The organism is Bacteroides faecichinchillae JCM 17102 (assembly GCF_000614145.1).
In the GTDB taxonomy this organism is placed as follows: domain Bacteria; phylum Bacteroidota; class Bacteroidia; order Bacteroidales; family Bacteroidaceae; genus Bacteroides; species Bacteroides faecichinchillae.
Map to the genome: position 1 here is coordinate 1 of NZ_BAKK01000018.1, position 57,671 is coordinate 57,671.

Consider the following 57,671-nt stretch of genomic DNA (forward strand, 5'->3'; position numbering starts at 1 on the left):
CAGCCTGTTCCGCTCGTCGTACACATAGTATGTTTCCAGCCGTTCGTTTCCGTCTACCGCTACCGTCAATACCGTCAGGTCGTTATTGTCGGTATAACTCTCTATCTGATGTCCATCCTCATCGGTGACTGTCGTTTTCTGCAATCTTCCGGCAGGGTAACTTCCGTCCAGCGAAAGTGTCCCGTCGGAGGTCACTTTGTATTGTCTGACTTCTCCGGTCTGATTGGTTCCATACAGAGAGTTTACACTTTTCCCGGCTGTATGCCAGGCTTTTCCCGGTCCTGTCTGTTTCGCAACTCGTGCCAATGGGCTGTGCTCGTATTGAGTCAGGGTAAAAGCATAGTTCTGTTCCTCGGTTCCGTAGATGCTCCAGTGGGAGGGAGAGAACATATCCGCATCAAAAGCTCCGTTGTTTCCGTTTTTTATATACGGAAGGTATTCCTTTTCCACTTGTCCCAGGGTGCCGTAGCTATGTGGAAGGATCAAATCTGCTCCTCCCGAAGGGCTTGCCCCCACCTGTATCTCTTGCCATTTCAGGCCGAATCCGTCGAAATAGACGATGTCACTGACCGTCTTTGCACTACTGCTTCCTGTTTGGGAAGTAGGTTCTATATACGTTTTCTCGGCGGTGTAATTGCGCGTTCCCGTATATCCTGTCGTATTCTGCCCTTTTACCAATGGAAAGAAGAACAGCAGACCAACAAGTAACTGTATTTTTTTTGTATACTTCATCTTTATATGTTTTTTATTGATTAATAATTCGGTTGTATTTGTATTCTTTCAGCAGGTTGCCGTATTGGTCCTTTATCTGAGTGACTCTTCCTGCCGGGTCGTAGGTGTACAGTTCCAGGCGTTCGTTCTGATCGAACCGGGCATGTGCTGTTCCGTCGGCATTGAAAGAAGTAGCATTGAAAGAGGCTCCTTCGGGCACCAAAGCCATGTACACCCCTTGCGGTGATACGCTGACCGTCGTTACATTGGTATACGTGCTCAGGTCAATGTCGTATACTTTCAGTGAAGACGAGTTGTTGCTTGTTACCGTACTACTTGCCACTCCGCCTGCATGAGTAATGGATACCGAAGCTGTCTGGTTTCCACTCAGCACATACAGTTTCAGTCGCTTGATATCCGGCAGCGAGGCCAAACTGATTGAGCACACCGAGCTGCCGGGTGTTCCTGTATCATACCGCTTTAAGTATAAATACTCAAAGAACCTTTGCTCGTCATAAGACATCATGACGTTATCCAATGCCTGCACAAACTGGGTGAGTGGCTGGTATTTCGGATAGAGCTGGGCAAGCCTGGTATATTCCTGTTTGAACTGGTTGAGTATTTTCTTCCCATCGGTCGAGATAATGTCATAATAGGTTTGTGCTTCATTGACATCCGAATTGCTCTTTATCATTTCTTCTGCGAATGAAATGATAAAAGAATGTTCGCGCGATCTGAAGAAACTAAGAAAACGGTCATCTTTTACATCTGCGGGAATCGTCCTCGACATGGACTGAAACTGCTGGTAACTCCCTTTGAAATTGCTTAATGACAAATCTATATCCGGCTGACTGTTCCATTCGATTACATCATACCTGTCTTTCGCATCGGCTACGGCTGCATTGCATTCCAGCAATACCTTACCATAGTCATCGTAAGCATAGCTTTTTTTCTTAGTCCGCCCGTTTTCCTTTACCGGCAGGCGGGAAGTTCTGTTACCGGCATACTGGTAAGAGGCAACAGGCGTATAGTTGCTTTCACCGTAAGTGAACAATCCTGTTTCCTGTGCAACTACAGCATCGGTAACTGAAGTCTCGGGTACGTACAGGAGTGCTTCTGCCGGAACGATAATGTTTCCCGATTCTTTATGCCGCCACACCGTCTCGTTGATCAACCGTCCCTCACAAAGGGTGCGATCTTTCACTACGGCCGACAATAAATTGCTTTGTTTCATCTTATCGATGGTAGTCTGAACGCCGTCTGCCATATCCGCTACCCGTTTGCAGACTTTCGTGAGAGTTCGGCCATCTGATCCGGTACGCATGATCCGGTTGGGGAACATGGACTGGGGATTGTCATACAGGTAGGTTGTCCAACTATAGGGTGTGTTCTCATCAAGCCTGTATTCTACCTCTTCCTTCAAAACGGTTTTTCCTCCATAGCCCAAATTGTAAAACTGGGGTGCATCGGCAGGAGATAAACGGGGTTTTATGTTGTTCTGATACAGTTCATCTCCTTTGATGTAGCTGGTTGTCTGAGATTTGTAGTAGGGCTCTAAGGTTGCTCCATCCAAGTAATAGTCCGAGGGGTGCATCTGAGGCAATTGCTTGTTGTAGGCAGACAATGTCTCATAGCTGTACTTGGTCATTTGCTGCAAGTTGCCACTGGCATCATACACCGCTTTTTCAGATAGCAATCCGTTGATCCAGAACGAGTAAGACGTATTCGCGCTCAACGATGGAGTCGCTATATGATACCGATACGTATTCATTCCCTTCCCGTGAATTGTTTCTGTCACATACGGATAATAGAGTCCGTTGTTACCCATATTCACCACCGGATGTCCTTCCGGGCGTACTCTGTCATAAGTGATTTTATCACAAAAGCCCGAATAGCAAACACTGACAATATTGGAATAGGAATAATACACACTTTTGCCAGGTTGCGGATAGCCGTACGAGATCGTATCCTTCCGGTTGCTTGCTCCGTCATTGAGCAGCAATGATTTTAGCCGGATTCCTCCGTAATTGGAGCCTGTGCCGACCTTATTCTTCTCGTATTCAATGCCTATTTTCCCTCCATCGGTCAGCGTAATGCCTTTCAGTGAATACAGGGCAGTCAGCATCTCATACGCTTGTCCCGATGCGTTGCGTGCGCTGCAATACCCCCAGAGGTCACCCACCACTCCATTGGGTAGTGTCGGAAAGTCCTCGTATGTGAAATAGTCGAACTTCAGGTTAGCTGTCTCCTTGCCGTCTTTGCCTGAGAAAGAGACTTTCTTCAAACAATTGGCATCTTGTGTGAGGCGGACGGAAGAAAGTAGCGTTTCACTTGGCGTATACACATTGATCTCGGACAAAGATAGATTCACATTGTCTTTGTATGTAAACTTCACAATACGTTCGGGCGAGATAATCATGCTAAGTATCGGAGACACTACATCGTAGCGGCTTCCTCCGCTTATTTCCTTTTCTGTGATGTACTTGATCTCAACCAGGCAGGCATGTACGCTGTTGGCTGCACTTCTCAGGCAAGCTCCGGCTCTTTCCATGTGGGCAGAGGTTTCTACATGGGAAGAAGTGCCGGCCAATTGGTCGCAGGTTCTCGATAAGGAGAGCAGCGCTTCTTCCAGATCTTGGGAGGCGGAAGTCATCTCCTTGATATTTGTCAGCATGCCCATAATCCTGTTGTTGGTTTTTACAATGGGGCTTTCGAGGGGCTGAGTAGCCATGTTCTTCTGTCTTATGAGCAAGGTCATTTGCGTATCAACCTCTTTCAATAATATTTCCTGGGAATGCAATCTCAAATTGTATCTGGCTTCTTCAATAAAGTTTTTGAATCCCTCCTGATATTTATCAAAGTCAAAGGGCTGCTCTTTTACCGACTTCCCATACAGGTATTTCATTGTATACGGATTGTTAATCTGTTGCGTGTTTATTCTCCCCGTCGTATAGTACTCCGAGTTATCCACATCGCCTTTATAGCAGAAATCGATTGCTGCCCCGTTGTATGGAAGGATACGGGTGAGATGCCATGCCGAAGGATATACCGTTTGCGAGATGGCATTGGAAGTGGAAACGTCCACATGACTGACATCCGCATTCTTCTCTATTTGCCTGTAAATATACTGGTTCCCATTATTATCGGTAATGGTCCATCCTGCAATTTTGCCGGACTCCGTTTCGCACTTGATACGTGCATCCGTTTGTTCCAGTGGTTCTGCATATATCTTTTTGTTCGCATCAGTACGAATGATGAAATCCACTTTCTGTCCGTTAAATACAGCTGTAAAGATGTCGCTTTCACCATCTCTTTTGCGAAGTCCTACATTCTTTGCATCATCCTGTAGAGGGGTGGAGTTACTTTCGGATTGTAGATAACCAAAGGATGTATCTTCATCGGGAAATCCTCCACGCATCGTACGGGTGACTATTCCTCCTGCATTAAGCATCCAATTATAGCCGAGGAATCCGGGAGAGTCACTATCCTTTACTCCTTTTCCAATATAATCCAGCGAAACAGGTAATTCATAATTTCCTGATCTCAATTTGTATAAGGGTACTTTGTAACTGAATATCCCCGTTGAATAATCGACCAGTACATTTTTCTGTTCCGTCAGGTTTTGTGTTTGCTCTCCGGGTTTAAAATCCTGCGCCCATCCGTTTAGTGTGAGGAGTAGGAGAGATAATAAGTATGTTATTCTTTTCATGATTGTGTTTATTAATTAAATTTTAAATGAAAGTCGGAAGTCCTTTTCCTGTGTTCTGTTCCTGTTCAAAAGACTTCCGGCTTATAGATAACGTCTGTTTATTGGCTGTATATACAGTCTACAGATTCATTGCATTCGCCCCCAGTGCTCCCAGCACTGCTGAAGCCACAGCGATAATTGCTTTTAGGATTATATCCCATGTTGTTTTTCCGATTGCCATTGTTTTTTACCTCCTTTCCTGTTCTTTAAATAGTTTAGTTTACTTCAGAGACTAGTTTCATCCTGATGTATGGATATACTTTCATCCTTCGGGAAGAGCGTACGATTCCCCTTTCATAACGGTGTTAAGCGTCATGATCAAATTGATATCCAACAGGTAGCCAAGTGATTACTAGTCCGGTTAAGTTCTCAAATCTTTGTTTTCTAGTTTAGTCTTTTGTGCTTAGTTGTTTTTTCAGTCAAGTCATTTTTATTTTTGTGTTTTGTACAGGATGGTAGAGCTTACAAAGTAGAATCCGGTGATTCACCCCTGTCATCTCCTCCTGTATCCGGTTTATTTGTTTCTTCCTCGTCATTACCAGCACGTACTACGCGCGGATAAATAATTTTTTTTCCATTTTCTTTATTTTCCAGTTTTGGCTGGAGAAGTTTATATAATACTGACATAATTGTAATTAAATTTAGTTATTGATAGTTTAGTTGTTCTTGTCTTTAAGCTTATTGACACTACAAAGATAAAGTAATGTTTTTGGATGAACAAGCGATTTTAAAAGTGTGCGTTAATAAGTTCGTTAATATATTTATATTATTGATATATAGCATTTTATTGTAGAAATACCTATTTGTTTACTATGCTCAACAGATAATGACTGGGCAGTTTGATTTTCCCACCAGAATCTCGGATATAACCAATCCTTTTCCATACCGGACTACCGATGGTTCCGTAATTATTTTTTTGAAATAATAGCATATTGTTCAGATGGGGAAAAACGATCGAGTAGCAGATTATCCAGAAGTCCGGATAGATTGCATAACCGTCCGTCGGCAGGAGCTTGCATACGGTTAATATCTTCTTGGGTCAGATTGCTCTTCTTCCTTAAAACTTCATTGATTCCTCTTTTTCTGACTTCAGATTTTATTGTGCTATTCGGTGATTCGGTTTCATTTTCAGAAGCTTTAGTTACCATATCCCGTTGGTATATATCCGAATCGAAGAAGCAGTATTCTGCAGCCAGTTTGAGAACGCAATGAACAGTATCGTTGTCTGTATCAAATAACTGGTCAGAAAATTCATCGTAGAATTCGTTGTCGGTATGAACGTAATATCCTTATCGGAGTAAATGTGCGACAATGCATATAGTAAGATGGTAAAGGCAGAATTACCCTTTCGTTTCATGATGCGACATATCACGCTATCGTGTATAAAATCTGTGTTTAGTGGAAAATAGTCCACTCCTTGTTTTAGTTTTTTCATAATAATTCTATTTTAGTATTTTATATTATTAAGTCTTTAGTTTTTGATTTGTTAAATATCCTGTTCTGCTTCCACTGCCAGAAGTTTTTGTCTTTTACGTTGGATACTGGCTGCAACAGTTTCTAGGGCGTGACGAATAAGTTCTTTTCGCACATTAGGATCTTTGATGAGGGTAATGACGGGATATACCGTTTCTCTCTTGTTTACAAAAGTTTGTTTTTCTACTTTGCGGTGATTCCGGCTAGCGGATTTCCGACATTCTTTACAATAGTTTCTGGGAAGATTTGTTTTCTTGTCCAAATAGAAAGCTTCCAGAGGAAGTGTACGTTTGCAACATCCACAGACGTGATTAGTTGATTTTTTTGAGATTTTCATGTTGTTATTCATTTTATTGATAAATAGTTAGTTATGTTATAGCATGTATAATGATTTCCTTATATCTTTCTTTATTGTCAGCTGTTAATACTCTATTTGATGAGTATTAATATTCCATGTATTAACTATTAATGCTCTACATATTAACCATTAATAGCCTACATTTGCTAATCTTCTCTTTTCACAAATCAATGGCGAAGTTTTCGACGTTCTCGCATTTTTTCTTGTTTTCTCATGGCTTTTCTATTTTTTAATTTCTATTTTTGAAACAAATTGCTAATGTTTGTACTACAAAGATAAAATAAATTTCATATATGAAACGGATAGTTTTAGAATTTAATTCTCAATTATTTTATAAAGTACTAATAATGAGAGGCTAATATGTCTATAATATTTTACATTATATTTAAACAATAAGAGATGAATACATTTTTAGATGTTACAGCAATTGTGAACCGCGCTAAGCAGGTTCTGAATTTTAAAAGGGATAGTGAATTGGCTGAATTTCTGGGAGTTTCACGACCGACACTATCAAATTGGTACGCACGGTATCGGATTGACTTTCCTTTATTATTGGATAAGATGGGGAGTGATGTAGACTACAACTGGTTACTAATTGGAAAGGGGAATCCTAAACATCGTCCGACATGCTGTAATAATGAGCTGGTACAGGGAAAAGTGGAGATAATTCACAATCCAAAAATAATGGAGGCAATGAATGATCGTAGTGTAGTACTATACGATATTGCTGCAGCGGCCAACCTGAAGACTCTGTTTACCAACAAAAATCAGTTTGCTGTGGGAAAGATAAAGATTCCGAGTATTTCCTTTGTGTGATGGAGCGATTTATGTGAGTGGGGACAGTATGTATCCTATTCTCAAATCGGGAGATATTATAGGATTTAAGGAGATAAATAGTTTCAGCAGTCTGATTTATGGTGAGATGTATTTGGTGTCATTCAATATTGATGGAGACGAGTATTTGTCTGTGAAGTGTGTGAACCGTTCGGATAAAGAAGATTGCCTGAAATTGGTCAGTTACAATACTCATCATGAACCGATGGATATTCCGTTTGCTGCTATTAATGCAATGGCGATTGTGAAGTTTTCCGTTAGAAGACATATGATGATGTAAGGAGCAGGTGTAGGAAGGTAATCAAGTAAATAACGTGAAGACGGACTTTAATCATTCGTTCTTCTGCGTTATGGGTATCTAAAGAAAAAATATTCCGGAAAATATTTAACGTGAATATAAGCGAATAAATATTTTATTGAAAATTGAGGATATAGCGATAGAAACAGTAATTTTATAGTGCTTAAACATTTGATTACTAATATTTTACCGCTGTGTTTGCTGAGAGTAAAGTAACATCAGATCCGGTTCATTAAAGTAGATTGTTTGGATGTGTTGATTTTGCCAATATAACGTAATCAGCCTATTACAGGTAAATAATGTACCTGTATAAAGAGTTATGTAGCTAAGAAAATAGATGATGAAACGTAAGGAAGTAATAAACTGATGTATAATGATGAGTTGGTAACTCTATTTCTCGTTAAAACATATAGAATAGGGAATCAATAAGATTTTACTCAGGCAGAAAAAGCAACCTGTACGCAAGTTGTTCTATGCATTTCTCTAATTATTTGGAACGGAGAAGCTATACTTACTTCCTATTTCATGGAAGTCTTACATACTGTATTTAATATCCATTCTGTTATATCTTTCAGAACTTCCGGACTGATTGTTTCTTCTAAATCTCCATATTCAAGGTGATTACATGTTCGGCAAGTCTGAAAAAAGTGATTTAATCCCGGATAGATCTTCACTGTTACATTTTTATTTCCGTTTTTAATGATTCCTTGTTGAATGGCATTTAAGTTCATGACAGCAATCTTTATCTCCATTGAGTGCAAGTACCGGGCATTTTATTTTATTCAGGGCTTCCGTTGGGTCATATCTCATAAAATGGAGGTACCATGGACTGGTGGCTGCAGCGAGTTGTGCCGGTAGTTGGCGCATCACGTTTAAATCCTGAAGTTCCTCAGGTGATAGTAATTTTATTGCGTCGGCATACAACTCTTTTTGGAGTTCTTCTACTGTTTTATCAGTTTGTTGCAGTACAGTTGAGTATTGATGGTGATAAATAGGTCTTTTCTTCTGCCAGACAGAATCCGGTTTGCCTGTAGATTGATAAATCAATTCTACTTGCTTCAACGTCATACTGTCTCCTCGTACTCCGGCTCCGGCCAATGATACGATAAATGCGACTGCCGGATTTTTCGCTGCTGTGATAAACGAGACAGTTCCGCCACAACTGTGACCAATAATCCCGATTTTTCGGGTATCTATTTCTTTTCTACTTCTTAGATAGTCCAATGCAGCTTGCGTGTCTTTGGCAAAATCCTCGTTGGTGGCCACTTGCAAAGTTTCCTTGGGAAGTAGCTACTCCCCGGTCGTCGCAACGTAGTACGGCAATTCTTTTTCGTGTGAGGTAGTCGGCTATGACAAGAAAAGGTTTGTGTCCTTTCGTCTCTTCATTTCTGTTCTGCGGACCACTTCCTGTTACCAAAATCACTGCGGGAAATCGGTTCCCTTTGCCATGCCAGATACCAGTGATATCTTGTGCACAAAGAAAAGACGGGAATAACAATCCGAGTAATAATCCGATAATGGTTATGAAATGGAAATTTGAATATTTCATAATAAAGAGTTTTTGGTTTGGCGAAGATACTCTACTTGCAAACATACGCAAAAACTTTTAAATATGGTGTTGGTGGAATAGAATTCTCACGTTTCCACGTGGAACGGTAACAGTGTATTGTAAACGAATAAAGGGGGATAATATCCCTTTCCTAGGGTATTAATACTTGGAAAGTTGAGTATTAATAGCTGAGAAACGAACTATTAATACTCAACAGGCTGATACATAAAGTGCCGGATCAGGGTATCTGACGCCTACTTATGTTAGTTGATAAACTCATAACCGGAGAGCTGGTATCTTTTTAGATCGCCTTCTTTCGTCCTTTTGAGTTTTACCTCTCCTTTATCTGCTTCCAAAGTGACGATGTTATATTCTCCTTTCTTGAAATTATAGCTGATACCGTCATCTTCAAGAAGTTGGCAACTAGCTGTAGGAGTGCCGTATACTTTGCAGTGCAGATTGAATACAGTTTGCGGGTCTACATAAGGAACGGGTTCGGACAGAGGCAATAATGTTCCCTGACGGACGTAGAGCGGCAATTGGTCGAATTCCGTATTGATTTCGTACTCCTTATTCCCTTCATATTTCTCGTTCGTATTGAAGTTATACCATGTTCCTTCGGGGAAGTAAACAGTTCTTGATTTTTTATTCTCATAGAGAGGTGCAGCCATCAGTCCATCTCCGATCATATACTGGTTGCTGATATCACGCAGACGTTTATCCTTAGGATAATCCATCAATAAAGGACGGAAAGGAGGAATTCCTTCTTTATAATAAGCATAAAAAGCATTATAAATATAAGGTATGAGCTGCATGCGTAGATTAATCAGTGTGCATGCATAAGCCTCATATTCCTGGGCTTCCGGCAAAAACTCACCCCGCTCATTCTTTCCACGGTCGAATTGCAACCATGGTGCGTACTGCAAATACCAGGCATTCACCATAGCTTGCGGAGAAAGAATCACCGTTTGCAAGCGGTGGAAGAAGTCTTCGGCAGAGTGTGCTTCACGTACTTCCGGGCACCATAACAGACCGCCGAAAGCAGAGTTGCAAAGCGCTTGAATATACTCTTTATGATCATACGTATCACTGTAGAGCACCGCATTTCGTGAGGACATAAACATTCCTGAAGAACGGTAATCCTGATAAGCGCGGGTATTCATCTCACGATAAATACTGTCTATCGTATTCACATAAAGCGAGCCGAAGATTTGGTGCATCTGTTCGCCGTCAATTCCTGATGGGAACTGTGCTGCGTCAGGGAAACACCAAGTGGCTGAAGCATAAGATATGTTCGAATTATCACATTCGTCGAGTTTAAAGCCGGAGATTCCTTCTTCTACCAGTGTGCGGTGATAATCACTGAATATCTTACGTGCTTCCGGTGTCAGAAAGTCCGGTACAAGCCCGTTCCAGACGAGGAAGTCACCCGAATAAGGTTCCATGTCTTTCCGGATTGGAGAAGAAGGATGAACGTAGGCATGTTCCCACAGATTGACTTTATAGCCTTTCTGTTTTAACTGATCCAGCATTTCCTTGTGTTTAGGAAAACGTTCCTCACTCCAGATGTATGAGCAGGAATAGGCTGCCGTTTGCCATCCCGGTTCCAGTCCCAACACATCACATGGAATCTGTTTTTCCCGGAAATAATCCGCGAAGCGGATGACCGAATCCTGTACGGCGTCTCCTTTCACCCGGTACTTGAATCCGAGTCCCCACATTGGAGGAAGGCATCCGCCACCGGAAAGAAGGTTGTACCGCTTTACTACATCCAGTATCTCCGGTCCCGTTATAACAAACACTTCGATACCTTTTGCACCGGGGATATCGATATATACTTTATTTCCATTACTTCTGTTCTTATATAAATCTTCTGTAGTGGTGGCAATCTTTTTTCTTCCTTCTGCGTCCTGCAGATTTTGCTGTTTTTTTTGATTGGAACCGCATAAGAAAGTGGTATACCGGGCGGTATTGACCAGAATCCCGTATCCTTTGGTAGAGACGTAGAACGTCTGTGGAGCGTGTGTATATCCGAGTCCGTTCAGTGGATTGTCGTTTACTATCGGGCGTTTACGCATTCCACGTTGTCCGAAAGTCTCTATTTGAAGCCCGAAGCCGTAAAGCTGCTCGTCGTCTGCCAAAGGTACTTCGACCATACATCCCCGGTCTTTCACTTGTATGCGGACTTCATCCGGACTGAAAGGAAGTTCGGCTGTGGGGAGTTGTTTCATAGCCTCTAATGCAGGTTTCCCACCGAATAGTGCGTAAGGAGTATAAGTATCAATTTCTCCTGCTTGCAGTTTGATTACTCCCGGAGCAATCTCTTGCTGAGTCGGTAATTGTTCTGTCTGACAGGCAGTGAGGAGCCCTCCTGTAAATAGTAGAAGATAAAGTCGTAATTTTCTCATTGCAATTTGTTTATGATGTTATACTTATATAAGACTTTTGAGTTCTAATTTTCCACTAAAAGTAATACATTTATTTTTAGGAAGAATCATATCGCTTCTTTTTATTTCTTTGCAGAAGCCCTTTTTTTATGGTTGCATTAAGTAACTGTTTGGGTAGGAAATCTTTTGGTCATTTCTATAATTTGTTTTTCGGAGGAATTTAGCGACGAAGAAAGGTTGGTAGTAGTGATTTGAGTTGTTACTGCTTTACAAGCGATTACTAAAAAAGTGTATAAAATGGGGTGTTCTTGTTCCAATAAAGAGAAACTTTTAATAATTTTGTTGGAACTAATAACAATAGATATGAAAAACTTATTTCTAGGTATAGCCTGTGTCCTGCTGGCAGGTTGTGTAAACTCTTCTAAGCAGGAAACTGTTACCTCTTGTTGTAATGATAAAAGTTCGATGGAAGTTGTACTGAATTTGCATCGGAAAGTAAAGCCCGAATATGTATCTGCTTATAAGGAGGCCTTTGCCAAATGCAAGGCCAATACTATTCAGGAAGTCGGTTGCGTGGATTATGGTGTATACCAATCTCCGGAAGATAGTACTGAATTTCTGATCTGTGAAGTCTGGGAAAATGAGAACGCACTCGCAAAGCATGGGGAGACTGCTCATTTGAAACAGCTTTTGGAAGAGACTAAAGATATGTTTGACGGTGCATCTAATAAAAAGATTTATGTATGTGCTGAGGCGCAAAAATAAATTTTTGAAAGATAGAGGGAGAGACGTATTTATGAACTACTTGGATTCAGCCTTAGAAAAATTTGTTTAAAGCGCTCAAAAGGCTTGTTCTATATGGCTGAACACATTGTTTCATACCGTTGAACACTCTGTTTCATATAGGTAAACACTTTGTTTTATGCGGTTGAACACTTTGTTTCAACCGATTGAAACAAACAGAAACATATAGTGACTGACCCTTACATTCGGTGATAGGTGATAGAGAAGGTGATAGGTTGAAAATCAACCTATCACCTTCTGTAATGCCTATGAATAGAGGGATATAGCACACTTGGTGATAGTTGATAGAGAAAAAGCGTTTTTTTGTTATAGAGAGGATACATGCTGAATTTAGTGTTGCTTACACCTCCCCTATGAACACTACTTATTTACACTGTTTTGAAATGAACATTGTAGATATCCATTTGTGTTTCTATATTTTCCACCCGTCGTATTGGAATCAGTTGAATCGTATATTCCGTCATTAGTTTCATATTTTTCAGACTTATATGTGTCTTGGTGGCTTTTACGTTCTTTGTCTGTATAAGCACTTTGCCATTTTTTTCGTATAATTTAATTCTATAGTCGGTAGCTCCTTTTATTTCTTTCCATTCCAGCGTGGCTTTCGAACTACCTATATCCGATACGACTGGATCTGTGGGCAACTGTATCGGTTTGCTCTCGATGTGGTGGGTTGCCATAACTTTTGTCCCAGCGTTACACCAATACCAATAAAGGAAGTTTTGTAAAATAGCAGTATTGAAGGTCTGCCCCGGTCCCGGTTCTATCGGATGATAGACATCCTCTGACATGACGATACCATCACCCCGACAATATCCGAAGTAGTCGCCCTCCGGATGATCCAGCTTCATGTTTGCATCCACCGGGATCCAACCGTATTTTTCCAGATAGAAGTCGGCCCATACATGAAAAGTACCATTCGGCCTTACGGTAACGATGTGACGGGCAGGGATCTGTTTAGCTCTCAACAAGTTTACAAAAATAGAGGCCAGATTGCCGCAATCTCCTCCTCCTGCCGATAAGATAGCTGCTATTTTGTGAATGCCCGTATTCGGATTTAGATATTTATAATTGGCCCCCACATGTTCGTAGCACAGTCGGGCATAATCTATTATATTTCCTTTCGACTCGTTCCATAAGTTATCTGATATTTCTTTGATGCGGGGATTGCTGGTGTCGATATATTCCCCCTTGTTGGTAGTGTATCGCTTATAAATTTCCGATTGTGTATTATATGGATATATTTTTTTGAACTGCTTCATATCGATATACATGGGGTATAAGGTTATGTTGAAGTTTTCAGTGAGAGAGTAGCTATCGCCTTTTGAAGGCAGACCTGATGTTTTCAGGTCTCTGAGGTATTGGTTATTAGAATTTTCTACATCGAGCACTTCACCTGAAGAATATTTAAAGTTGGTAATCTCCTGATAATTGTTGCTCTGTGGAACAGGTAGGATAATTGTCATTTTTGTAAGTTCACAATTCTGATTCTTTAAAGTCAGCGAATTGGTAATTTCGTAACTTTGTTGAGCGTTCAAGGTTATGGCGGTAATCATTAATACGTAAACAAATAGAATTCGTCTCATAATAGTATCTATGCTTTAAGTATACTGTTAATATTCTTCTTCACAAAAGTAATGTATTCTATTTCAATATCAAATTGGGTGTTCTATTTTTTATAATGATTGGATTACTGCTCTTTTATTAGCTTTTATAAAATCGGCTTTTATGTATCAAATCAGCATAGAGCAGTCTTGAAGGCTAATTATTGCTTTTTTTCTTGTTCATTAAATCTGATGTCATTATCTTTGGAAAATTATAAAGTTTGCAGTACCATTCTGCGGAACAGAGACATATGGATGCACAAAATGCTAATTTAAAAATAAAACACTAAAATATTAAAATGAACAGAATGATGAAAAAGAATTGTTTTTTATTATTTTTCCTACTTTGTGCTTGTATGATCCAGGCACAAGATACATATCGGACAGATAAGGATATCTCATATATTCCAAGCTCCGAGACAGATGCTTATCGTCGTGAACGTTGCAAACTGGATATTTATTATCCGGAGAATAAGAAAGACTTTTCCACTGTTATATGGTTTCATGGAGGTGGTCTTGAAGGAGGAGGTAAATATATTCCTAAAGAACTGAAAGAACAGGGATTTGCAGTGATAGCTGTTAATTACCGATTGAGTCCGAAAGCTAAGAATCCTTCTTATATAGAAGATGCTGCCGCATCTGTAGCTTGGGCTTTTAAAAATATAGAGAAGTATGGTGGACGCAAAGATCGTATTTTTGTTTCCGGTCATTCGGCGGGAGGTTATCTTTCATTGATATTGGCTATGGATAAAAAGTATATGGCTGCTTATGGAGCAGATGCGGATAGCGTAGCTGCCTATCTTCCGGTGAGTGGACAAACTGTTACTCATTTTACCATACGTAAAGAACGCGGACTACCGGAAGGGATTCCAATTATCGACGAATATGCACCGGTGAATAAAGCGCGTAAAAATACAGCCCCGGTTGTTATGATAACTGGTGATAAGAACCTTGAGATGGCAGATAGATATGAAGAAAATGCACTTCTGGCATCCGTATTGAAGAACATTGGCAATAAGAGAGTGAAGCTATACGAGATGCAGGGATTTGACCACGGACAGGTTGCCGGTCCTGCTTGTTACTTGATTGTCGATTATGTGAAGAGGTTTGGAAAATAGGTATGCATGAGGAAAAAAGCTGGTCATGCAATGATAATTTCTGCGCAATGTAATTGTTTTTATAGTATTTGAATCATTTATTATAGTGTAAACAGGACGTATTTCCTACATTTACCTCCAAATTCATGAACTAATAAATAATTGCATTGCTATGAAGACATTGAGCAAAATTGTATTCACGCTTTTTATTCTTTTGTTCTCTCCTTTGGTTATGATGGCTGGAGAAGTTACTTTTAAAATAACGAAGAAATATTTGAATTTCCCTATTTCTCATAAGGTAGACAGGGCAAAGATGACGTTTCAAGTAAATGGGAAACCGGATTTGTCTGTTGTTATACGTTTGGCACCGGATGAAGCTGAATATTGGGTATTTAAAGATGTATCAGCTTATAAAGGCAAAACGATTAAAATAAACTATGAAGGCGATGAAAAAGGACTGAGTAAGATATACCAGTCGGACGAGTTTGTAGGACAGGATAATATATATAAGGAAAAGAACCGTCCACAATTTCACTTTACTACTCGTAGAGGATGGATCAATGATCCTAATGGATTGGTTTATCACGATGGTGAATACCACTTGTTCTATCAGCACAATCCTTATGAAAGAGATTGGGAGAACATGCATTGGGGACATGCAGTGAGCAAAGATCTGATACATTGGACAGAATTGGCTGATGCATTATATCCCGATCATCTGGGAACCATGTTTTCCGGATCAGCAGTTATTGACTATGATAACACTGCTGGATTTAATAAAGGAAAGACTCCTGCCATGGTAGCTGCTTTTACTGCCGCCAGTTCAGAAAAGCAAGTACAGGGAATCGCTTATAGTCTCGACAATGGACGTACATTCACTAAATATGATAAGAATCCGGTCATAGACTCAAAAGCAAAGTGGAACTCTCAGGATACACGAGATCCTAAGGTTTTCTGGTATGCACCCGGAAAGCATTGGGTATTGGTATTGAACGAACGTGACGGACATTCTATCTATACATCTGCCAATCTTAAAGATTGGAAATACGAAAGCCATGTTTCCGGTTTTTGGGAATGTCCCGAGCTATTCGAACTTCCGGTCGATGGTGACAAGAATCATACAAAATGGGTGATGTACGGAGCTTCCGGTACTTATATGTTGGGTTCCTTCGACGGTAAAGTATTTACTCCTGAAGCTGGAAAGTATTGTTATACTACAGGAAGTATCTATGCCGCGCAAACAATTACCAATATCCCTGCCAGTGACGGTAGGCGTATTCAGATAGGCTGGGGAAGAATTTCTCATCCGGGGATGCCGTTCAACGGAATGATGATGTTACCAACCGAACTGACTTTGCGTACAACGAAAGAGGGTATCCGTTTGGTCAGTGTTCCCGTAAGAGAGGTTGAATCTTTATGTAAGCCTGTACGTTCATGGACTTCGTTGTCTTCGGATGAGGCTAACCGTAACTTAAAAGAATTCTATGACGCAGATCGTCTTCGTATTAAAACTACTATCAAACTATCTCATGCTACAGATGCAGGTTTTAACCTATTCGGACAGCGTATGATCGGTTATGATATGAATTCAAATACATTGAACGGCCGCTTCTATTCACCCCAAGATCCGACCAGCATGGAGCTTACTGCTGATATTTACATTGACCGTACTTCAATTGAAGTCTTTATTGATGGTGGCTTGTATTCTTACTCTATGGAACGCCGTCCGGACATGAATAATAAAGAAGGGTTACATTTTTGGGGAAATAGAATCGAAGTCAAAGATCTGGAAGTCTTTTCAGTAGATTCCATCTGGTAAATAATAATCTCTGTCGTGCAGAGGATAAGCCATAAGTAATTAATCGCTTCCGGGCAATCAGTATTTTGATATTGATTGCCCGGAAGTTTTTTAATGAGAACTGGTACCTATGTAATTCCCGGTGAATCTCATAACTTTATTTATGTAGGAAAGTATACTGGTGTATACGGGCTTTCGTAATACAGACATGGTATGAAATTACCATAACTGTGGTATTTACTAACAACAAAATCAGCGTTATCTTTGTAATATATTAAAATAAAAAGATTTAAAACAGAAATATATGGAAAAGATAGCAAAGAGATTGACGGATTTGATAGGTAATACCCCATTATTGGAACTTGGGAAATATAATAAAAGTAAAGGGTTGAAAGCCCGTCTGGTAGCAAAGCTTGAATATTTCAATCCTGCGGGAAGTGTGAAAGACCGTATAGCATTGGCAATGATAGCAGACGCCGAAGGAAAAGGTGTTTTGTATCCGGGGGCTACCATAATAGAGCCGACGAGTGGAAATACCGGAGTAGGATTAGCCTTTGTTGCTGCTTCAAAAGGATATAAGTTGATTTTGACAATGCCGGATACGATGAGCGTCGAACGCAGGAATTTGTTGAAAGCATTGGGAGCTGAGCTGGTATTGACTCCCGGTGCTGATGGAATGAAAGGAGCAATTGCTAAGGCAGAAGAATTGAAAGCCGTTACTCCCGGCGCTGTTATCTTACAACAATTTGAGAATCCTGCAAATCCAAATGTACATCTGCGAACTACCGGATTGGAAATATGGCGAGATACCGAAGGAAAAGTAGATATTTTCGTGGCAGGTGTTGGTACTGGCGGAACAGTAAGTGGCGTGGGTGAAGCATTGAAGATGCGTGATCCTAGTGTGAAGATTGTTGCCGTAGAACCAACAGATTCTCCTGTTTTGTCAGGTGGAAAACCCGGTCCACACAAGATACAGGGAATAGGAGCAGGCTTTGTTCCTAAAACTTACAATCCTGCCGTAGTGGATGAGATTATTCAAGTACAGAACGATGATGCCATTCGTACCAGCCGTCAATTAGCGAAAGAAGAAGGACTTCTGGTAGGTATTTCTTCAGGAGCTGCCGTATATGCGGCTACAGAGTTGGCAAAACGACCGGAAAATGAAGGTAAAATGATTGTGGTATTGTTACCCGATACAGGTGAACGATATTTATCTACTATTTTATACGCTTTTGAAGAATATCCTCTCGGTGATGGAGAAAAGGTAAAATCGAATCATTGAAAAAAAAGGTTTTTTCAATATATTCTATCTCTAGTGTTTTGTATGGTTAGTTATATCAGAAATCGCTATAGAAACTCTTTAAAGAGTGACTATAGCGGTTTTTATTTTAATAGAACACAGAATACTTTTGTGGGTTAGAGTTCCTCATTAGGGCGCAAACCAAAAATTTTTCCTGTCATTTGTTTAATAGAAACTTGCCATACCTTAACATTTCGTACAGCAGGATCGGAGTATACAAACTCATTATCTGTATAATGTCGCATGATAATGTTCAGTGCATGGCGTTTCTCGTCTATATTTTCGATAAACTCCACCTTTCCCCTACACATAACACTCTCAGAACGCATACTATAGCTGCAAGCCACTTTTTCATGTTGGTAGACAAGTTTATGTCCGAGACTGAACGTGATACAGACATTATTATTGTGTTCCAACATCTCTACTTTACTTCCTTCAGGACCTGAGTGCAAGTAGATTATACCGTTTTCATAACCAAAGTTCATGGGTATCACATAAGGGTTTCCATTTAAATCCGTAATACCTACAAAGCAAGCATCACAATGCAAAATAATGGATTCAATTCGTTGTATATCCTCAATAACAACTGTTTTCATTGCTGTTTATTTATAAAGAATGAATACACAAAAGTCACAGAGAAACAAATTTAAGATAATAAAACCTCTGTGACTTTTTGTGATGAATTTATTTTTCGATTAATTGAAAGTCCAATTGTTTCTTCTCTAAATTTGCTCTTGCTACGCGAATAGTAATCGCATCACCCAAACTGTATGTCCGATTTTTGCGACGTCCACGCAGACAGTAATTTTTCTCGTCGAATTCGTAATAATCGTCATCCAGATCACGAATAGGAACCATTCCTTCGCATTTGTTTTCGTTCAGTTCTACATAAAGCCCCCATTCTGTAACTCCGGAAATTACGCCATCATATACTTGTCCAAGGCGTTCACTCATAAACTCTACCTGTTTATACTTGATAGAAGCACGTTCGGCATTGGCAGCCACTTGTTCCATATTCGAACTATGATCGCATAGATCTTCATACTTCGTTTCCGATACGCTACGACCTCCATCCATATATTTTGTAACCAGACGGTGTACCATCATATCTGGGAACCGACGAATCGGAGAGGTAAAATGTGTGTAGTAATCAAAAGCTAATCCGTAGTGTCCGATATTGTGTGTAGAATAACGAGCTTTTTGCATGGCTCGGATAGAAACAGTTTCAATCAGATTCTCTTCTTTCTTACCATGAATGTCATCTAGTAAATGATTGATAGATTTCGAAATATCCGTTTTCGTTCCGCTCGTACGTACTTTGTATCCAAAACGCGCTATGAACTGCGCTAGATTATCCAGCTTTTCAGGGTCCGGAAGATCATGAATACGATAAGGAAGCACTTTGGCCTTTTTGTTTTTAGGTACTCTTCCTACTTTCTCGGCTACTGTCTTGTTAGCAAGTAGCATAAATTCTTCCACCAATTTATTGGCGTCTTTAGATTCTTTGAAATAAACACTGATTGGCTTTCCCTTTTCGTCAATTTCAAACTTTACTTCATAGCGGTCGAAATTGATAGCTCCTGCGGCAAAGCGTTTCTCCCGAAGTGCTTTTGCTATCGTATCCAGCATAAGTACTTCTTCTTTGAAATCTCCTTCCTTTGTTTCGATAATCTGCTGTGCCTCTTCATAAGTAAAACGGCGGTCGGATTTGATAACTGTATGTACGATGCGAGAGTCGCTCACTTCCCCTTTTTCTGTAATGTCGAAAATAACGGAAAATGCGAGTTTCTCTTCATTGGGTCGAAGTGAGCAGATAAAATTACATAAACGTTCAGGAAGCATTGGGATAGTACGGTCTACCAGATATACGGAAGTTGCTCGTTTCTCTGCTTCTCTATCAATGATACCACCTTCTTTAACATAATGAGTCACATCTGCAATATGTACACCAACTTCCCATAATCCATCTTTTAGCAGGCGAATGGAAAGAGCATCATCAAAATCTTTTGCGTCTTTCGGATCAATAGTAAAAGTGGTTATTTTACGGAAATCCTCACGCCGGGCTATTTCGTCGGGAGTGATCTCAGCAGGAATTTTATCCGCTGCTGTTTCTACCGCTTTCGGATAAACATACGGCAATCCGAATTCGGCAAGGATTGCGTGCATTTCCGTTGTGTTATCTCCGGCTTTGCCCAATATGTCGATTACTTGACCGATGGGATTTTTGGCTTTATCCGGCCATTCAGTCACTTTTACAATTGCTTTGTCACCAGTCTTTCCCCCTTTTAATTTATCTTTCGGAATGAAAATATCATTGGCAAGCGTACGATTTTCTGTTACCAAAAAAGCATATGAGTTAGCTACTTCTAGTGTTCCTACAAAAGTATCATTGGCACGTTCTAATATTTCAATAACCTCTCCCTCTGCTTCTCTTTTCTTTCGTTTGGCATAGAATACGATTTTTACTTTATCATTATTCATTGCATGTGCAGAATTTCGTTCTGCAACGAAGACCGGTTCACCTCCATCTTCGGGGATGAATGAATTCTTTCCATTACTCTTACGTTGGAACGTACCTATCATTTCTGTTCCGTGGCTATTCATGCGGAACTTGCCTTTCTCTGTTTCGCTGATATAATCGTCGTCTAACAAGTCGTGTAGAATATCGACGCACAACATCTTTTGCGGATGAGTGGTGAGATGTAACTCCGCGAAGATATATTTCATACTGAGCGTTTCGTTGGGTTTGGCATGGAAAAAGTCTATTAATAGTGCGGCCAATTGTTGTTTTCCCATTCTTTTACCGGCCTTTTTTTCTTTTTTTTTCTTTCTTTTTCGCCATAATTGAATCGTTCTAAATTACTATTCTTACTACAAAGTAAATGATTAAATATCAATAATTCAAGATTTTCATGTACATTTGCCAATATCTTATTGATAATGTAACAAAATGGAAGATAAAAAGACTGCTCGTGAACGAGGAATTTATAAAGTCACGATAATCGGTAGTAGCGTTAATTTTCTGCTGCTTGTTTTCAAGTTTGTGGCAGGATTTATGGGGCATAGTGCGGCTATGTTGGCCGATGCAGTGCATTCATTATCAGATTTTGTCACAGATTTGGTCGTTATAGTGTTTGTACGGATCTCAAATAAACCGCAAGATAAAACCCATGATTATGGACATGGAAAGTATGAAACATTGGCTACAGCAATAATCGGATTATTGTTGTTGATTGTCGGTTTTGGAATATTGTGGAATGGAGCTTCCTCTATTTATGCTTTTATCAAGGGGCAACAGTTGGAAGAACCGGGGATGGTGGCTCTGATAGCGGCACTTGTTTCTATAGTTGCAAAAGAGATATTGTATCAATATACAGTGATTGAAGGGAAGAAATTGGATTCACAAGCTGTTATAGCTAATGCTTGGCATCATCGGAGTGATGCGCTTTCTTCTATCGGAACAGCGATTGGTATCGGAGGAGCTATTTTGTTGGGAGAAAACTGGCGGGTACTTGATCCGGTTGCTGCAGTGATTGTTAGTTTCTTTATTATAAAAGTGGCGATTCAGTTATTGATTCCTTGTGTAGATGAACTATTGGAAAAATCATTACCAGATGAGGTGGAAAAAGAAATTGAACAAGCATTGTTGTCTTTTCCGGGAGTTAGTGAGCCGCATCATTTGCGTACCCGGCGTATTGGTAGTTACTATGCCATTGAAGTGCACGTACGAATGGACGGGAATATTACATTGGAGGAAGCGCATGCTACTGCTACCGCAATTGAGCATAGATTGAAAGATATATTCGGTGAGGGAACATTAATCAATATTCATGTAGAACCTAAAAAGTAGTAATGGAGAGTATTTTGATCACAGGGGCAAGTGGGTTTATTGGTAGTTTCATTGTTGAAGAGGCTTTGAAACGTAAGTTCAATGTTTGGGCAGGAATACGATCTACTAGTAGCAAGAAATATCTGAAAAACAGGAAAATTCATTTTCTGGAACTCGATTTTACTCATCCCAATGAACTTCGTGCCCAACTTTCTGGTTACAAAGGGACATACAATAAGTTTGATTACATCATCCATTGTGCCGGTGTCACTAAGTGTATTGATCCAAAGTCTTTCGATTACGTGAATTATCTACAGACGAAATATTTCATCGATACCTTGAAAGTGCTTAATATGGTTCCCAAACAGTTTATTTATATTAGTACGCTGAGTGTTTTTGGACCAGTGCGCGATGGAGATTATTCTCCTATTAAAGCAGATGATACTCCAATGCCTAACACTGCTTATGGGTTAAGTAAACTAAAGGCTGAACTTTATATTCAAAGTATTCCCGGATTCCCTTATGTTATTTATCGTCCTACAGGAGTGTATGGTCCACGAGAAATGGATTATTTCCTGATGGCGAAAACAATCCAACGTCATATGGACTTTTCAGTTGGTTCCCGTCGGCAGGATTTGACTTTCGTTTATGTAAAAGATATTGTTCAGGCAATTTTTTTGGGAATAGAGAAGAAAGTAGTACAGAAAACTTATTTTCTGTCGGACGGTAAAGTATATCAGAGTCGTGTATTTTCGGACTTAATTCAAAAAGAGTTAGGCAATCCGTTTGTTATTCGTGTGAAATGTCCATTAATTGTGCTAAAAGTTATATCTTTGCTCGCTCAATTCATTGCCATGCGCTCAGGAAAGTGCAGTACATTGAATTTGGATAAGTATAAGATTATGAAACAACGCAATTGGCAATGCGACATTACCCCTACAATAAAAGAATTAGGGTATACTCCCGAGTATGATTTGGAAAGAGGAGTCCGTGAAACGATTGCCTGGTATAAAAACGAAGGATGGCTTTAGACTTATTTAAGCGTGTAGAAACCCGAAAAGGGTTGTTTGCAGTGGAGAAGATAACATTGATTTATAATCTGTTGACCTCCATATTAATTCTGTTCCTGTTTCAGCGAATGGACCATCCAGGGCATATGTTGCTGGATAGGGCAATGATTGCTGCAATGACTTTTTTGTTGATGTACCTTTATCGGCTGGCTCCTTGTAAGTTCTCGGCTTTTGTACGTATTGTTATACAAATGAGTTTGTTGTCCTACTGGTATCCGGATACTTTTGAGTTTAACCGCTTTTTCCCGAATCTGGATCATATCTTTGCTCTAACTGAACAATTTATCTTCAATGGTCAGCCTGCTATCTGGTTTTGTCATACTTTTCCTCATTTATTGGTGAGTGAAGCATTTAATATGGGATATTTCTTCTATTATCCAATGATACTGATTGTGACTTTATTCTATTTCATCTATAAATTCGATTTATTCGAGAAGATGTCTTTTGTATTGGTCACTTCTTTCTTTATCTATTACTTAATTTATATTTTCATTCCGGTGGCAGGACCGCAATTCTATTTTCCTGCTATTGGGATTGAACACGTGGCAAAAGGGACTTTTCCTGCTATTGGTGATTATTTTAATCTTCATCAGGAATTGTTGCCAGGACCAGGTTATCAGCATGGATTTTTTTATAATCTTGTAGAGGGTTCCCAACAAGTAGGTGAACGTCCTACAGCAGCATTTCCCAGTTCTCATGTCGGTATTTCCACTATACTGATGATTATGGCGTGGCGTGGTAGCAAGATACTGTTTGGCTGTCTGTTGCCGTTTTATCTATTATTATGTGGAGCTACCGTATATATTCAGGCGCATTATGTAATTGATGCTATTGTTGGTTTCTTCTCAGCTTTTCTGTTGTACGTAGTGGTAACTTGGATGTTTAAAAAGTGGTTTGCAGTGCCTATGTTTAAATAGGTTAGTCAGTTCTATAATTATTTTCTCCGAAACACAAGTTTTTTTCCTTCCTGCCATAATATGTAATAGGGACTATTAGAACAACCACTATTTAGAGTCAAACGAAAATGTCCGGAACTAAGGTCGAATTTATCAAACTCTAAAGCCTGACAGAAGACAAGTTTGGCATCTTCGCTTGTGAGGGCAACAATGGTAACATTTCCCGGAGACGGTTCACATGTTCCATCACGAAGGGTGGTGAAAAGTGCCAAAACTATATTTTCGGATAAGGGAATATATTGAACATATTCTTTACTGGCAACTCCTCTTATTTCTTCCCAATTAACGAAGTTGCATCCATTCAACATATCTATTATCTCTTCTTCTCCTCTTTTTACAACAATGCGTGGAATTTCATCAACATCTTTATATTTATAGACTTCTATCTTATAGTCTGCTTCTTCAAAATAAGGAACTTTGTATGTTTGTACTAGTTGCAATGAGTCGATATTCGTACATGGATAGAAAGAATCTACCAACATTGCAACTTGAATCTTGTTGTTTTCTTCTACTTGGAAAACCGGCATTGGCTGGTTATTTGTGAGTGCTTCATCAGAAGAAATTTGTTGTTCTTTTGTTATGAAGTTGCTAGAGTTTTCAGCCAATGTATCCTTTGTTTGCAAAGTAGTGTTTTTGTTTGTATGATTACAAGCATTCATTATACTACTCAATAGGATAATAGTTGCAATAGATCTAATAACTTTCATATTGCTGAAGTTTTAATTAAATATTTTCATTAGCTGATGACATGATAGTGTGTACCTCTTCAAAGATATGGAAAAGGTCCTCTTTTGTTTCTGCCCGTAGCATAGCAATGCGCGTATTGCGGAAATTCGGAATACCTTTGAATATAGGGCTGGCAGCCAGATGGCGGCGTACATGCAGGATACCTCTACGTTCATCCAGTAAGTTTACACTGTCAATAACTTCCTGACTAAGTACTTCCATGCACCATTCAAAGCTGAGTGGAGGTAGCTCTTCTCCTGTCTTCAGGTAGTGTTTCATTTCTTTGAAGATCCAGGGGCGTCCGAAGCTGGCACGTCCGATCATGACTGCATCTACTCCATAACGGTCAAAGCATTCTTTACAACGTTGAGGAGTGGTCACGTCTCCATTACCAATGATAGGAATATGCATTCTTGGGTTATTCTTGACTTCACCAATTAAAGTCCAGTCTGCTTCTCCCGTATACATTTGTGCCCGGGTACGACCATGAATGGTCAATGCCGCAATACCACAATCCTGTAACTGCTCTGCCAGATCAACAATAATCTTGTTGCTTGCATCCCAACCTAATCGAGTTTTTACAGTGACAGGTATCTTGACTGCATCTACTACGGCACGAGTAATCTCCAACATTTTGGGGATATTCTGCAACATACCTGCACCTGCTCCCTTTCCTGCTACTCTTTTCACCGGACATCCGAAGTTTATATCCAGAATATCCGGTTGTGCCTGCTCTACGATTTTAGCAGCTTCAACCATTGTGTCCGTATCTTTACCGTATATCTGGATAGCAACAGGCCGTTCTTCGTCACTGATACTTAATTTCTGTGCGGTTTTGCTGACTGAACGAATGAGGGCGTCGCTGGATACAAACTCAGTGTATACCATGTCAGCACCAAACTTTTTGCACATTAGGCGAAAAGCAGGATCTGTAACGTCCTCCATTGGGGCGAGCAGTATGGGATGTTTTCCCAGGTCTATGTGGCCTATTTTCATGAATAAATTGAACTAATGATTATTTCACTGCAAAAATATGGAAAAAATACCTACTTTTGTATCTATTCATTCATTTAACAAATTTAGAATTATGAGAAAAGGTCTGTTTTTAACAGCTGTAAGTATGATAATGCTTTTCGCTACTGTAACTTCGGTTTATGCACAAAGTGATAATAATAAAGAATATAGAGCAACGTTGGAGAAGATGATGAATCTTTCCGGCGCTTTGGAAGTTTCGAAAACGATGGTGCCGCAAATGGTAAGTATGATGAAACAATCTGCACCGGGTACAGCGGACGCTTTTTGGGATGATTTTGCTGCTAAATGGAAAACAAAGTTCGCTGATAGAATGGTAGAGCTTTATGTTCCTATTTATCAGAAATATCTGACTATAGATGATCTAAAAGATTTGATTGCATTTTATGAAACTCCAATTGGTAAGAAATTGGCAGAAGCTACTCCTAAGATGACTATAGAAGGAATGCAGTTGGGACAGAAGATTGGTATGGAAATGGCGACAGAACTTCAGCATGAGTTGAAGGCCCAGTAAGATAAATTAAGTCGTAGATACAGATAAACTTTGTACCTTTGCACTTTCTTATCACATTTTAATGATTATCTGACAGTACTGATGGATATTACAGATTTTGAAATTATGGCCCCTGTTGGCTCACGTGAATCTTTGGCGGCCGCTCTTCAGGCAGGCGCCGATTCCATATATTTTGGTATAGCAAACCTGAATATGCGTGCTCGTTCGGCCAATACATTTACCATTGATGATTTGCGCGAGATTGCACAGACTTGTGACGCGCATGGAGTGAAGAGCTATCTGACTGTAAATACGATTATTTACGATAACGATATCCCTTTAATGCGTACTATTGTGGATGCAGCAAAGGAAGCAGGAATTTCTGCAGTTATTGCTGCTGATGTGGCAGTGATGAATTATGCTTATCAGATAGGACAAGAGGTACATCTTTCCACACAGTTGAATATCTCTAATGCGGAAGCATTGAAGTTTTATGCTCAATTTGCAGATGTAGTAGTTTTGGCTCGTGAATTGAATCTGGAACAGGTGGCCGAAATATACCGCCAGATTCGTGAAGAGAATATCTGTGGTCCGAGCGGCGAGCAACTTCGTATTGAGATGTTCTGTCATGGTGCACTTTGTATGGCTGTTTCGGGTAAGTGTTACCTGTCATTGCATGAGATGAACCATTCGGCCAATCGCGGTGCTTGTATGCAGGTATGCCGTCGTTCCTATACGGTTCGTGATAAAGAAACCGATGTAGAGCTGGATATTGATAATGAATATATCATGTCGCCGAAAGACTTGAAGACGATTCACTTCATGAACAAGATGATGGATGCAGGCGTACGAGTGTTCAAGATAGAAGGGCGTGCTCGTGGTCCTGAATATGTGCGTACAGTTGTAGAATGCTATAAGGAAGCGATTAAGTCATACGTGGAAGGAACTTTTACCGATGAGAAAATTGCTGCTTGGGACGAACGGTTGAAGACAGTATTTAATCGTGGTTTTTGGGACGGTTACTATCTGGGACAGCGTTTAGGAGAGTGGACACGAAACTACGGTTCGGCTGCTACAGAGCGTAAAATCTATGTAGGTAAAGGAATCAAATATTTCTCTAATATCGGTGTCTCTGAATTTTTGGTGGAGGCTGCCGAAGTCAGTGTCGGTGATAAACTGTTGGTTACAGGTCCAACTACCGGTGCTCTGTTTATGACTTTGGATGAAGCACGTGTTGATCTGGAACCGGTGCAAACCGTAAAAAAGGGTGAACATTTCTCTATGAAGTCTGACCGTATACGTCCTAATGACAAACTGTATAAGTTGGTATCGACCGAAGAACTGAAGAAATTTAAAGGGCTCGATATCGAACAGAAGAGAGGATAAAGTCATGAATCAGTATATATATGAGTTGGAAATGAAGGTTCGCGACTATGAATGTGACCTTCAGGGCATTGTTAATAATGCCAATTATCAACACTATCTGGAACATACCCGTCATGAGTTTTTGACTTCGGTAGGTGTTAGTTTCGCTGCTCTCCATGAACAGGGAGTCGATCCGGTAGTGGCACGTATCAATATGGCTTTCAAGACTCCATTGAAAAGTGGGGATAAATTTATCTCGAAGCTATTTATGAAAAAGGAAGGTATCAAGTACGTATTCTATCAGGATATTTCCGGAAAAGTGATAATAAAGTAGTAGTGAAATCCACTGTTGAAACGGTATGTGTGGTAAACGGACGTTTGAGTGACAGCGAATTATTCAACAATGTCTTTGCACCATACCTAAATGACCGATAACGAAGAAGAACAGATTTATAGTATTGCTTTGACTATGGTGCCCGGTATCGGGCATATAGGGGCAAAGCGTTTGATAGATGGCATGAAAAGTGCCACTGATGTATTTCGTTTCCGTAAAGACCTTCCCGATCGATTACCGGATGTTAATGAACGTATCATAAAAGCCTTGGACTGCCCGCAAGCTATTGCACGTGCTGAACAAGAGCTGGAATTTATTCAAAAGAATCGTATCCGTTGTCTGACGTTTATTGATGAAAACTATCCTTTCCGTCTTCGTGAATGTGAGGATGCTCCTATCGTTCTTTTCTTTAAAGGTAACGCTGATTTAAATTCGCTACATATTATAAATATGGTCGGTACGCGCAATGCTACAGAATATGGTACTCAAATTTGTACTACCTTTTTACGAGAATTGAAAGCTTTTTGTCCAGATGTATTAGTGGTTAGCGGACTGGCTTATGGAATTGACATTCATGCGCATTGGGAAGCTCTCGCAAATGAATTGTCTACAGTCGGAGTTCTTGCTCATGGATTGGATCGTATTTATCCTTATGTACATCGAAAAACAGCTATTGACATGCTTGATAACGGAGGACTTCTGACTGAATTCGTCTCCGGGACAAATCCGGATCGTCATAATTTTGTGAGTCGTAACCGTATTGTTGCCGGAATGTGTGATGCTACTATTGTTATTGAGTCTGCAGAGAAAGGAGGTTCCTTAATCACAGCCGAACTTGCCGAGGGATATAACCGGGATTGTTTTGCTTTTCCGGGTCGTACCAGCGATGAGTACTCTAAGGGATGTAATCAGTTACTTCGTGATAATAAGGCTTCTCTGCTTCTTTCTGCCGAGGACTTGGTTAAAGCAATGGGCTGGAATAGTGATTCTTATTCAGTAAAAGTAGAAAGTGTTCAACGTAGTCTTTTCCTTGATTTATCCGTTGAAGAACAAAAGATAGTTGACCTTTTGGAAAAACAGGGTGATTTGCAGATCAATGCTTTAGTGGTAGGGACGGACATTCCTGTCCATAAGATGAGTGCCCTTCTTTTTGAGTTGGAGATGAAAGGAGTGATTCGTGTATTGGCTGGAGGGATGTATCAGTTATTGTAACTTTAATTATTAACCTAATATATTCAAAATGAAACGACTTTTTTTTGTATGTACCATAGTTATGTATATACTATCCGTTCAAACGATACAAGGACAGCGGGTAGTACCTGCACAAGGTGCACAGATGACACCTGCTCAGGGAATGCAAATGACTTTTGCAAAAACGGATGGTGTTGCTTTTCGTGAACTTTCTTTTTCAGAAGCCTTAAAAGTGGCTAAGGCAGAAAACAAACTACTTTTTGTCGATTGCTTCACTACGTGGTGTGCCCCTTGCCGGAAGTTGTCCAATGTTGTTTTTAAGGATTCTTTGGTAGCCGATTATTTCAATAGCCATTTCGTGAATCTGAAAATGGACATGGAGAAAGGTGAAGGGATAGAAATCAAAAAGAAATATGAGGTGCGAGGTTATCCTACTTTACTTTTCTTGAATTCAACAGGTGAAGTAGTATATCGGCTCTTAGGTGCTGACGAAGCTCCCGAATTACTGAAAAAGGTGAAACTGGGTGTTGAGTCCGGTGGATTATCGGGATTAAGAAAGCGTTATCAATCGGGTGAACGTGATTTAGATTTTGTCGGCGGATATATCAATGTTCTTGCTGCTGCTAACTGTGAAAAAGAAGCGGGGAAGGTAGCTACTGATTTCTTACAAGGAAAAGAACAGAAATTATTGGAAGATGAGGCTTACTTTTGGATATTCTATAATTATGTACATGATATTAACTCTTCTGCATTTCTGTATATCGTAAGTCATAAAAAAGAGATTGCTGACAGATTTCCTCGTCAGGCTGCTGCTATTGATCGTAGGTTGCTTGAAGACTGGATTGATGGTTCATATACTTTCCTGAAGGTGGATGAATCGAAGCATTGTATCTTTGATGAGCAGGGGTTGAATGCCTATGTTGCACGTATGAAACAAATGAATGTAGCGGAAGCTGACATGATAGGTGAGAGTTTGCGCCTTAAGAAAGATGCTATGATGAATCAATGGGATTCATTTGTAATACGTGGAGATAAACTGCTTGCTTCAAATACGATTCTTGGGGATGAAGGACATTTGTTGCAATGGGTTAAATGGCTCGATAAAGAATGTGAGGATCAGTCATTGCGTGAGAAAGCCGCTAAATGGTGTGATAAAGCTTGCGAAGATTTGATAAAAAGAAATGAGGAAATAAAAAAGAATTTACCTCCCAGTGCGATTCCGGCCATTTCTATGGTAGACTATAAAGGGCAATTGTTGCAAATAGCAAATAAACTAAGAAAGCCAATAGAGAAAGGTTGATAGACTGGTATAAAAAAGGAGCAACGCCTTGCTCCAACCTTTGTTAACCTTAAATCTAATACTATGAAAAAAATCACATAACAAATGTATGTCTTTATGACTATACATCCAAATAAATTGTTCGCATTTGTTTCTCTTTTGATTTCTTTCACTGTTTTTCACTGTTATCGTACACGAAAATAAGACAGGTGAGTTTCCGTAATCAAAGAACCTATATAATATAGAGTTCGACAAATTGAAATGGGGATTCCTTCATCGTCATGTTTTTATATATTATTCTAGTATCCAAGTCGTTGCATCTCGTCATCTTTTTTTCTTAGTTTTCTGTATAGATATATGAGATACTTCATAATCAAAGAAGGAAGATTATGAGAACGAAATTCGTTCAATACGAAAATATCTTTGAAAAATATTGGGACTTTGTAGACTTTATGGTTACTTTTACTCAAATTTCTTTTGTTACCGGTTTGACAGTATTAGAATAGGTGAATTGTACCATATCACCGTGTTTTACCAATTGATCTGAAAACGAGTATTTTGGAGATGTAGGTCTATTGAAAGTTATAGAATTAAGAGTATCAAATTAAGTTAATCAGATAATAATTATGAAAAATAGATTTATGTGTTTTCAAATAAGAATTGTGTTTGTTATCATTGTATGTTTGTTTCCTGTTTCACAACTGTTTGCACAAACCTTCCCGAAAGCTAAGAATGCAATACGTATATTAACTTACAATACCCATTATTGCAAAGGGGCAACAGATCCCGGTGCAATTAATAAAGAAAATACAGAAAAATTGGCTCAGGTTATCAGAATGATGGATGCAGATATAGTTGCACTGCAGGAATTAGACAGTGCATCCGTACATAGGGGTTCTAGATATCTTTTAAAAGAAATCGCTGATGCGACCGGGGTTGAATATGTTCCGGTATATGGTAATGCTGCGTTATTTGATGGGGGAAGTATTGGTTGTGGGGTGTTGATTAAGAAAAATCTGCCGATACGTAAAAAAGAGATTATTCATTTGCCGGGTGATGAGACGAGGGCTGCTGTCAAAGTAGAATTGAAAAACTTGATTTTTATTGGAACACATGCTGATTTGAATGACAAGATGCGCACCGAAGGTGCTCAAATAGTGTGTGATAACATAAAGGATGAAAACAAAATAGTCTTGTTGGCCGGTGATCTGAATGATTCACATCGTTGGACTAATGGTGGAATTGCATTTCCTGTATGGTTGGAAAGTTTTAGTGTTATAAGTGATGTTGTGGGCAATTCAATTCCCGGGAGAACTGATGATGGGGCGTTAATCGATTATATTCTTTTGGCAAAGAATAAGAAAGCATCTAAGGTAAAAGTTCTTCAAACTCATATATTACGTTCGCTGTCGGTTGATGGTAAAGAAATAGATACTGCAACAATCTCAGACCATTATCCGGTTTTTGTAGATATTAAGTTTTAAGTTTTTTTCCAATGAAATGTTTTAAGTAATTAATAGTACACTTATGAAAATAAATTCTTTTCTGCTGATCTTATTATTTATATTAATGTCCTCTGTTACTTCTTCCAGTCAAGCTAAGGAGAAAGCAAAACATGTTATTTTTATTGGACTGGATGGTTGGGGGGCTTATAGTGTACCAAAAGCTGATATGCCTGTTGTAAAGCAGATGATGGCGGATGGATGTTATACGCTAAAGAAACGTACCGCACTTCCTTCTTCGAGTGCGATCAATTGGGCTTCAATGTTTATGGGAGCGGGCCCGGAGTTACATGGGTATACGCAATGGGGGTCCCGGACCCCGGAACTTCCTTCGCGTGTAGTGAACGAACATGGAATTTTTCCTACGATTTTTCAGTTATTGAGGGATGCTCGTCCGGAAGCGGAAATAGGTTGCCTATATGAGTGGGATGGGATTAAATATTTAGTAGATACACTGGCTTTGAACCATCATGCTTTATCACCTGACTATACAGAAAAACCGGAGGTCTTGTGCCGTATGGCAGAAGTTATATCAAAGAAAAGAAACCTACATTACTTGCCGTTTGTTTTGATAATCCCGATCATGTAGGACATGGAGCGGGACACGATACACCTGCCTATTATGCTAAACTAAAAGAATTAGATACATATATCGGCCGGATTGTCAGCGCTGTGGAAGAGGCTGGAATGCTAAAACAAACAATCTTTATTATAACCTCCGATCATGGTGGAATCAATAAGGGGCATGGTGGAATTACTATGCAAGAGATGGAAACTCCCTTTATTATTTTTGGTAAGAATATAAAATCGGGTGGTGAATTCTCGGAAAGCATGATGCAGTATGATGTTGCTTCCACTATTGCGTCTATTTTTGGATTGAAACAACCGCAAGTATGGATTGGGCGACCGATGAAGCAGGTGTTTAAGTAGTATATGCTATTGGGGGCGGACTACTAAGCTGCATTTGTTTTCCAGTAATGAAATTCTTTTTTATAGTAATGGAAGTTTGTACAAGACCCGGGTGTCAAGCAAGGTCCGGTTACTAACAAAAAGAGAGAGGAATATAGGGCAATTAAAATTGGGTAACTGTAAAATTTGGATTCGATGACATACATGTTCTAAGATAACGATTTTAGAATGAATAAAAAAGCCCGAACTTGGGAAAGTTCGGATTTTTATAAGATTTAAAAGATAGCGCATTTTCAGACACTCTCTGACGGTTTATTGTATGCATTCGTGTAAGATAAATATACGCTATTCAAACCATTTCATATTTATATTCAATCAAATACCTCCGGATAATAGGAGCAGATCACCTCTTTTTGTATATCTGTTAGTTGATCGACACAAACAGGTTCATCTTGCTGACGAGTCCGTTTTTGATTTATCTCTCCATATAGTGTCCAATTGCGTGTAGACCCAGATACGGGCTCCTCTACTTTTACATCGTAGCGGGTAAAGTCAATCACAAATTTCTTACCGGAATTTAGATCTTTCAAGATAGCCAGTCTGAAACGTTTGTTCATATACCACATTATCTCTTTGTCGGCATCCGATCCGCCTATCCCTGATCCTCTTTCAAAAAAACGATAATTAAAGTCATTCTTTTTATAGGTGTCTCTCCATAAAAGTCCAAACTCTCCTTGAGTAACACATTTAACCTTCGGCCATCTTTGACGAATGGATGTCAACCAATCCGTCAGTCCCTGCGTATCAATGTCCAGACATAACTCCCAACAATTAGTAACCCATGCAAAATCATTCCGTTGAAAGCCATCGTCAAAATGAATAGCAGTTGTATGCATCATTTCCTGTAACCCCATATCCGCTCCATGAGCATCTAATGTTTCTATCGGTCCTACTCCCATTCTACTATTAACCCCTTCCGCAAACCCCTGCCTGCGTGCAGCTAAAAAGTCCATGGTCCAACCATCTAGGTTTACACAATCCACTTGATCCTTTTCTCCCTGGGCAGGCTTACAAAAATGTTCGATGGAAGGATAATACGGATAGGACACAGCACCGTCTCCATCTTGATTATCTATAGCATATTGGCTCCAAATATTCCCTTGACAAACATGTATGTTTTCTTTCTCTGCTAAATATTGCTGGTTCTTGGCAGATAAGAAACCTGCTAAAATACTTTTGGGCCTATAGGAGTCTCCTACGATCTCCGTTACCCGTTTTAAGCCTTCATGCAAATCACGATTCACCTGTTCAGTCGAATTATAAGCATTTGCAAAATACGCTCCGGGGATAAATGTAATCTCATCACCGTACTTATGATGATAATCAACTACCAATTGACGAATTTCCCGATAATTGGCCGTCGTATCATGCAATGCCAACCAACTGAAGGCCCAGGTAATCTTTGCTCCGGGAAAACCTTTTTCAACGGCATTACGAAACTGAACGACTCTTTCCGGGGTATGCCATTCACGCTCATCCACCCTACATTCTTGTCTCTTGTCACCTCTATCTGGTTAACGCGAATGACTGTATTTATAGTTAAAAAACGATTCCCCTGCAATTCCAATGTTGAGTTCGTGCAACTAGTTATCATTAATCCCAATAACCAACTGCAACCAATTTTCCAATACTTCATTTATTCTTATATTAATAATTTGTATTCCTATCAATGATCTCACAACAAACGATTAGGATTACCTTCTCACCATCTATCGGTCCGGAAAGAAGAGATCGGCAAACCGGATGTACTAAACAAATTACAAATCGGTGAATCTGCCCACCCGTAACGTACTGCAGCAGGAAGACTGACCTGCGCTGAGTGGACAATAATCTCATCACCATCAAAATGTGCCTCTGCCGGATAAAATTGATGATCGGTACCGGCAATCGCAAATCCTTTTAATGAGGCTTCCTTCCGGAATCCATTTCCTAAATCTTTGAATCGAATACGAATGGTGTTTCCTTCTATCCGATAAGTGTCATATACGGGCGCAGACGCATCTGTGATCTGTTTGTTATAAGTATCTCTTAATGCCAACAACGCCAAACGTCGTCCGACCTCCTGCTTGTTCTTAGGATGAATGTCTTTCTCATCTCCAATATCGGTGGTTATTGCCATACCTGTATGAGACAATGCTAGTGCCGCACTTTGCGCTTCCCGCACATAAGGCCATTTAGCATTCATGTCAATGAGAGATGCTTCTCTGAAAGCGGCAAGTTGCACGAAGTAAAATGGTAATGTCTGATTATTCCATTTCTGCCGCCAATCATTGATTAATGCCTGAAATAGATCTGTATATTCATAAGCGCGTCCCTCGTTACCTTCTCCCTGATACCAGATAAATCCTTTTATGGGGAAATTGATGAAAGGATGTACCATGGCATTGTAAAGAGCACCTGGAGTCAGAGGTGTAATTTGCGGTTTGGAAGCATAAAACGGCTGTAACTCCTGTCCGCTTGCCCCGACATTATATTTCCATTCTCCGGCTAATGCCGCTATCCGTTTCTTTCCATAACGGATATCCAGACTTTCAGGTACACCTGCGAAACCGCCTTCACCTCCAGTGTCTAAAACCCGTATAGCGATAAGATTACTCCCACTTTTCACCAATTCGCCCGGTACAGCATATCGTCGTTCTTTATCTACTCCAGTGGTCGATCCGATCTCCGTTCCATTGAAATAAACAACATTATCATCATCTATCCTTGACAAAGAAAGTTCCAGTGTTTTTCCCTGATAAGCGGACGGAACCCGGATCTCCTTTCTGAACCATACCAATCCGTCAAATCCTTCCAATCCTTGTGTCTCCCAATATCCGGCACATTCATACTTTTCCACTGATTGTCGTTATAGTCTGTAGTTGCCCACACTGCTTTTCCGTCTTTCATTCCCTTATCCAGCGGTGAAAGGTTATCCATCCACTTACGATATTCTTGTTGGAAAATCTCATTTGTATTCTTTTTTCCGTCAGACATTGCCGACATCTTCTCGGCATAGATTCGGTAATTGTTAACTTTCTTCAGCCCCTCATAGCTAACCCATGGTTCTGCCGGAGTTCCTCCCCAAGAGCTATGTACCAATCCAATAGGGATCTTCAGCTCCTCCCACAGTTTACGTGCGAAGAAGTAGGCGGTTGCCGAAAATCCGGGAATAGAAGACGGTGTACATTCCTCCCATCCAAAATCGATACCAGCATCCGTTTGTGGAACAAAATCTACGGCATGTCTTACTTGAAGTAGTCGGATAGAAGGGAAATCAGCATTGGCTATTTCTTGCTGATAATTCATAATCTTTCCCCAACCGCCTAATGGCATTTCCATATTAGACTGTCCGGAACAGAACCAGACTTCACCTATCAAGATGTTTTTCAGCACCAACTTCTTACCGTCCGAAAAAGTAAGCTCATAAGGACCTCCCGCTTTCGGTGTTTGCACATTCAAACTCCATTCTCCTTTTTTATCAGAACGAGTCTCATATTTTTTGCCGTCCCATCCTGTACATACGCTTACTTGCTTCAGTGGGGAAGCAATTCCGTATAACTTTACGGTCGTCTGCTGTTGAAGTACCATATTGTCGGTGAAAAAGGAGGGAAGCGTGACTTTCGCTTCCGCTGACACCAAAGCCAAACAACAGATAACCGTAACGAATGTTCTTTTAAATAAACCTTCAGATCTCATATTTAGTAGCCCTTTAGTTGTTTAAACTTTCATATTTTGCTGGGAGTGAAATATACTCCAAAGCGTCTTTATTAGGTTTAACACAAGTCGTAATTTTCAGTTGCGTATCAGGCTGAATATCAAAGATCTCTGTTTTCATGGTAAAAGCAGGTACTACGACTGTCTGTTTCTCGCCATCCCGATTCGTATACTCCAACAATACTTGCATGAGTGCAGGAATCTCATTCCACATTAATGTAAAACCTCCCTCTCCATTTGAAGCATAAGTATACGCCACTGGATTTTGAGCAGAAATAAATTTATCGCCATACACATTGGCCTGCAAAGTCGTAATAATGGAACGATTGTTATTCTTGTCCACTGTATACACTTCAAACACGTATAAGTCTTCTTCCAAATCTTCCAATAATATTGTCAATACATCCGTCTTTCCATATCCTTCCAGACTTTGTGTATATTGCTGGTCATTCCATTTTATGATTACTTCAGTAGCTGTTTCCGCATAATAAAGAAATCCTTCAAACTGTATTTTATGCAATCCTTCATGCACCTTTAAAGAATCAATCTTACCAACATAAGTAATCTCCCCGTTTCCCTGAAATTTCTCAAATGTTCCGACCAAATCAGTGCAAGAGAATAATGTGATAGATACACACAGTAAAACGATAATATATCTCATTTTTTTCATTTTATCCAGTTATTAAAATTACTTTATATATTGTCCCCAGAATTTCATCTCAGCAATACGCGAACATTCCATTCCCGACCACGATGATAAGGAAACAAAACGTACATAACGTATCGGTTTCATCAGCTCGTTATCAAATAAGAACTCATGCCCCTGTTGCGCTACCAAAATATCCTCTGCCGTATTAGGATCTGTAAACTCTCCTCCGGATGGTTTTTCTAGATGACCGTCCATCAATAATTCATAGTTTTCTTCTCTAAAAGGATCCAATCCTTCAGGGCAACCATATATTTCAAAATGACGGGGACAACCATGTTTATAAAAATCATCCTGAACCAGACGTTGCCATATTTTCATACGGCTTAACATTACGGTAGCTCCCATATCAATAGTAGTAGGGTGAGGAAATGCTTGAGGGTAATCCGTATGAGCAAAATCCATGGAACCATAATTATCATTAAAGAAGCAACTCCACTGGCCACCGAAGAAGGTCCAACGGACATCACCGGGAATAAACATTTCCTTAAATTGGGTGGCGTCAAGTAATTCTTCTTCTAATGGAGTCAGTTCAAATTCATAAGGTTCTGATTCATTTTCCCAACGGTCTTTCACTTTAACCACAAATTTAGAAGGCAGAGGTGACAACCCCCTGATAGCAAGAGGACCCTCTTTCTGCTCCGTATAATAAACATCATATAAACGCTGTCCTTCTGTCTCGGTATTCTCGTAATAAACCATAACAGAAATAGCATCTTTACCCTCATTCTTAAAATCCAGACTGAAACCGCCCCAGTCTACTATCGCTCTCAATGATTCCCGTATATTTACCACAGGAGGCGTATTTGGAACAAAAGCTATTTTTATTCCTTTGGATACATTCTCTGAACGATCTACAGCATAAACCGTCACTTCATGCTCGTCCGTATCTCCTATGCCTTCAATTTTTAACGAATCCACATATTTAGAGGAGCGGACCTCACGCGTCTCTCCTTTTTTAGTTTGGAACAAGGCTTTTACATAGGACAAATCCGAATCGTCTGGGACCTGATATTTTATAACAGCTCCACCTGAAATGCTTTTTATCACGACTTCCGATATATCTTGTGGCGGGGTCTGATCATCACATCCATAAGGAGCCCGTACTTCATCTTCTTTGCAAGATAACAATAATGTACATAATATAATGACATTCAACCATATTAGCTTTGTTTTCATATCCTTTCACTATTTAATATTACCATAATGGATTCTGAACTAATTTTATATTCTTATTCAAGTCTTCTTGTTTCAAAGGCCATAAATAGTCACGTACAAAAAAACTACGAGTATAAATCACACGCGGCACATAGAATAACTCCGGAGTCTCTTCTATGATACTTAATCCTCTCATTTGAGTATTAAAATATTGCTCACATTTCTTCCAGCGGCGCAGGTCATGCAAACGTTTTCCTTCAAACTGCATTTCAATCAATCGTTCACGATGAATGATCTCGCGCATTCCCTCTTTCGTGAGAGGTTTATTAGGATTGACTGAATATTTGGCCCATGTATCCAGTAAAGTACCATCTTTATCCAATCCGGCCCGATGACGCACTAATTGAATATATTTATAAACCTCATCATTCGGTTTATTCAGACTCTCATTCAATGCTTCGCTGTATAACAAATAAATATCCGCCAAACGAATAATTGTATTTGGAAAGGCGTAAAGTACTTCAGCTGCTGTCGTATTCATGTTTTTGTAACTACATATTTTCTTTACAAAATATCCCGTAGCAGACGCCCTGTACGTCTCATGGCCGGCAATACCTCCTTTTTTTGCATTCACTCCATACGCCTCTTCCGGACTTAAAACTTCCATATTAAACCACTTACCGCCATCAAAACCAATATTAGCATAAAAGCGGGGCTCACGATTCAAATGCAGTTTAGCCGTAGTGTAATTGGGAACAAAGAAAGCGGGACGATCAGAAGGAGTTGTTGTCAATTCATACAAATTGACTCCGGCAAAGGATTTGTCTTCTTCTATAGGTACCCCATTTTCCGTATAATACTCTTCTATGATATTCAATGTTGGGCTATATTGACACAAATGATGCCATTCTCGATTTCCCATATCATAAGTAGTCAAACGTGGTTGTGCTGCTCCTTGTATCCATGTATCCGTTGCCCCTGGAGCAAATACTTGCTCACAGTTATAACGGGAAGTGACAATCTCACGCAAAGTCATTTCCAGTTCCGTTTCAGGAGTCAATTGAAATGCCACACGTTCATCAAATTTGAATAAATCGTGATTACCTTCCAACGATACGTCGATTGCCTTCTTACATGCTTCTGCAGCAATTCTCCACTTGTCCTGACTATATGTCTGATTAAAAAAAGGCTGGTGGTCTCTCGGATCTAAGAAGTCAGCATAATCTGTATTGCCATTAAACAAAGGACTTGCAGCAGTAGTCAGTACCTTAGCTTTGATACAATGAGCAGCCGGAAGAGTAATACGTCCCATTTCGGTAGTTACAGATGATATGTACATAGGAAGTCCTTGATCCATATCGATTGCCTTATCCAATAATTCTACAATATAATTGACCACATCATCTACTTTCTCACGATATTGAATCATTTCTTCCAATTCGGAATTGATGTCAATGTTCTCATCTAATAGAGGAATGGGACCATAATGTAAAAATAGCCAATACAAATAGAAAGCTTTTAACGTATAGACCTCCGCTTTCCATCTGTTTTTTTCCGTATAAGATAAATCCGGCACCCTGTCCACATTGGCTAAGAATACGTTACATTCATGCACGCCTCTGAATTTATTTGCGCCACTCCAATAGTTAAAGAGCGGATTACTGGAATTTTGCAATCCTCTCGCCCAACTCCAAGAATTCGTAAAGTCCCATCGGTCGTATTTCATCAAGTAAGGACAATAATCGTCAGCACATGAAATGGAAGCATTATTCCCCATATCATAGGTAGCTGGCAGAAAATTATAGCAAGTAGCCAGATATTTCCTTGCATTGACCCGATTGTTAAATGCCATTTCAATAGTGGTTATATTATCTGGAATGACATCTAGGTAATTGCAAGATCCCAAAGAAATGCCCACTGCAAGTAAAGCGATATATACTATTTTTTTCATACTTTTTTCTATTTTTAAAAACCTATATTCAAACCAATATTATACACAGCCTGGATAGGATAGTTAAACCCGTTTCCTCCCATTTCAATATCCCATTCCTTAAACTTGCTGAATGTCAGCAGATTCAACCCGCTTGCATAAATACGTAAATTACTCATGTGTAATTTCTTAAGAATCTTGTCAGGAAACGTATATCCCATTTCCACTGATTTCAATCGGATATAGGAACCGTCTCTAATCCACCAGGTACTTGCCTGAATATTATTGTTTACGGTTTCTGTTGTTAATCGTGGCATTGCAGCATAACTGTTTCTGTTCGACTCCGACCAGTAATTATCCGCCCAACATTGCATTAAGCCATTAGGAGCGATACGACCGCCAAAACCGTCGAAAGAACTCGCATTAACGAATGGAGTATTACGCATGGCATCTACCCAGAACGAGCTTCGTCCAGAACCTTGGAAGAAACATGAAATATCAAAATTCTTGTATCCTACCGACACTCCGAATCCATAGTTTATTTCCGGAACGGTCGGGTAACCGATCGGTACAATGTCATTGCCGTCAATAATATCGTCTCCATTGATGTCACGATACTTAATATCACCGGGCATATAATCGCCATACATCTGTTTAGGCGAGTTGGCAATGTCCGCCTCATCGATAAACAGACGATCAGCTATCAATCCTCTTTGTTGTCCGATAGGATATCCTGTAACAGTTTGCCACGGATAGTTCAAACGAGCCTCTTCTGCATAATCATAATTGCTGCGTGCAAAAGTAAAGTTACTGCGGAGGCTCATCCACCAATCTTTATTAAACGAGTGATTGGCATCCATCTGTATCTCAAATCCTCGTGAGGAAGCACGTCCCACATTGGCTGCCAACCTTGCGGCATATCCAAGTTCGGCAGGGATAGTAGGGCGCTCCTGATAAATCTTTTCGCGCTTTTCCTGGAAATAATCGACTTGGACTTCTAAGAAATCAAACAAGGTCGTCTCTATACCAATATCCAGTTTCTTGGCGACCTCCCAAGTGATGTTCGGATTTCCATAGCGGGTAATGGCGATCGTTTGTATGCCCTGTTGCCAATTGTCTCCAAATCGGATACCTGACTCTCCTGCGTTTAGGTTAACTTCCGAGATATAATAGAATCGGTCTCGTGGGTTACCTATCCTGTCGTTACCCACCAATCCGTAAGTAGCTTTCAGTTTCAACTTGTTCACATACTTGTTTTCATGCCAGAACGGCTCATTGCTGATTAAATAACCGATACCGGCAGAGGGGAAGAAACCGAACCTTTCCTTCTTTGCAAAACGCTCGGAACCATTGTATCCGAAGTTAAATTCGAACAGGTAACGGGAGTCGTATGCGTAAGTTGCACGTCCGGACAAGCCGATATTGCGTGACGGAAGAGATTCTTGAATGCTGGGAGCGTTGCCAGAGACATATTCACGCATGGTGCCGACTAGCAATCCTCCTACATCATGCTTCCCGAACCTACGGGCATAATTGAGAGCGCCCTCGAAATAATAGGTAGAGCTTACACTCGGAGCACTGCTTGAATAGTTCAGGTCTTCCCTTCCTGTTTCCGGATTCAACTGATTCAATGTATATCGGTTAGTATCCTTATCGTAATAACCTATGTTATAATAGAAAGGGGAGATCTCACGTACCAAGGAGAAACTGGAATATCGTGTAGCATTTGCTAATATGCGGAAATTCAGTCCTTCTGTAATGAAATCCAACTTCTGTGACAGTTCCATTTGAGCCGTCAGTGTCGTCTCATGTGAATTCCTGTATCCTCTAATCATGTCAGCATAAGGATTCAGATAGTTACCTTCACCGGCATTTCCGAAAAGGACGTGCTGCGTCAGTACGTTTGAGTCGTCGGGCGCAAAGGACTTCGGGAACATCACAGGTGAAGAGACACGCACTTTGCGGTACATCATATCTCCACCATCAATCGGACCATTGTAATCTTGGAAATTAGTATTGACACGAATATCGAACTGAGTGGTTTTGGTAAGATTCAGATTTACATTCGTTCTCAACTGGATATTTTTTATATTGATATTAGTGTTGTAGTTGTTTTTCGGATCTACTTTCAGCACACCATTGTCTTGGCTGAAATTGGCCGATACATAATAACGCGCCATCTTACCTCCACCCTTAAGACTCACATTGACCCGTTGATTCATAACTGTTTTCTTGAACAGTTCGTCATACCAGTCTATTTCCGGATAAATATATGGATTCAACCCTTTTCCGGTATTGGCAATCTTCTCGTCGCTGAAAGGACGAGGGGCCAACGGATTACGAGTGACCACCGCTTCATTATACATTTTCATGTATGTAATGGGGTCTGCCATCTCAATATTCCTTACAGGAGTGGAGATAGAATTTTCTAATCGGATACTTACCTCAGCAGGACCTTCTTTACCCTCTTTGGTTGTGACCAGAACCACCCCATTGGCACCACGGGCACCATAAATGGCAGTTGCTGTGGCATCCTTCATGATAGAGAAGGAGCTACATCATCCACAGGAAGACGTGCCAATTCTTCTGTCGACGATTCTATACCGTCTATCATGATCAAAGGAGAGGAAGAATATCCAAAGGTAGTTACACCGCGGATAAAAAAGTTCACGTTATCTTTTCCTGGCTCACCCGAAGATTGATAAGCGATGACACCGGCCAAACGTCCAGACAATCCTTGTGTTAAGTTACTGGAAGGAACTTTGAGTTCTGCTGGTTTTATGGTTGTCACCGAAGCGATCACACTTTCCTTCTTCTGTTTGGCAAATCCCACTACCGTAACTTCATCCAGTTCGTCTGTCTTCGGTTGTAGATTTACAGTGATTTTCTTTTGTGTCCCAACTGTGATTTTTTGTGTTTGGTAACCCAAGTAGGAGAAAATGAGTATATCAGCATTTCCTACTTTAATAGAGAAAGAACCGTCAACGTCCGTAACGACACCTCTAGATGATTTGTCGACTAGGACTGTAACTCCGGGAAGTCCTTCTCCTTGTTCGTCATAGACGATACCTGCCACCTCCCTTGTCGTTTGTGCTGTGATAGCTGTCATCTGGAAAGAAAGGACGATGAGTGCTAACCATACCTTTAATAAATGACTGATAATTTCTTTTTTCATGTGTTTTCAAGTTAGATAAATGAAAGAATGATTATATAATGCAAAAGTAGCTGGGAATTGCTTTGGAAATTTTCGATATTGATATATAATTTTTCATTTTTGATAAATTAGAATGGTTGTATCTGGATTTACTTTGTTAATTGTCCTCCATTTGTTCTCGTATATCGAAAAAATGCTTTAATTTGTCTTCATATTAATCAGTTAACGAGTTATCTTATATTTATCGAAACTAGCATGAACACAATTGAAAATCGTAATATTAAGTACTTTAGCATAAGTAATAATGATGAAGCATGGGGGATTGTAGTGACTACTGTAGGTTCTCAATTGATTCCGAAACATAGTTCTTATCCTCGTTCCCAGCATCCGAAGTCCCATATTTTTAATCCGAAGAATGGAAGGGTATTGAAAGAATATCAACTTATTTATATTTCCAAAGGTGGAGGATATTTTGAATCACAATCCTGTAAGAGACAACGTATTGAAGCGGGAACTATGATTCTACTTTTTCCGAACGAATGGCATACTTATGAACCGGATATTGATACGGGGTGGTATGAGTATTGGGTAGGATTCAAGGGAGTTCATATCGATAACCGTGTGGCGAATGGATTCTTCTCACCGAAGTGTCCTCTCTATCATATAGGCTTTAGTTCATCTATTATTGGGCTGTATGAGGACATTGTGAATTATACTTTGGAAGAGAAAGCGGGATATCAGCAGATTATTTCAAGTATTGTACTCTATATTTTAGGTTCTGTCTATTATAAAAAAAGGAATGAGACTTTCAACGATTCCTTTGCCGTCAATAAAATCAATGAAGCCCGTACGATTATGAAACAGGAAATTGAGAATAATATTTCTCCTGAAGGTATTGCGGAAAGGCTTGGAGTGAGTTATTCCTGGTTCCGGAAAATGTTTAAGCAATATGTAGATGTATCGCCTGCACAATATCAGGCTAATTTGAGATATTTAAGATCGAAGGAGTTATTGGATACGACGGATATGAGTATCATGGATATTGCTTTTAAACTCAACTTCGAAAATGTGGGACAGTTTTCTACTTTTTTCCGTAAGAAGGAAGGAATCCCTCCTTACCAGTACCGTAAGGAGGGACATCATATTAGGAAATAACAGTGACGGGAATATTCAGCATAAATGCATATTTCTTGAGAATATCGGCTACGTGGCCTACACCAATGGAACAATGATGTGATGGTCCTGCCTTGCTCCACCTTTCGATAAACTCTTTGGCGGATATCGGGAACTTGTACCTGCTATTGAGATTGCCGATATTCAGTATAGGTCCCGGAACGGATTCTCCTTCAGCAATCAGGAAAGATAATCCACCTTTTCCTTCGACAACGGATAATAAAGTCACCGGACCTTGTTTGACAGACATTTGGATAGATAATCCTTTGCCCGGTTTTCCATGATATACGGGGAGTGGAACGAGTTTCACCCGATCTTCTGAAATAATAAAGTGTGCCGGTCCGTCGTGACCTAGCATAACGATATCATCATTGTAGTCCAAGGCATAAAACTCAGAGAAACATCCGCCGATGCCGAGAAGCGACATGATTTTCATGGCTTGTGCGTTCTTTACTTCATATTCGCCTGCTATGGGAATATTCTTTCCGGTGAGAATGGTGTTTCCGGCAATGATAGAGGTAATGATATTCTCATATTCATTACCATTCATGCCCGAATAGTAATAGGCCATCGAACCGAGCTTATGTTTAGCAACCAGCTTGTCAAGTGCTACGGATGTGTGTGCTGCTCTTTCAATTTCATCTGCTGTGCAGGTTTCGTCGATCGTGAATATCCTGCTAAACTCTTCTTTCTTCGATTCGATTTCTGCCTGAGTTACACTCTGTCTTAGTGCTGCCAGTTCACACATTTCCAATATTTCGATATGCGTGCCGAATACAGTACTTTGTAGTGCCAGATCGGAGTATACGTCGACCATTCCTCCGTAATAATTACCGAGTACCCCCATACGGTTTTTTCGCATCCCTTGTGATACTTCTGCTGCTTTAATCCATTGGGAGATTTCCGTCCAAGTTTCTTGGTCGTCCAGATATCCGGATACGATCTCATATCGGATTGAGGTACGATTGAATACTGAGCAGAATTCGGGAATGGAACAAGCCTGACAGTTTGCCAGCCATTCTCCGGTCATACTACCTCTGTCGCCCATGCTGTTTAGTTTGTCGTATTCGATGGCAGGCAGAGGTTGCATGTTCAACAGGATAACTGGTATATTCAGCCGATTGGCTATCGGAATAATGGTAGATGAAAGAGCATAGGTCGAAATGAAAATGAATAGAATTTCGACATCTTCGCTCTTCATTAGGGAGGTTACCCGATCTGCCTTTTCAGAGTCATCGACCATTCCTGCATCGATGACTGTCACATTGCCGAGCGACTGCATTTTATTCTTTATTTTGTTCTGATAACCTATCAGACGGTCTAATAGTCCTTCAAATTGTTCCCAGTATGTATTGAGGCCGACTCCCATCAAGCCGATTTTTACATTCTCCATGATATTGTTTTTTTGTATTTGAATAATCTGTCTTTTATTTTGAGGTGATAACATCGAAATCTTCCATTAATCCGTAATTCATGAAGTAATATTCATTTCCCGGTGCTTGCTTCTGTACTCCGTTCCAATGCCAGGGGCCGGTAATGCTGATTTCAGTTGTATAGTGAGGTCCCATCAGGTTTCTCAGGCTACCAATTACTCTGACTTCAATCTTATTATCCCTTTCTTTACATACGGGGTAAGGTCAAAATTGTAAGGCTTATAAGCGATGATACCTGCTTTTTGCTCATTTACGTACACTTCGGCAAGTGTTCCGTTCCACTTGTTCAGTTGGATTGCGTAACGGTCCGAAAGGTTGTCGATATGATATATTTTACTATAGCCCATATCCCATGAATAATAAGGTTGTCCCTGTTCTTTCCAGCTTCCTGTCTTAAAGGTCTTGATAGGTTCTCGGATTACCCAACCTATTGGTGCAGATTCCAATGAGAAATCTCCTAAAACGTAGACTGGAGCAATCTCGGCATAAATACTCATCGGTTTCACGCTCAACTCAATGGTGTTTACTCCTGTTTTGGCAACATCTCCGATATTGTAGACTCCAAAACGGCTATCCAGCCAATACTCTCCGTTAAGTGCTGACAGTGCTTTTCCATTTACTTTTACTTTCCAGATATCCGGTTGTTCGGCAACAAGTCTCATCTTGCTCTTATCTATATTGCCTGCAACGATGAAATTATAGAGTACTTTGATATCACCTGTGCGGAAAGTATCCTTCTCAACAATTTTTTGTTTGTACTGAATGGCGGAGTTCCAGGGATCATTCATGCCATAATGTTGATACAACTTGTTACAAGCTTCTACCGTATAGAGATGCCTTTCCGCTTTTCCATCTATAATCAGATCACAGAAGTCAATACTCAGTGCGTTATCTTTCAGTCTTTTCACTTCTAGCGGCGTAACGGATTCTATTACTTGCCCATTGGCAATCTCCGGTTTCACCTTATATGTATTAGTACTTGATGGTGAACTGAATAAGACCAAACTACCGGCGGGTGGAAGATTGAATTCTGTTTCTACATGATTACCATTCGCTTTGCATGGGTATGCGTAGATTGTACCGGACATGGCATCAAGTTCCATCAACGTTTTTCCTTTGATGGAAATACGTCCTGTAGCAGATTCAGTTAATGAAGAGTTGACCAGGAATACCAATTCGCCATCTTTGTAAGTTCTTCTGTGATGATAGAGATGATTGCCCGTCACTTGTTTAAAACTGATTTCGGGACTTGCGAATACCGTCTGAATCAGTGGTTCGGATAGTTCACTGTACGTTTTGATCTGCCCCGCATTGTCTTTCATGAATTGAGCCAATTCAGCGCTTTCTTTACCATCAATAAAGGTAGGTGTTGAGAAAAGGATCAGTTCGCCTCCGGATTTTACAAATTTCTTCAGCAATTGAAATGTCTTTGAGTTCAAGTTCTCGGTAATTGGAGGAAGAACGACTTTTTTGTATCCTCTCTTGCCTACAACAAATTGATCTTTCTTTACACTCCCTTGGTCTTTGATGATATTCTCAGAACCTAAATCGTATTCTACTTGGCTTTTCTCCAGTTTGGTGATAAAGTTCTGGAATGCGATACCGATATCCATCGTTCTGACCTGTCCTTTTACATAAGAGTAAGTCAGCCAGGCGGTGGTAGTCGGTTCTATAATCAATATGTCGTTGAGTTGATCGCCTTGGCTCAGGATCAGAGACAAACGTGCGAAATAATCATTCTGTGTCTTATAGCTCGACCACCAGGGAGAGACAGAAGTAAAGACAGGCGGGTAGTCGTATTTACGTGCTCCTACGATCGTCATATGTGACAGATGCTGATTCATGAAGTTCACTCCCAGTACATATTCCCAGTCACCCAGTCTTTTGAAATCTTCAAAAGTCTCATTCCAGCCGCCACCGCCATACGTTTCGCTGAGCGTTCGGGTATATCCCATCTGATTGGCAACACTACTCAATTCTTTGACTGATCTTATATTTCCAAATTGAGCCATCGGATGTCCTTCGTTATATTGGTTGAACAACATGTCAATTGCAGGCATCTGATGCCAGGCATACATAGCCATATTGTCTCCGCCATGAGACATGTCCGGCCATCCGTGCTCCCAGTAATGACCTGTCCATTTCATGTTCTTCTTCTCGCAATAGGCGTGATAGGGTTTCGCCCATCGGTCAATAAAAAGTTGAGTAAGAGTTTCTGTGTAGTTGTGGCGGACTTGCTGCCAGTTATCTGTTGTTTCTACTAATAAGGGAAGTACTGATTTTAAATCATACCCCCAACGCTTTTGGAATACGTCGAATAGGTCGGGAGTCCAGCGTATGCCACCCGGACTTGAAATGTTAGGTTCGTCGGTGAAAACACCTTTAATAACAGTACCGAGTTCTTTTCCGAAAGTCTTTTCATATCCTGTCATTGTGATGTCTAAGAACTTCTCTGTCACACCGGGTTGTAGCAAATCGACGTATGAATAACCGCCATGCCAGTCAGAATGGCCATAGTAGGTCTTCTTATACAAATAGTATTCCCCTTTGGTGTTCTTATAACCGTCTAGGGAAGCTGTGATGTCTTTAAAAGTACTTCCTTCTTTTTTCAGGCATAAAAAGTAATCTTTCGCATTATCAGGTAGAGTCTCGACCTTTGTATAGTCCAGCCCTTGTCCCTGATTATACGATTCGGGCATTTGTTCGTTCACATGCCCTCCGGCAAATCCGCTTGGATATGAGTTCTCATCGTAGATCCAGATATCCATTCCCAGTTTTTTCCCAGCTTCTACGCTGTATTTATACAATTTGAACCAGTCATCAGAGAGGTATTCGGTGATCAGTCCTGGACGCGGATGTACAAAAGCTCCGCCAAATCCCTGTGATTTAAGTTCCCTCAGCATACGGTCAATATCCGCATTGGTTACTTTCGTGTTCCACACCCATAGCGGAGCGGAACGGAACTCTTTTGATGGATTTTTAAAAGCTGCTTTCAGCTTTTCGAATTGTCTCTCTCTGGGTTGTTCAGAGGAAGCCTTTCCTACGCAGCAACACAGGGCTGCAATAGCGAAAACAAGTACTTTACGAAAAGATTGTAGATTCGTTTTCATATTTTGCAATGTATTTTATGGTAACGTATTCTGAAACCGAAGTTAATAGTGTGAATTTACAAAGACAAAAGTAACGGGTTATAAAAAATAATTATTGCTAATAATGATATAATTCTTATCAAAAATGATATTCGTATTGACATATTCCCGTTAATCCTTCGTTTCTCAGGTATTAGTGTGAATGTGTTAAATATTAATAGAGTAGTCAATTGCATCCTAAGGAATGAAATCAAAAGGAAGTATAACCGATCTTTATCCAATATAATATATCATTAAAGATAAAGCGAAGAGAATGTTTACGCTTGCGTTCTTTGTCATCTAAAAGATTTTCTATAACTTGCCACTGTTTATCAGTCAGGTCGGTACCGTATCCCGTTTTATTACGCTTTAAATATGATTTGGTTATTATACTTGAAGATACAAAATTGAGAAAAAATTACTACCTGATACACTTTTAGATAACTCAAAACAGTTTCTAAATTTTAATACCTGAATATATTATGAAGAACATTTATTTAATTAGTTTCCTTCTTATGACTTTGACTTCCAATGCTCAAGAGAAAATATTGGAAGGATTTACTTATGCAGAAACAGTCTCTCCAACAGGGAAAGAATGGGAAGCGCCCGGACAGGTGGCATTGAATAAAGAACAGCCTCATGCTTGGTTCTTTACTTTTTCCGATAGTGAGAACGCGCGACGTGTATTACCCGAATACAGTAGTTATTACAAATCTCTGAACGGTACCTGGAATTTTAATTGGGTAGGTAATCCCGACGAACGTCCGGTAGAATTTTATCAACCGTCTTTTGATGTCTCAAACTGGGATACGGTAAGTGTACCTATGCAATGGAATGTAGCAGGTATTCAAAAAGACGGAAGTCTAAAGTATGGAATACCCATTTATGCCAATCAACCGGTGATTTTCCAACATAAGGTGGAAGTGGGTGACTGGAAAGGGGGAGTTATGCGTACTCCACCTCAAGATTGGGTGACTTATAAACATCGTAACGAGGTAGGTTCATATCGTCGGACTTTTACTATTCCGGAAGATGGAAAGAACGGGAAGTATATATAAATTTTGATGGAGTTTCTTCTTTCTTCTATTTGTGGATTAATGGACATTATATCGGATTTTCCAAAAATTCACGTAATACAGCTTCATTCAATATTACCCCTTATCTAAATAAGAACGGGGAGAATGTAGTGGCAGTTGAAGTATACCGTAACTCGGACGGCTCTTTCCTCGAAGCACAGGATATGTTTCGTTTACCGGGAATCTTCCGTTCTGTTTCATTAACTTCTACTGCTAAAGTACAAGTGCGTGATCTTCGTATATTTCCGGATCAGGATACTGACTATAAGAATGGAAATGTACGCATAGAAGCGGATATTCGTAATCTTGGCAAAAAGTCGGCGAAAGGATATACAATTTCTTATTCGCTCTATGCCAACAAACTTTATTCAGATGAGAATATAGTAGTGAATGGTGTGAATGGTACGGTGGATGTAGAAGAATTGGGAAAAGGTGAAATGGCATCTGCTGTCACTACTATACAGGTGGATAATCCGCGCAAATGGTCGTCAGAAGCGCCTTACCGTTATGTATTGGTAGGGCAACTGAAAGACAAGAAAGGAAGAGTTGTTGAAACCTTTTCTACCGCTTTTGGCTTCTGTAAAGTAGAAATTAAAGATACACCGGCCGATAAGGATGAGTTCGGATTGGCAGGACGATATTATTATGTAAATGGTAAAACAGTCAAACTGAAAGGAGTGAACCGTCAGGAAATCAATCCGGCTACGGGAAATACCATTACCCATCAACAAATGGAAGAAGAAATAATGTTGATGAAGCGGGGTAATATTAATCATGTGCGTAATTCACATTATTCCTGTGATCCTTATTGGTATTATTATTGTGATAAGTATGGTATTTATCTGGAAGATGAGGCTAATATTGAAAGTCATGAATATTACTATGGTGATGCGTCTTTATCACATGTTCCAGAATTTGAAGCAGCTCATGTGGCACGTGTAATGGAACTGGCACACTCTCATGTCAATCATCCGTCCGTCGTGATTTGGTCATTAGGTAACGAAGCGGGACCGGGAAAAAACTTTGTGACTGCCTATGAGAAATTGCATGCTTTCGACCCTTCACGACCTGTGCAATATGAGCGCAATAATTCGATTGTCGATATGGGTTCCAATCAATATCCGTCTATCGGCTGGATGCGGGGTGCAGTGACTGGTAAATACAATATCAAATATCCTTTCCATGTATCCGAATATGCTCATTCAATGGGTAATGCTGTGGGTAATCTGATAGATTATTGGGAAGCGATAGAATCAACGAACTTTTTCTGTGGAGCAGCTATATGGGATTGGGTAGATCAGGCTTTGTATAATTATGATCCTCAAACGGGTGACCGATATCTGGCTTATGGCGGTGATTTTGGGGATAAACCTAATAGTGGTATGTTTTGTATGAATGGCATTCTGTTTCCCGAACATTTACCCAAACCTGCTTTCTATGAAGTAAAGAAAGTATATCAGAATGTAGGGGTACGGGCGGTAGATATGAAGAAAGGACAAATTGAGATATTCAATAAGAATTATTTCACTTCCTTGAAAGACTATGAAATGCTGTGGATACTTTATAAGGACGGGAAACCAATCAAAGAGGGTACGGCTCCTAAAAAATCGTTTTCTGCTGTTGAGGCTCGTTCGAAAACTACATTTACTATACCTTATAGCTATTATGAACTGGCAAAAGAAAGCGAATATTTCGTAAAGGTACAGTTCAGGCTGGCAAAGGATATGCCGTGGGCGAAAGCCGGTTTCGTGCAGATGGAAGAGCAACTGGCGGTAAAAGTTCCCGAAAGCAAGCCTTCTTTGTCTTCGGTGACTGCTTCACTTGACAAACCGGTGGTGGCAGAGAATGGAACCTTTACGACAGTTACAGGAAAGAACTTCCTAGTGAAATTTGATAATGAGCAGGGAACTATCTATAGCCTTGAATACGATGGTCGCAAAGTATTGTGTGAGGGCGAAGGACCTAAGATTAATGCGCTGCGTGCTCCGGTTGATAACGACAATTGGGCATATCGGCAATGGTTTGAAAAAGGGTTGCATAACTTGAAACATAAAGCAACAAGTTATCAATGGATTAATGGCAAAAATAAAACGGATCAAGTAGTGCAATTGATGTATACTGTAGAGTCGCAGGCTCCGAATGCTGCCGTATTAGTGGGAGGTACTTCAGGAAGATATAGCGTGAAAGAACTTACTGAACGTCCGTTTGGTCCGGATGATTTCAAGTTTGTGACCAGTCAGATATGGACCATTTATCCGGATGGTTCTATAGAACTGCGTACAGAAATAACTTCGAATGATCCTTCTTTGGTGTTGGCTCGTTTAGGATATGCGATGCAGGTTCCTACAAGATTGCAACAATACAGTTATTATGGTCGTGGTCCTTGGAATAATTTTAATGACCGTCGGACTGGCTCGTTTATAGAGATGTTTCAAAGTACGGTCAAAGACCAGTATGCAGATTTCCCCAAACCGCAAAGTATGGGTAACCGGGAAGAAGTGCGTTGGTGTGCACTGACAGATAATTCCGGTGATGGTATAGAGTTTGTGGCAGACGGGCAAATGTCGGTTTCTGCATTGCCATGGTCCGATATGGAGATGACACTTGCACCTCATCCTTATCAATTGCCGAGATCGAAAGCTACGCATCTGCATATAGACTTAGGAGTGACAGGGCTTGGTGGAAATAGCTGTGGACAAGGTGGACCGTTAGAGCAGGACCGTATCAAGGCTGAGAATCATTCGATGAGTTTTATCATTCGTCCAGTACGTGGAGCAACCTATACGGAAACGGCAAATGTCGTTCCTGCGGGAGAAGTCCCTTTGGCTATTTCTCGTGCCCGTAATGGTCTGGTTACGATCCATTCACAGAAAACGGATGCTGAAATTGTCTATACATTGAATGGCGGTAAAAAAGAAATAAGTTATACCGAACCTTTCAACTTACGCGAAGGTGGTACAGTTACTGCCTTTTATAGAAGTAATAAAGCTGTATCTACCCGTATGACATTTGCAAAGATTGAGAAAGTTCCATTGACTGTCGTTTATGCTTCCAGTCAAGAAACAGGCGGTGAAGATGCGGCAAATCTTGTAGATGAAGATCCTAACACAATCTGGCACACCATGTATTCGGTTACTGTAGCAAAATATCCGCATTGGGTGGATTTTGACGCAGGAGAAATGAGGACTATTAAAGGATTTATCTATTTGCCCCGTCAGGATGGTTCAATGAATGGTTTTGTGAAAGAGTACTCTTTGGAGGTAAGTACGGATGGAAAGACATGGAGCGATGCGGTAGCAACAGGTACTTTTGATAGTAACAAAAAAGCCAAAAGGGTAGAGTTGAAAATTCCTGTACAGGCACGCTATATCCGTTTTACTTGCTTGAGTTCTCAGAATGGAGCTGATTTCGCTGGTGGTGCTGAATTTTCAATCATAGCAGATTAGCTAATTTGCCATCTCTGAAATAGATGTTATTTAAAAAGGGGCTGTCCAAAAAGTCGGATAGCTTCTTACTGTTACTTACAGTTTAAAAGTAAAAGAATGAGATTACCATTATTCCCTGATAAAAAAGGTAATAATTTCAAGTTTATTGAATGATACTTCTTTGTTGACTTACAAATTGTAAGTTAAAAAAGTAAGGAACTGACTTTTCGGACACCCTCAACCTGAAATATGTTTGTGCCTGATGGTGGATAAACTATCAGAGTTCTTGTTATACCTTCTTTCTTTAGTGTAAAAAGGTACAAAAGCTTTGAGTTTATCAGAGATAATAATTAATTTAGTATTCGATTAATAAAAATGACGATGCTATGAAACAAGATATCTTTCGAGGAGAGAATCCTGTGAAAATTGTTGCTATCGGAGCTGGAAACCGAACTAATAAATACTTAGAATATGCACGTATACATCCTGATCGTTTACAGCTGGTTGGGGTTGTTGAAGTAAATACCAATCGAATGCAGCATATTGCTGAAGAATTTGGCCTGGATCGTTCACATTGCTTTTGCGACTATGATGATTTCTTTGCTCATTCATTTCCTGCTGATGCTGTTTTAATAGCAACTCCTGAAGATATTCACTATGATCCTTGTATTAAAGCGATTGATGCGGGATATCATGTATTGCTTGAAAAACCGATTGCACAGAATCTTGCAGAATGTAATGATATAGCTGAGCATGCTAAACGTAAAGGAGTACTTGTTTGTGTATGTCATGTGCTACGTTATCACCCTTATTTTCTGAAAATTAAGGAAGTTGTTGATTCCGGTAAATTAGGAAAGATTATCTCAATCAACCATATCGCATCCGTAGGATTGGATCGTACTATGCATGGTTTTGTGAGAGGATTGTGGCGAAAGGAAAAATTGACTAATCCGATGTTGATAGCAAAGTGTTGCCACGATGTTGATCTGTTGTTATGGCTGACGAAAACTGCTTGTCGAAGACTTTCGTCATTTGGCTCTTTACGTTGGTTCCGTTCGGAAAATGCACCGGAAGGTAGTTCGGAACGTTGTTTTAATTGTTCTATAGAAACAGAATGCCCGTATTCTGCAGTCGATCTTTACTATAATCGGCGTAGCTGGATTTCAAATTTCGATATTCCGGTAGGAAAGACTTTGGATGATGTTTTGATGGAAGAACTACGTCATGGTGTGTACGGACGTTGTGTTTTCCATTGCGATAATGATGTGGTTGATCATCAGGTCCTTTCGATGGAGATGGCCGACGAAGTGACGATCAATCTTTCAATGGATATATTTACTAATGATGATTACCGGGAAACTCATATTAAATTGACTCATGGGGAAATAGATGGTAATGAAAAACATTTGCGTGTGCGTAAGTTCAGAAGTAACGAAGAACAGGTATTTGACTTTTCGGATATCTCTAATAAGCCTTTTCATGCCGGTGCGGACTTAAATCTGGTAGATCACTTTGTGAAAGCACTATCGAATAAAGAATATGAGCTTCAGACTTCTATTGAAAATTCAGTAGAAAGTCATCGGATCTGTTATGAAGCAGAGCGTAGTCGGTTGACAGGTAAGATTATTGAATTAAACTCTTCTGATCAGATTCATAAAAAATAGATGAAATACAATTATATAGAAATACTTTGTTTTTTCTTTTCTGTTTTTTGCTCTTAGTATGTTTACCACTTTTGGGTTGCTTGAGGTTGAAAGCTTTAGAAATAAAGGAAGTTGGTAATGGATCAGTAGTCGATGGATTTCTATATTATTGAATATCGCAAAAGTATAGTCTTGTTTCAGAAAAAGAGATGTGAATCTCTGCTAAAAACTTTTCAAACTTGCAAATTCGTTTCAATCGTTTCACAGAACCTTCCATGGCTTGGAAATAATCATAAAAGTATGATTGTTTTCATTCTTTAACTTCTATATTTGTTCACAGAAACGAACAATCATGAAACATGGCGTCTACATACTAGCTTTTTTCGCAACACTCTTGTGCCTGTCGGGAAAAGGGTATGCTTCGACTCCATCCATTGCTGTCGTGAGAGATACAACATTTCGAGTAATTGTTTATTTTGGAGAGAATGAAGACGGTATTGATTCTTGTTATCAGAATAATAGTCAGTCCATTGCTTTGTTAGATTCTTTGCTTGATTTGAGTTTAGGTACAGAATCTGTTATTTCAATAAAAGGAGAGGCTTTCGCTTCACCTGATGGTGAATGTAATAGTAATATTGACTTGGCTGTTAAAAGAATAAATTCTGTGAAAGAATTGTTACAAAAACGTTATCCATATATTGAAGAGGAAAAGATAGAGTTTTTGGCTAAGGGAGAAGATTGGACAGGGCTTCGCAGGTTGATTTCTGCTGATGTAAACTTACCGGACCGAGAAGATGTGTTAACGCTGATTGATTATCATCAGGATAATATGATGAAGCGGAAACAACTATTGCAAAAGTTGGATGGTGGAATTCCTTATCGGTTTATAGTTCGTGACATAATGCCTGGATTGAGACGAGTGGAAATTACTATAGTCCGAGAATTACCGGAAATAGAAAAGAAAGCTTTTACACCTGAGACTTCTACTTCCGAATTGTTTGTTTCAACAAAAGTAGAAGTGTCTCCTGGAAATAATTTAAATAAGACCAAAGAGGATAATTTTCAGAAACGGTCTTATGAGATGACTGTAGTGGAGATGGGAGGCCCGGTGGAAAGGAAAATAATTTTAGCGATAAAGAATAATTTGATATATGATTTGTTATTAGCACCAAATTTAGAAATAGAGATTCCAATAAGTAAAAGATGGTCTTTGAATACTGAATATAAATGTCCGTGGTGGTTGAATAGCGAACATGAATTTTGTTATCAGCTTCTTTCAGGAGGTGTGGAAGGACGTTGTTGGTTAGGTAACCGTCGGAAACGTAATAGATTGACCGGACATTTTTTAGGACTTTATACTGAAGGTGGCATTTATGATTTTCAGTTTCAGGGAGACGGTTATCAAGGTAAATATTACGGAGCGGTAGGAGTGACATACGGATATGCCAAACAGTTAGCTCGACATTTTTCATTAGAGTTTAGTTTAGGTGTAGGATATTTGGCAACAGAATATAAGAAATACACTCCTTACGAGGGGGACATTGTTTGGATGAATAGTGGACGTTATCATTTTATTGGCCCTACCAAGGCAAAAGTTTCTTTGATATGGTTAATAACAACAAGGAGGCAGTGATGTATGCAAGATATGAGATATATATTTCTTGTGTTTCTGTTCACGCTGTTAGTGTTAGGAGGATGTAGCCGTCGGGATGTCTTGGATGATTATCCGGTTAGCGGAGTGGAAATATCACTTGACTGGGATGGTGTTACAGATCAACTACCGGAAGGAGTTAGGGTTATCTTTTATCCGAAAGATGGAAAAGGTAAAAAGGTTGATACTTATCTTTCAATAAGAGGTGGTAAGATAAAAGTTCCTCCGGGTCGATATTCGGTAGTGGTGTACAATTACGATACGGAAATGGTACAAATCCGGAATGAAGGTGCTTATGAAACGGTAGAGGCTTTTACTGGGCATTGCAATGGATTGGGAGTGACAGGTACAGAAGAGCTAGTTTGGGGACCTGATCCGTTATATGTAGTGAACATTGATGAACTGCAGATAAAAAAAAGCGACAAAGTTCTTCTTTTGGACTGGCAACCAAAATTGATAGTAAAGACTTATTCATTCAAAATAAAAGCAGAAGGATTACAGTATGTTTCTACTATTATTGGAAGTGTTGAAGGAATGGCAAACTGCTATTGTTTGGGTAGGTGTTGTGGAATGAAAGGAGAGGCTGCTCTGTATTTTGAAGCAGGTATACAAGGAGATGAGATTATTGGAAGTTTCACTGCTTTTGGAATACCTGAAGATATGGTTACCAGAGCTAGTATGGGAATGGTGAAGATAAATTTTGTATTTGTAAAAACAGATAAGAGTGTACAAAAGATTGAGGTTGATATAACAGAGGTAATAGCTGATTCTGAAGGTAATGAAGGTGAAAA

General features: G+C 39.9%; 37 protein-coding genes and 7 pseudogenes (1 of these 44 running past the window's edge). 20 read left to right on the forward strand and 24 right to left on the reverse strand.

All coding sequences use genetic code 11. The features are described 5' to 3' along the window. From JCM17102_RS23275 to JCM17102_RS10715, 7 genes and pseudogenes are all read right to left on the reverse strand, one after another. A partial coding sequence (locus JCM17102_RS23275; RefSeq protein ID WP_033886743.1) for a DUF6443 domain-containing protein occupies positions 1–732 on the reverse strand: 732 nt, incomplete at its 3' end. Positions 733–745: 13 nt separating this feature from the next. Then, complete coding sequence (locus tag JCM17102_RS10690; protein WP_025075110.1) at positions 746–4,420, reverse strand: hypothetical protein; 3,675 nt, start codon at positions 4,418–4,420, stop codon at positions 746–748. Between the two features lie 118 nt (positions 4,421–4,538). Beyond that, positions 4,539–4,640: a smalltalk protein gene (locus JCM17102_RS30670; protein WP_369898730.1), complete on the reverse strand. Its 102-nt coding sequence runs from the start codon at positions 4,638–4,640 to the stop codon at positions 4,539–4,541. Positions 4,641–4,921: 281 nt separating this feature from the next. Beyond that, on the reverse strand, positions 4,922–5,086 hold the full coding sequence (locus JCM17102_RS30675) for a hypothetical protein (RefSeq protein WP_159106327.1): 165 nt from the start codon (positions 5,084–5,086) through the stop codon (positions 4,922–4,924). Positions 5,087–5,367: 281 nt separating this feature from the next. After that, on the reverse strand, positions 5,368–5,607 hold the full coding sequence (locus JCM17102_RS31560; protein ID WP_025075111.1) for a hypothetical protein: 240 nt from the start codon (positions 5,605–5,607) through the stop codon (positions 5,368–5,370). A gap of 57 nt (positions 5,608–5,664) precedes the next feature. After that, positions 5,665–5,894, reverse strand: a pseudogene (locus tag JCM17102_RS32150) (Lin1244/Lin1753 domain-containing protein); the annotation flags it as partial. A gap of 51 nt (positions 5,895–5,945) precedes the next feature. Continuing rightward, on the reverse strand, positions 5,946–6,269 hold the full coding sequence (locus JCM17102_RS10715) for a hypothetical protein (protein WP_025075113.1): 324 nt from the start codon (positions 6,267–6,269) through the stop codon (positions 5,946–5,948). A gap of 420 nt (positions 6,270–6,689) precedes the next feature. Between JCM17102_RS10715 and JCM17102_RS27175 the strand changes: the two are divergent. Then, a pseudogene (locus tag JCM17102_RS27175) lies at positions 6,690–7,404 on the forward strand (LexA family transcriptional regulator). A gap of 536 nt (positions 7,405–7,940) precedes the next feature. On the opposite strand, the pseudogene JCM17102_RS29650 reads toward JCM17102_RS27175, so the two are convergent. Next, a pseudogene (locus JCM17102_RS29650) lies at positions 7,941–8,866 on the reverse strand (alpha/beta hydrolase family protein); the annotation flags it as partial. A 368-nt stretch (positions 8,867–9,234) separates the two neighbouring features. Next, on the reverse strand, positions 9,235–11,379 hold the full coding sequence (locus JCM17102_RS10740) for a glycoside hydrolase family 31 protein (RefSeq protein WP_025075117.1): 2,145 nt from the start codon (positions 11,377–11,379) through the stop codon (positions 9,235–9,237). A gap of 342 nt (positions 11,380–11,721) precedes the next feature. Between JCM17102_RS10740 and JCM17102_RS10745 the strand changes: the two genes are divergently transcribed. After that, on the forward strand, positions 11,722–12,123 hold the full coding sequence (locus JCM17102_RS10745) for a putative quinol monooxygenase (protein WP_025075118.1): 402 nt from the start codon (positions 11,722–11,724) through the stop codon (positions 12,121–12,123). A 407-nt stretch (positions 12,124–12,530) separates the two neighbouring features. On the opposite strand, the gene JCM17102_RS23295 is transcribed toward JCM17102_RS10745, so the two are convergent. Further along, positions 12,531–13,748 carry a transglutaminase domain-containing protein gene (locus JCM17102_RS23295; RefSeq protein ID WP_033886752.1) on the reverse strand — a complete coding sequence of 406 codons (1,218 nt, stop codon included), beginning with the start codon at positions 13,746–13,748 and terminating at the stop codon, positions 12,531–12,533. A 329-nt stretch (positions 13,749–14,077) separates the two neighbouring features. On the opposite strand from JCM17102_RS23295, the gene JCM17102_RS10755 reads away from it, so the two are divergent. The 3 genes from JCM17102_RS10755 to cysK all read left to right on the forward strand — a co-directional run bounded on the left by JCM17102_RS10755 (position 14,078) and on the right by cysK (position 17,943). Further along, a complete protein-coding gene (locus JCM17102_RS10755) occupies positions 14,078–14,884 on the forward strand; it encodes an alpha/beta hydrolase (RefSeq protein WP_025075119.1) in 807 nt (268 codons plus the stop codon). A gap of 211 nt (positions 14,885–15,095) precedes the next feature. Then, a complete protein-coding gene (locus JCM17102_RS10760) occupies positions 15,096–16,682 on the forward strand; it encodes a glycoside hydrolase family 32 protein (protein WP_373278880.1) in 1,587 nt (528 codons plus the stop codon). A 283-nt stretch (positions 16,683–16,965) separates the two neighbouring features. Then, entirely contained in the window at positions 16,966–17,943 is a 978-nt protein-coding gene (gene cysK / locus JCM17102_RS10765) for a cysteine synthase A (protein WP_025075121.1), read from the forward strand. Between the two features lie 134 nt (positions 17,944–18,077). Here the strand turns inward: cysK and JCM17102_RS10770 are convergent, their stop codons facing one another. Both JCM17102_RS10770 and rnr read right to left on the reverse strand, forming a co-directional pair. Beyond that, positions 18,078–18,557 (reverse strand): pyridoxamine 5'-phosphate oxidase family protein, encoded by a 480-nt coding sequence (locus tag JCM17102_RS10770; RefSeq protein WP_025075122.1) that lies wholly within the window; start codon positions 18,555–18,557, stop codon positions 18,078–18,080. An 88-nt stretch (positions 18,558–18,645) separates the two neighbouring features. Beyond that, the gene (rnr, locus tag JCM17102_RS10775; RefSeq protein ID WP_025075123.1) at positions 18,646–20,757 is read right to left on the reverse strand and encodes a ribonuclease R; all 2,112 of its coding nucleotides are present in this window, start codon (positions 20,755–20,757) and stop codon (positions 18,646–18,648) included. Positions 20,758–20,911: 154 nt separating this feature from the next. Between rnr and JCM17102_RS10780 the strand changes: the two genes are divergently transcribed. Genes JCM17102_RS10780 through JCM17102_RS10790 form a run of 3 tightly spaced genes read left to right on the forward strand, consistent with a single transcriptional unit; the run spans position 20,912 to position 23,777 of the window. Next, entirely contained in the window at positions 20,912–21,811 is a 900-nt protein-coding gene (locus tag JCM17102_RS10780; protein WP_025075124.1) for a cation diffusion facilitator family transporter, read from the forward strand. A 2-nt stretch (positions 21,812–21,813) separates the two neighbouring features. Beyond that, complete coding sequence (locus tag JCM17102_RS10785) at positions 21,814–22,821, forward strand: NAD-dependent epimerase/dehydratase family protein (RefSeq protein WP_025075125.1); 1,008 nt, start codon at positions 21,814–21,816, stop codon at positions 22,819–22,821. After that, the gene (locus tag JCM17102_RS10790; RefSeq protein ID WP_025075126.1) at positions 22,812–23,777 is read left to right on the forward strand and encodes a phosphatase PAP2 family protein; all 966 of its coding nucleotides are present in this window, start codon (positions 22,812–22,814) and stop codon (positions 23,775–23,777) included. The genes JCM17102_RS10785 and JCM17102_RS10790 overlap by 10 nt, the downstream gene beginning before the upstream one ends. Positions 23,778–23,794: 17 nt before the next feature. Here JCM17102_RS10790 and JCM17102_RS10795 read toward each other — a convergent pair whose 3' ends face one another. After that, positions 23,795–24,523, reverse strand: a complete 729-nt coding sequence (locus tag JCM17102_RS10795; protein ID WP_033886748.1) for a hypothetical protein — start codon at positions 24,521–24,523, stop codon at positions 23,795–23,797. A gap of 16 nt (positions 24,524–24,539) precedes the next feature. Further along, on the reverse strand, positions 24,540–25,538 hold the full coding sequence (dusB, locus tag JCM17102_RS10800) for a tRNA dihydrouridine synthase DusB (RefSeq protein ID WP_025075128.1): 999 nt from the start codon (positions 25,536–25,538) through the stop codon (positions 24,540–24,542). Positions 25,539–25,629: 91 nt separating this feature from the next. Here dusB and JCM17102_RS23300 point away from each other — a divergent pair, with 91 nt between their 5' ends. The 7 genes and pseudogenes from JCM17102_RS23300 to JCM17102_RS27190 all read left to right on the forward strand — a co-directional run bounded on the left by JCM17102_RS23300 (position 25,630) and on the right by JCM17102_RS27190 (position 32,668). Next, the gene (locus JCM17102_RS23300; RefSeq protein WP_033886754.1) at positions 25,630–26,088 is read left to right on the forward strand and encodes a DUF2059 domain-containing protein; all 459 of its coding nucleotides are present in this window, start codon (positions 25,630–25,632) and stop codon (positions 26,086–26,088) included. A gap of 81 nt (positions 26,089–26,169) precedes the next feature. Further along, positions 26,170–27,453: a peptidase U32 family protein gene (locus tag JCM17102_RS10810; RefSeq protein ID WP_025075129.1), complete on the forward strand. Its 1,284-nt coding sequence runs from the start codon at positions 26,170–26,172 to the stop codon at positions 27,451–27,453. Between the two features lie 4 nt (positions 27,454–27,457). Continuing rightward, positions 27,458–27,867, forward strand: a pseudogene (locus JCM17102_RS27185) (acyl-CoA thioesterase). After that, positions 27,857–28,978 (forward strand): DNA-processing protein DprA, encoded by a 1,122-nt coding sequence (dprA, locus tag JCM17102_RS10820; protein WP_025075130.1) that lies wholly within the window; start codon positions 27,857–27,859, stop codon positions 28,976–28,978. Before JCM17102_RS27185 ends, dprA begins: the two are co-directional and overlap by 11 nt. A 28-nt stretch (positions 28,979–29,006) precedes the next feature. Further along, positions 29,007–30,257 (forward strand): thioredoxin family protein, encoded by a 1,251-nt coding sequence (locus JCM17102_RS10825; RefSeq protein WP_025075131.1) that lies wholly within the window; start codon positions 29,007–29,009, stop codon positions 30,255–30,257. Positions 30,258–30,862: 605 nt separating this feature from the next. Beyond that, a complete protein-coding gene (locus tag JCM17102_RS10830) occupies positions 30,863–31,720 on the forward strand; it encodes an endonuclease/exonuclease/phosphatase family protein (protein WP_245798534.1) in 858 nt (285 codons plus the stop codon). An 85-nt stretch (positions 31,721–31,805) separates the two neighbouring features. Then, a pseudogene (locus JCM17102_RS27190) lies at positions 31,806–32,668 on the forward strand (alkaline phosphatase family protein). Positions 32,669–33,018: 350 nt separating this feature from the next. Here the strand turns inward: JCM17102_RS27190 and JCM17102_RS27195 are convergent. From JCM17102_RS27195 to JCM17102_RS27205, 7 genes and pseudogenes are all read right to left on the reverse strand, one after another. After that, positions 33,019–34,188 (reverse strand): DUF3863 domain-containing protein, encoded by a 1,170-nt coding sequence (locus tag JCM17102_RS27195; protein WP_051572882.1) that lies wholly within the window; start codon positions 34,186–34,188, stop codon positions 33,019–33,021. Between the two features lie 221 nt (positions 34,189–34,409). Continuing rightward, positions 34,410–35,087 (reverse strand): sialate O-acetylesterase, encoded by a 678-nt coding sequence (locus tag JCM17102_RS31570; protein ID WP_275564377.1) that lies wholly within the window; start codon positions 35,085–35,087, stop codon positions 34,410–34,412. A gap of 320 nt (positions 35,088–35,407) precedes the next feature. Next, positions 35,408–36,385 (reverse strand): sialate O-acetylesterase, encoded by a 978-nt coding sequence (locus JCM17102_RS31575; protein ID WP_275564372.1) that lies wholly within the window; start codon positions 36,383–36,385, stop codon positions 35,408–35,410. 13 nt (positions 36,386–36,398) lie between these two features. Next, positions 36,399–37,073, reverse strand: coding sequence for a DUF4998 domain-containing protein (locus tag JCM17102_RS10850; protein WP_025075133.1), 675 nt, complete (start codon positions 37,071–37,073; stop codon positions 36,399–36,401). 18 nt (positions 37,074–37,091) lie between these two features. Further along, a complete protein-coding gene (locus JCM17102_RS10855; RefSeq protein ID WP_025075134.1) occupies positions 37,092–38,288 on the reverse strand; it encodes a DUF5000 domain-containing lipoprotein in 1,197 nt (398 codons plus the stop codon). Positions 38,289–38,307: 19 nt separating this feature from the next. Beyond that, positions 38,308–40,218 carry a RagB/SusD family nutrient uptake outer membrane protein gene (locus tag JCM17102_RS10860; RefSeq protein ID WP_025075135.1) on the reverse strand — a complete coding sequence of 637 codons (1,911 nt, stop codon included), beginning with the start codon at positions 40,216–40,218 and terminating at the stop codon, positions 38,308–38,310. 14 nt (positions 40,219–40,232) lie between these two features. Continuing rightward, a pseudogene (locus tag JCM17102_RS27205) lies at positions 40,233–43,372 on the reverse strand (SusC/RagA family TonB-linked outer membrane protein). A gap of 234 nt (positions 43,373–43,606) precedes the next feature. Here JCM17102_RS27205 and JCM17102_RS10870 point away from each other — a divergent pair. Continuing rightward, positions 43,607–44,506, forward strand: coding sequence for an AraC family transcriptional regulator (locus tag JCM17102_RS10870; protein WP_025075136.1), 900 nt, complete (start codon positions 43,607–43,609; stop codon positions 44,504–44,506). Here the strand turns inward: JCM17102_RS10870 and JCM17102_RS10875 are convergent. From JCM17102_RS10875 to JCM17102_RS27210, 3 genes are read right to left on the reverse strand one after another with little or no spacing between them, the layout of a single operon-like run. Further along, positions 44,496–45,917 (reverse strand): L-fucose/L-arabinose isomerase family protein, encoded by a 1,422-nt coding sequence (locus JCM17102_RS10875; protein WP_025075137.1) that lies wholly within the window; start codon positions 45,915–45,917, stop codon positions 44,496–44,498. The genes JCM17102_RS10870 and JCM17102_RS10875 overlap by 11 nt on opposite strands. Positions 45,918–45,951: 34 nt before the next feature. After that, positions 45,952–46,092 carry a hypothetical protein gene (locus JCM17102_RS31580; protein ID WP_275564373.1) on the reverse strand — a complete coding sequence of 47 codons (141 nt, stop codon included), beginning with the start codon at positions 46,090–46,092 and terminating at the stop codon, positions 45,952–45,954. A 20-nt stretch (positions 46,093–46,112) separates the two neighbouring features. After that, the gene (locus JCM17102_RS27210; protein WP_275564374.1) at positions 46,113–49,067 is read right to left on the reverse strand and encodes a glycosyl hydrolase; all 2,955 of its coding nucleotides are present in this window, start codon (positions 49,065–49,067) and stop codon (positions 46,113–46,115) included. A 500-nt stretch (positions 49,068–49,567) separates the two neighbouring features. On the opposite strand from JCM17102_RS27210, the pseudogene JCM17102_RS27215 reads away from it, so the two are divergent. From JCM17102_RS27215 to JCM17102_RS10900, 4 genes and pseudogenes are all read left to right on the forward strand, one after another. After that, positions 49,568–53,607 (forward strand): annotated as a pseudogene (locus JCM17102_RS27215) (glycoside hydrolase family 2 TIM barrel-domain containing protein). A 365-nt stretch (positions 53,608–53,972) separates the two neighbouring features. After that, positions 53,973–55,250 (forward strand): Gfo/Idh/MocA family protein, encoded by a 1,278-nt coding sequence (locus tag JCM17102_RS10890; protein WP_025075138.1) that lies wholly within the window; start codon positions 53,973–53,975, stop codon positions 55,248–55,250. Positions 55,251–55,581: 331 nt separating this feature from the next. Beyond that, positions 55,582–56,862: a DUF3575 domain-containing protein gene (locus tag JCM17102_RS10895; RefSeq protein ID WP_025075139.1), complete on the forward strand. Its 1,281-nt coding sequence runs from the start codon at positions 55,582–55,584 to the stop codon at positions 56,860–56,862. Positions 56,863–56,865: 3 nt separating this feature from the next. Next, a protein-coding gene (locus JCM17102_RS10900) for a DUF5119 domain-containing protein (RefSeq protein WP_025075140.1) crosses the window boundary here: on the forward strand, positions 56,866–57,671 show its 5' portion. Its footprint extends 154 nt past the window's final position; 806 of the gene's 960 nt are visible here — the first part of the coding sequence; the start codon lies at positions 56,866–56,868; its stop codon lies beyond the right edge, outside the window.

Excerpts from the sequence above, each read along its gene's own strand:
- JCM17102_RS10690 (WP_025075110.1), bottom strand. The coding sequence starts at position 4,420 with ATGAAAAGAATAACATACTTATTATCTCTCCTACTCCTCACACTAAAC.
- JCM17102_RS30670 (WP_369898730.1), bottom strand. The coding sequence starts at position 4,640 with ATGGCAATCGGAAAAACAACATGGGATATAATCCTAAAAGCAATTATC.
- JCM17102_RS30675 (WP_159106327.1), bottom strand. The coding sequence starts at position 5,086 with ATGTCAGTATTATATAAACTTCTCCAGCCAAAACTGGAAAATAAAGAA.
- JCM17102_RS31560 (WP_025075111.1), bottom strand. The coding sequence starts at position 5,607 with ATGGTAACTAAAGCTTCTGAAAATGAAACCGAATCACCGAATAGCACA.
- JCM17102_RS10715 (WP_025075113.1), bottom strand. The coding sequence starts at position 6,269 with ATGAAAATCTCAAAAAAATCAACTAATCACGTCTGTGGATGTTGCAAA.
- JCM17102_RS10740 (WP_025075117.1), bottom strand. The coding sequence starts at position 11,379 with ATGAGAAAATTACGACTTTATCTTCTACTATTTACAGGAGGGCTCCTC.
- JCM17102_RS10745 (WP_025075118.1), top strand. The coding sequence starts at position 11,722 with ATGAAAAACTTATTTCTAGGTATAGCCTGTGTCCTGCTGGCAGGTTGT.
- JCM17102_RS23295 (WP_033886752.1), bottom strand. The coding sequence starts at position 13,748 with ATGAGACGAATTCTATTTGTTTACGTATTAATGATTACCGCCATAACC.
- JCM17102_RS10755 (WP_025075119.1), top strand. The coding sequence starts at position 14,078 with ATGAAAAAGAATTGTTTTTTATTATTTTTCCTACTTTGTGCTTGTATG.
- JCM17102_RS10760 (WP_373278880.1), top strand. The coding sequence starts at position 15,096 with ATGATGGCTGGAGAAGTTACTTTTAAAATAACGAAGAAATATTTGAAT.
- cysK (WP_025075121.1), top strand. The coding sequence starts at position 16,966 with ATGGAAAAGATAGCAAAGAGATTGACGGATTTGATAGGTAATACCCCA.
- JCM17102_RS10770 (WP_025075122.1), bottom strand. The coding sequence starts at position 18,557 with ATGAAAACAGTTGTTATTGAGGATATACAACGAATTGAATCCATTATT.
- rnr (WP_025075123.1), bottom strand. The coding sequence starts at position 20,757 with ATGGGAAAACAACAATTGGCCGCACTATTAATAGACTTTTTCCATGCC.
- JCM17102_RS10780 (WP_025075124.1), top strand. The coding sequence starts at position 20,912 with ATGGAAGATAAAAAGACTGCTCGTGAACGAGGAATTTATAAAGTCACG.
- JCM17102_RS10785 (WP_025075125.1), top strand. The coding sequence starts at position 21,814 with ATGGAGAGTATTTTGATCACAGGGGCAAGTGGGTTTATTGGTAGTTTC.
- JCM17102_RS10790 (WP_025075126.1), top strand. The coding sequence starts at position 22,812 with ATGGCTTTAGACTTATTTAAGCGTGTAGAAACCCGAAAAGGGTTGTTT.
- JCM17102_RS10795 (WP_033886748.1), bottom strand. The coding sequence starts at position 24,523 with ATGAAAGTTATTAGATCTATTGCAACTATTATCCTATTGAGTAGTATA.
- dusB (WP_025075128.1), bottom strand. The coding sequence starts at position 25,538 with ATGAAAATAGGCCACATAGACCTGGGAAAACATCCCATACTGCTCGCC.
- JCM17102_RS23300 (WP_033886754.1), top strand. The coding sequence starts at position 25,630 with ATGAGAAAAGGTCTGTTTTTAACAGCTGTAAGTATGATAATGCTTTTC.
- JCM17102_RS10810 (WP_025075129.1), top strand. The coding sequence starts at position 26,170 with ATGGATATTACAGATTTTGAAATTATGGCCCCTGTTGGCTCACGTGAA.
- dprA (WP_025075130.1), top strand. The coding sequence starts at position 27,857 with ATGACCGATAACGAAGAAGAACAGATTTATAGTATTGCTTTGACTATG.
- JCM17102_RS10825 (WP_025075131.1), top strand. The coding sequence starts at position 29,007 with ATGAAACGACTTTTTTTTGTATGTACCATAGTTATGTATATACTATCC.
- JCM17102_RS10830 (WP_245798534.1), top strand. The coding sequence starts at position 30,863 with ATGAAAAATAGATTTATGTGTTTTCAAATAAGAATTGTGTTTGTTATC.
- JCM17102_RS31570 (WP_275564377.1), bottom strand. The coding sequence starts at position 35,087 with ATGGTACATCCTTTCATCAATTTCCCCATAAAAGGATTTATCTGGTAT.
- JCM17102_RS31575 (WP_275564372.1), bottom strand. The coding sequence starts at position 36,385 with ATGAGATCTGAAGGTTTATTTAAAAGAACATTCGTTACGGTTATCTGT.
- JCM17102_RS10850 (WP_025075133.1), bottom strand. The coding sequence starts at position 37,073 with ATGAAAAAAATGAGATATATTATCGTTTTACTGTGTGTATCTATCACA.
- JCM17102_RS10855 (WP_025075134.1), bottom strand. The coding sequence starts at position 38,288 with ATGAAAACAAAGCTAATATGGTTGAATGTCATTATATTATGTACATTA.
- JCM17102_RS10860 (WP_025075135.1), bottom strand. The coding sequence starts at position 40,218 with ATGAAAAAAATAGTATATATCGCTTTACTTGCAGTGGGCATTTCTTTG.
- JCM17102_RS10870 (WP_025075136.1), top strand. The coding sequence starts at position 43,607 with ATGAACACAATTGAAAATCGTAATATTAAGTACTTTAGCATAAGTAAT.
- JCM17102_RS10875 (WP_025075137.1), bottom strand. The coding sequence starts at position 45,917 with ATGGAGAATGTAAAAATCGGCTTGATGGGAGTCGGCCTCAATACATAC.
- JCM17102_RS31580 (WP_275564373.1), bottom strand. The coding sequence starts at position 46,092 with ATGGGACCTCACTATACAACTGAAATCAGCATTACCGGCCCCTGGCAT.
- JCM17102_RS27210 (WP_275564374.1), bottom strand. The coding sequence starts at position 49,067 with ATGAAAACGAATCTACAATCTTTTCGTAAAGTACTTGTTTTCGCTATT.
- JCM17102_RS10890 (WP_025075138.1), top strand. The coding sequence starts at position 53,973 with ATGAAACAAGATATCTTTCGAGGAGAGAATCCTGTGAAAATTGTTGCT.
- JCM17102_RS10895 (WP_025075139.1), top strand. The coding sequence starts at position 55,582 with ATGAAACATGGCGTCTACATACTAGCTTTTTTCGCAACACTCTTGTGC.